This window comes from Thermomonospora catenispora, assembly GCF_006363815.1.
Classification (GTDB): domain Bacteria; phylum Actinomycetota; class Actinomycetes; order Streptosporangiales; family Streptosporangiaceae; genus Thermomonospora; species Thermomonospora catenispora.
Genome location: NZ_RRYT01000019.1, coordinates 55,240 through 104,796, shown reverse-complemented (window position 1 = coordinate 104,796; position 49,557 = coordinate 55,240). Strand labels below are relative to the sequence as shown.

General features: G+C 73.3%; 45 protein-coding genes and 1 pseudogene (1 of these 46 only partly in view). 29 read left to right on the top strand and 17 right to left on the bottom strand.

Annotated elements, in window-relative coordinates; all coding sequences use genetic code 11:
* The first annotated feature begins 303 nt into the window (after positions 1-303).
* A complete protein-coding gene (locus tag EIO00_RS16080) occupies positions 304-1,605 on the top strand; it encodes a sensor domain-containing diguanylate cyclase (RefSeq protein ID WP_175596245.1) in 1,302 nt (433 codons plus the stop codon).
* A gap of 140 nt (positions 1,606-1,745) precedes the next feature.
* Here EIO00_RS16080 and EIO00_RS16075 read toward each other — a convergent pair whose 3' ends face one another.
* Entirely contained in the window at positions 1,746-2,960 is a 1,215-nt protein-coding gene (locus tag EIO00_RS16075) for an AfsR/SARP family transcriptional regulator (protein WP_161602734.1), read from the bottom strand.
* Between the two features lie 438 nt (positions 2,961-3,398).
* Between EIO00_RS16075 and EIO00_RS16070 the strand changes: the two genes are divergently transcribed.
* On the top strand, positions 3,399-4,268 hold the full coding sequence (locus EIO00_RS16070) for an NAD(P)-dependent oxidoreductase (RefSeq protein WP_140179784.1): 870 nt from the start codon (positions 3,399-3,401) through the stop codon (positions 4,266-4,268).
* Between the two features lie 294 nt (positions 4,269-4,562).
* The gene (gene ettA / locus EIO00_RS16065; RefSeq protein ID WP_140179782.1) at positions 4,563-6,227 is read left to right on the top strand and encodes an energy-dependent translational throttle protein EttA; all 1,665 of its coding nucleotides are present in this window, start codon (positions 4,563-4,565) and stop codon (positions 6,225-6,227) included.
* 287 nt (positions 6,228-6,514) lie between these two features.
* Here ettA and EIO00_RS16060 read toward each other — a convergent pair whose 3' ends face one another.
* Complete coding sequence (locus EIO00_RS16060; RefSeq protein WP_140179780.1) at positions 6,515-6,841, bottom strand: hypothetical protein; 327 nt, start codon at positions 6,839-6,841, stop codon at positions 6,515-6,517.
* A 32-nt stretch (positions 6,842-6,873) separates the two neighbouring features.
* Here EIO00_RS16060 and EIO00_RS16055 point away from each other — a divergent pair, with 32 nt between their 5' ends.
* From EIO00_RS16055 to EIO00_RS16045, 3 genes are all read left to right on the top strand, one after another.
* Positions 6,874-7,428: a hypothetical protein gene (locus EIO00_RS16055; RefSeq protein WP_140179779.1), complete on the top strand. Its 555-nt coding sequence runs from the start codon at positions 6,874-6,876 to the stop codon at positions 7,426-7,428.
* Positions 7,429-7,658: 230 nt separating this feature from the next.
* Entirely contained in the window at positions 7,659-8,090 is a 432-nt protein-coding gene (locus tag EIO00_RS16050; protein WP_140179777.1) for an acyl-CoA thioesterase, read from the top strand.
* Positions 8,091-8,131: 41 nt separating this feature from the next.
* Positions 8,132-9,406 (top strand): MFS transporter, encoded by a 1,275-nt coding sequence (locus EIO00_RS16045; RefSeq protein WP_140179775.1) that lies wholly within the window; start codon positions 8,132-8,134, stop codon positions 9,404-9,406.
* Here EIO00_RS16045 and EIO00_RS16040 read toward each other — a convergent pair.
* The 4 genes and pseudogenes from EIO00_RS16040 to EIO00_RS16025 all read right to left on the bottom strand — a co-directional run bounded on the left by EIO00_RS16040 (position 9,312) and on the right by EIO00_RS16025 (position 12,182).
* On the bottom strand, positions 9,312-9,926 hold the full coding sequence (locus tag EIO00_RS16040) for a hypothetical protein (protein WP_140179773.1): 615 nt from the start codon (positions 9,924-9,926) through the stop codon (positions 9,312-9,314). The genes EIO00_RS16045 and EIO00_RS16040 overlap by 95 nt on opposite strands.
* Positions 9,927-10,068: 142 nt before the next feature.
* Positions 10,069-10,437: pseudogene (locus EIO00_RS16035) on the bottom strand (globin); the annotation flags it as partial.
* A 60-nt stretch (positions 10,438-10,497) separates the two neighbouring features.
* A complete protein-coding gene (locus tag EIO00_RS16030) occupies positions 10,498-11,505 on the bottom strand; it encodes a mechanosensitive ion channel family protein (protein WP_241661386.1) in 1,008 nt (335 codons plus the stop codon).
* 377 nt (positions 11,506-11,882) lie between these two features.
* A complete protein-coding gene (locus tag EIO00_RS16025; RefSeq protein WP_140179771.1) occupies positions 11,883-12,182 on the bottom strand; it encodes a hypothetical protein in 300 nt (99 codons plus the stop codon).
* 410 nt (positions 12,183-12,592) lie between these two features.
* On the opposite strand from EIO00_RS16025, the gene EIO00_RS16020 reads away from it, so the two are divergent.
* The gene (locus EIO00_RS16020; protein ID WP_140179769.1) at positions 12,593-14,227 is read left to right on the top strand and encodes an NsdA family TPR-like regulatory protein; all 1,635 of its coding nucleotides are present in this window, start codon (positions 12,593-12,595) and stop codon (positions 14,225-14,227) included.
* 1 nt (position 14,228) lies between these two features.
* On the top strand, positions 14,229-14,822 hold the full coding sequence (locus EIO00_RS16015) for a GNAT family N-acetyltransferase (RefSeq protein ID WP_140179767.1): 594 nt from the start codon (positions 14,229-14,231) through the stop codon (positions 14,820-14,822).
* Between the two features lie 99 nt (positions 14,823-14,921).
* Here EIO00_RS16015 and EIO00_RS16010 read toward each other — a convergent pair whose 3' ends face one another.
* Together EIO00_RS16010 and EIO00_RS16005 are read right to left on the bottom strand one after the other, a co-directional pair.
* Complete coding sequence (locus EIO00_RS16010; protein WP_140179766.1) at positions 14,922-15,716, bottom strand: class I SAM-dependent methyltransferase; 795 nt, start codon at positions 15,714-15,716, stop codon at positions 14,922-14,924.
* Positions 15,717-15,781: 65 nt separating this feature from the next.
* The gene (locus EIO00_RS16005; RefSeq protein WP_140179764.1) at positions 15,782-17,881 is read right to left on the bottom strand and encodes a prolyl oligopeptidase family serine peptidase; all 2,100 of its coding nucleotides are present in this window, start codon (positions 17,879-17,881) and stop codon (positions 15,782-15,784) included.
* 465 nt (positions 17,882-18,346) lie between these two features.
* Here EIO00_RS16005 and EIO00_RS16000 point away from each other — a divergent pair, with 465 nt between their 5' ends.
* From EIO00_RS16000 to EIO00_RS15985, 4 genes are read left to right on the top strand one after another with little or no spacing between them, the layout of a single operon-like run.
* Entirely contained in the window at positions 18,347-18,859 is a 513-nt protein-coding gene (locus EIO00_RS16000; protein WP_140179762.1) for an HNH endonuclease, read from the top strand.
* Between the two features lie 28 nt (positions 18,860-18,887).
* The gene (locus EIO00_RS15995; RefSeq protein ID WP_140179760.1) at positions 18,888-19,103 is read left to right on the top strand and encodes an FmdB family zinc ribbon protein; all 216 of its coding nucleotides are present in this window, start codon (positions 18,888-18,890) and stop codon (positions 19,101-19,103) included.
* Between the two features lie 31 nt (positions 19,104-19,134).
* Positions 19,135-19,497: a cupin domain-containing protein gene (locus EIO00_RS15990; protein WP_140179758.1), complete on the top strand. Its 363-nt coding sequence runs from the start codon at positions 19,135-19,137 to the stop codon at positions 19,495-19,497.
* Positions 19,498-19,542: 45 nt separating this feature from the next.
* Positions 19,543-20,676 carry a phosphatidylinositol-specific phospholipase C1-like protein gene (locus EIO00_RS15985; protein ID WP_140179756.1) on the top strand — a complete coding sequence of 378 codons (1,134 nt, stop codon included), beginning with the start codon at positions 19,543-19,545 and terminating at the stop codon, positions 20,674-20,676.
* Between the two features lie 195 nt (positions 20,677-20,871).
* Here the strand turns inward: EIO00_RS15985 and ilvD are convergent, their stop codons facing one another.
* Positions 20,872-22,728, bottom strand: coding sequence for a dihydroxy-acid dehydratase (ilvD, locus tag EIO00_RS15980; protein ID WP_140179754.1), 1,857 nt, complete (start codon positions 22,726-22,728; stop codon positions 20,872-20,874).
* A gap of 300 nt (positions 22,729-23,028) precedes the next feature.
* Positions 23,029-23,835: a nuclease-related domain-containing protein gene (locus EIO00_RS15975; protein ID WP_140179753.1), complete on the bottom strand. Its 807-nt coding sequence runs from the start codon at positions 23,833-23,835 to the stop codon at positions 23,029-23,031.
* A gap of 225 nt (positions 23,836-24,060) precedes the next feature.
* On the opposite strand from EIO00_RS15975, the gene EIO00_RS15970 reads away from it, so the two are divergent.
* Positions 24,061-25,476, top strand: a complete 1,416-nt coding sequence (locus tag EIO00_RS15970; RefSeq protein ID WP_140179751.1) for an amidase — start codon at positions 24,061-24,063, stop codon at positions 25,474-25,476.
* Between the two features lie 167 nt (positions 25,477-25,643).
* Here EIO00_RS15970 and pepN read toward each other — a convergent pair whose 3' ends face one another.
* Positions 25,644-28,178, bottom strand: coding sequence for an aminopeptidase N (gene pepN / locus EIO00_RS15965; protein ID WP_140179750.1), 2,535 nt, complete (start codon positions 28,176-28,178; stop codon positions 25,644-25,646).
* A 147-nt stretch (positions 28,179-28,325) separates the two neighbouring features.
* On the opposite strand from pepN, the gene EIO00_RS15960 reads away from it, so the two are divergent.
* The 10 genes from EIO00_RS15960 (at position 28,326) to EIO00_RS15925 (ending at position 36,637) form a co-directional block, all read left to right on the top strand.
* Positions 28,326-28,937 (top strand): mycothiol-dependent nitroreductase Rv2466c family protein, encoded by a 612-nt coding sequence (locus tag EIO00_RS15960; protein ID WP_140179748.1) that lies wholly within the window; start codon positions 28,326-28,328, stop codon positions 28,935-28,937.
* 109 nt (positions 28,938-29,046) lie between these two features.
* On the top strand, positions 29,047-29,742 hold the full coding sequence (locus EIO00_RS15955) for an energy-coupling factor ABC transporter permease (RefSeq protein WP_241661385.1): 696 nt from the start codon (positions 29,047-29,049) through the stop codon (positions 29,740-29,742).
* A gap of 4 nt (positions 29,743-29,746) precedes the next feature.
* Positions 29,747-30,076, top strand: a complete 330-nt coding sequence (locus EIO00_RS25265; protein ID WP_241661384.1) for a PDGLE domain-containing protein — start codon at positions 29,747-29,749, stop codon at positions 30,074-30,076.
* Entirely contained in the window at positions 30,077-30,847 is a 771-nt protein-coding gene (cbiQ, locus tag EIO00_RS15950) for a cobalt ECF transporter T component CbiQ (protein ID WP_140179746.1), read from the top strand.
* Positions 30,844-31,599 carry an energy-coupling factor ABC transporter ATP-binding protein gene (locus EIO00_RS15945; RefSeq protein ID WP_140179744.1) on the top strand — a complete coding sequence of 252 codons (756 nt, stop codon included), beginning with the start codon at positions 30,844-30,846 and terminating at the stop codon, positions 31,597-31,599. The genes cbiQ and EIO00_RS15945 overlap by 4 nt, the downstream gene beginning before the upstream one ends.
* A 108-nt stretch (positions 31,600-31,707) precedes the next feature.
* A complete protein-coding gene (locus EIO00_RS15940; RefSeq protein WP_175596243.1) occupies positions 31,708-32,649 on the top strand; it encodes an ATP-binding protein in 942 nt (313 codons plus the stop codon).
* 128 nt (positions 32,650-32,777) lie between these two features.
* Positions 32,778-33,251 (top strand): ribose-5-phosphate isomerase, encoded by a 474-nt coding sequence (locus EIO00_RS15935; RefSeq protein WP_140179740.1) that lies wholly within the window; start codon positions 32,778-32,780, stop codon positions 33,249-33,251.
* Between the two features lie 61 nt (positions 33,252-33,312).
* Entirely contained in the window at positions 33,313-33,480 is a 168-nt protein-coding gene (locus EIO00_RS24235; RefSeq protein ID WP_161602733.1) for a hypothetical protein, read from the top strand.
* A gap of 178 nt (positions 33,481-33,658) precedes the next feature.
* Positions 33,659-34,777, top strand: coding sequence for a PP2C family protein-serine/threonine phosphatase (locus EIO00_RS15930; RefSeq protein WP_140179738.1), 1,119 nt, complete (start codon positions 33,659-33,661; stop codon positions 34,775-34,777).
* Positions 34,778-35,242: 465 nt separating this feature from the next.
* On the top strand, positions 35,243-36,637 hold the full coding sequence (locus EIO00_RS15925) for a sensor histidine kinase (RefSeq protein WP_140179736.1): 1,395 nt from the start codon (positions 35,243-35,245) through the stop codon (positions 36,635-36,637).
* On the opposite strand, the gene EIO00_RS15920 is transcribed toward EIO00_RS15925, so the two are convergent.
* Entirely contained in the window at positions 36,609-38,039 is a 1,431-nt protein-coding gene (locus EIO00_RS15920) for an aldehyde dehydrogenase family protein (RefSeq protein ID WP_140179734.1), read from the bottom strand. The genes EIO00_RS15925 and EIO00_RS15920 overlap by 29 nt on opposite strands.
* 132 nt (positions 38,040-38,171) lie before the next feature.
* Positions 38,172-39,188: an LLM class flavin-dependent oxidoreductase gene (locus EIO00_RS15915; RefSeq protein ID WP_140179732.1), complete on the bottom strand. Its 1,017-nt coding sequence runs from the start codon at positions 39,186-39,188 to the stop codon at positions 38,172-38,174.
* Here EIO00_RS15915 and EIO00_RS15910 point away from each other — a divergent pair.
* Positions 39,181-39,738, top strand: coding sequence for an archease (locus tag EIO00_RS15910; protein WP_338325935.1), 558 nt, complete (start codon positions 39,181-39,183; stop codon positions 39,736-39,738). The genes EIO00_RS15915 and EIO00_RS15910 overlap by 8 nt on opposite strands.
* 62 nt (positions 39,739-39,800) lie before the next feature.
* On the opposite strand, the gene EIO00_RS15905 is transcribed toward EIO00_RS15910, so the two are convergent.
* The 3 genes from EIO00_RS15905 to EIO00_RS15895 all read right to left on the bottom strand — a co-directional run bounded on the left by EIO00_RS15905 (position 39,801) and on the right by EIO00_RS15895 (position 44,414).
* On the bottom strand, positions 39,801-41,219 hold the full coding sequence (locus EIO00_RS15905) for an RtcB family protein (protein WP_277752887.1): 1,419 nt from the start codon (positions 41,217-41,219) through the stop codon (positions 39,801-39,803).
* Between the two features lie 351 nt (positions 41,220-41,570).
* Positions 41,571-43,292 carry an ExeM/NucH family extracellular endonuclease gene (locus tag EIO00_RS15900; RefSeq protein WP_241661383.1) on the bottom strand — a complete coding sequence of 574 codons (1,722 nt, stop codon included), beginning with the start codon at positions 43,290-43,292 and terminating at the stop codon, positions 41,571-41,573.
* A 180-nt stretch (positions 43,293-43,472) separates the two neighbouring features.
* Positions 43,473-44,414, bottom strand: coding sequence for an AraC family transcriptional regulator (locus EIO00_RS15895; RefSeq protein ID WP_140179730.1), 942 nt, complete (start codon positions 44,412-44,414; stop codon positions 43,473-43,475).
* Between the two features lie 96 nt (positions 44,415-44,510).
* Here EIO00_RS15895 and EIO00_RS15890 point away from each other — a divergent pair, with 96 nt between their 5' ends.
* From EIO00_RS15890 to EIO00_RS15880, 3 genes are all read left to right on the top strand, one after another.
* Positions 44,511-45,338 carry an NAD(P)H-binding protein gene (locus EIO00_RS15890; RefSeq protein WP_241661382.1) on the top strand — a complete coding sequence of 276 codons (828 nt, stop codon included), beginning with the start codon at positions 44,511-44,513 and terminating at the stop codon, positions 45,336-45,338.
* Positions 45,339-45,345: 7 nt separating this feature from the next.
* On the top strand, positions 45,346-45,843 hold the full coding sequence (locus EIO00_RS15885; RefSeq protein ID WP_140179726.1) for an anthrone oxygenase family protein: 498 nt from the start codon (positions 45,346-45,348) through the stop codon (positions 45,841-45,843).
* 616 nt (positions 45,844-46,459) lie between these two features.
* Positions 46,460-47,161, top strand: a complete 702-nt coding sequence (locus EIO00_RS15880; RefSeq protein ID WP_140179724.1) for a hypothetical protein — start codon at positions 46,460-46,462, stop codon at positions 47,159-47,161.
* Between the two features lie 321 nt (positions 47,162-47,482).
* Here the strand turns inward: EIO00_RS15880 and bla are convergent, their stop codons facing one another.
* Complete coding sequence (gene bla / locus EIO00_RS15875; protein ID WP_241661381.1) at positions 47,483-48,466, bottom strand: class A beta-lactamase; 984 nt, start codon at positions 48,464-48,466, stop codon at positions 47,483-47,485.
* Positions 48,467-48,648: 182 nt separating this feature from the next.
* Between bla and EIO00_RS15870 the strand changes: the two genes are divergently transcribed.
* Positions 48,649-49,221 (top strand): PadR family transcriptional regulator, encoded by a 573-nt coding sequence (locus EIO00_RS15870; RefSeq protein ID WP_140179722.1) that lies wholly within the window; start codon positions 48,649-48,651, stop codon positions 49,219-49,221.
* Between the two features lie 71 nt (positions 49,222-49,292).
* Positions 49,293-49,557: the 5' portion of an SgcJ/EcaC family oxidoreductase gene (locus EIO00_RS15865; protein ID WP_140179720.1), read on the top strand. 125 nt of this gene lie beyond the right edge of the window; only the first 265 of its 390 coding nucleotides appear in the window; the start codon lies at positions 49,293-49,295; its stop codon lies beyond the right edge, outside the window.

Genomic DNA, 49,557 nt, shown 5'->3' with positions numbered 1-49,557 from the left:
CGGTGTGCGCGGCGGGGTGTGCGCGGCGGGGTGTGCGGCGCCGCCCGTTCATCGGCCCGCTCCGGCCCGGCCGCGGACCGGCGGAGCGCCTCGGACGCCTCGGGCCGGCCTGCCGGGAGGCCGGCGGGCCGGCCGGGGACCGCGAGGGGCACGAGGGGCGCGGGATGTGCGGGCGGGGTGCGATCGGGCCGGGTGCGCGGTGCCCGAGAGCGTCGCCCGGGAGTGAGGAAGGTGGTGGTTTCCGACCCACGTCGCACGGTTTGAAACTATCGTGTTACACAACGTGATGGATTAGGGGGAAGGATGACGGCAGTGCAGTCGTCCGCCGAGGGGCGCGGGGATCTGGCGGGCGGATCTCGGCGCCGGTTCCGGCGGCCCTCGCTGCTGGCGAGCTATGTGGCCGCGGTCGTCGGGCTGTATCTGGCACTGACCGTCGACGGGATCGTCCGTACCCCCGTGCGGCTGGAGGAGCTGGGCGCGTTCTGCGCGCTGCTGGCGTGCGGAGCGGTGTGCATCGAGGTCACCCGGCGGCTCGGGATGCCCGCCGGGGTCGCCCGCGACCTGCTGTCGGCCTGGTGGCTCCCGGTGGCGCTGCTGCTCCCGCCGATGTACGCGCTGCTGGTGCCGATCCCGATGCAGACGCTGCTGCAGTTCCGGGTCCGGCGCACCCTGCTGTACCGGAGGGTGCTGGTGACCTCGGCGCTGGGGCTGGCGGGGGCCTGCGCGTCGACGGTGTTCCACCTGGTGGTGCCCCATCCGTTGCGCGGCGCGCCGCAGTGGGTGACCGACGTCTACCCGGGTGTTCCGGTGGCGGTGGGCTGCGCGGCGCTGTTCACCGTGATCAACGCCGCCCTGGTGGCGATCGCCGCGCACGCCGCCAACCCCGAGACCCGCTGGCGGGACGTGCTGTGGAACCGCGAGAGCCTGCTGCTGGACGTCGTGGAGCTGTGCATCGGCGTCATCGTGACCATCATCAGCACCCTGTCGCTGGGGCTGTTGCTGCTGGCGCTGCCCCCGGCCGTCCTGCTGCAGCGCAGCCTGATGCACCAGCAGCTGCAGGCCGCCGCCCGCACCGACGCCAAGACCGGCCTGCTGAACGCCGACGCCTGGCAGCGCGAGGCCGACACCGAGCTGTCCCGCGCGCACCGCACCCAGGAGCCGCTGGCCCTGCTGCTCATCGACATCGACCACTTCAAGCGCGTCAACGACACCCACGGCCATCTGGTCGGCGACCAGGTTCTCATCAGCGTGGCCGGCACCTTGTGCAGCCAGCTCCGCGACTACGACGTGGTCGGCCGGTTCGGCGGTGAGGAGTTCGTCGTCCTGCTCCCCGGGGCCGACACCGTCGAGGCCTGCCGGGTGGCCGAGCGCCTCCGCGGCCGCGTCCGCCGGCTGGCCATCCCCGCCGAACAGGGCACCGTCAACGTCACCATCTCGGTGGGCGTCTCGCTGCTGCGCACCCACGGCCACGATCTGATCGAGCTGCTGGCCGCCGCCGACCTGGCGTTGTACCGGGCCAAGCAGTCCGGCCGCGACCGGGTCTGCCTGCCCGCCCTGGACGATCCGCCCACCCCCGACTCGGCCCCCGGCCGGGCAGCCTCCTGAACCCGGCCTCTCATTCGGGAGCCGAGAAGGACACGGGCGGAACGTTCACCCTTGTTCGATCCTTTTCGACCGCGGCACCGACCGCGCCGGCGGGCCGCCGGGGAGGACGCGGCCGGGACGCACCCGTCTCCCGCGGACCTTCACGGGGCGTCCCGGCCGGCGAGGGCCTGGGTGATGCGGTCGACGTCGAAGCGTTCGGCCTTGGGGAGCGGGGCGCCCGTCGAGGCGCGCAGCGCGGCGGCCTCCTCGAGCAGGGCGGCGGCCCGGGAACGGTCGCCGGTCAGCGCCGCGACGCCGGCCAGGCCCTCCAGGGCGAGCGCCACCGCCCGGGGGTCGCCGGTGGCGCGGGCGGCGTCCAGGCTCCGGCGGTGGAAGTCCTCGGCGGCGGCGTCCCCGCGCATCTCGGCGATGAACCCCAGCTCGGCGTAGATGAGGGCGAGTCCGGCGCCGCCGTCGCGGCTGCGGTCCCACTCCAGCCAGGCGCGCAGATGCGCCTCGGCCCCCTCCAGGTCGCCACGGCGGCGGGCGATCAGGGCCAGCCCCAGCTCGGCGTGCTGCTCGGCCTGCTTGACGCCCTGCTCGGCGCCCAGCCTGCGGGCCCGTTCGTGCAGCTCCTCGGCGCGCTCCAGATCACCGGTCAGCAGCGCCACCCGGCCGAGCCCGGCCAGCATGAACGACGCCTCCGCGGGCAGCCTCAGCTCCTCGGCTAGCCGCAGGCCCTCCCGTCGATGCCCGCCCGCCGCGGCGTAGTCGCCGCCGATCTCGTCGGCCTGCGCCAGCAGTTCCAGGGCCCGCAGCCTGCCCCACCGGTCGCCCGACTCCGCGAACAGGGCCAGCGCACGCCGGGCGTCCCGGCGCAGCCCGGCGATGTCCCCGCGGATCAGGGCCGGCTCCGCCGGTTCGCAGGTCGCCGCGGCGACGCCCCACCGGTCGCCGACGGCGGCGAACTCCGCCAGCGCCCGCCGCGTCTTGCCCACCCCGCCCACGCCGGTCAGCGTGACCAGCCGGCTCGTCGACAGCAGCCGCGCGATGTGCCGGATCGCCTCGTCCCGGCCGATCAGCTCGGTCGGCGGGACGGGCAGCCCCGGCGCCTTCCCCGGCGAGGCCGCGGAGTCGGGCGACCGCGCCGTCGCAGCGGAACCCGGTGACCGCGGGTCCGCGGGGGCGGTGAACGCCTCGTCGGCGAAGTCGGCGAACGCCGGGCCCCGCCACAGCTCCAGCGCCTCGGTCAGCAGGTCCGCGCGTTCGCGGGGATCGGGCGTCGTCTCGGCGCGGGCCGCCAGCGCGGTGAACCGTTCGGCGTCCACCGCCTCGGCCGCCACGTCCAGCAGGTATCCGGCCGGGCGGCGCAGCACCAGGTCCCGGCCGCCGGGCAGGGCGCGGCGCAGCCGCGAGACCTTCGGCTGCAGGGCCCCGGTCGGATCGGCGGGCGGAGCCTCCCCACAGGTCCTCCACCAGAGGGTCCGCCGAGACGGGCCGTCCCCGGTGGATGAGCAGATCGACCAGCAGGGCCCGCACCTTCCGCTCCGGGATCGCGACCGGCCGGCCGTCCGTCCCGTGCGCCGTCAGCGGACCCAGCACCCCGAACCGCACTGCACACCCTAACCGGCCGCAGGGCCGCGCCCCGCCCGCTCGTCCGCCCTCGCGGCCGGTTCCGCGTCCCTCCGGCGGGCCGCCGCCGGAGGGACGGACGGGGACCGACGGCGGGCCGACGGCGCGTCGACAGCGCGTCGACAGGAGGCCGACAGAGGGTCCGCTCAGCCTGAGGGGGTCCATCGACGAAGGGAGCGGACATGCCGACCGATGTGACGGTGCTCGGCCTGGGCCCCATGGGGCGCGCCCTGGCGGGCGCGTTCCTGGCGGCGGGGCACTCGGTGACCGTGTGGAACCGCACCGCGGGCAAGGCCGAGGAGCTGGCCGCCCGCGGGGCCCGGGTCGCGGCGACCGCGGCCGAGGCGGTCGGCGCCGCTCCGCTCACGGTCGTGTGCGTGCTCGATGACGCCGCGGTCTGGGAGGTGCTGACGCCGCTGGCGGGGACGCTGGGCGGCCGGACGCTGGTCAACCTCACCAACGGGACGCCCGAGCAGGCCCGGCGGGTCGCCGAGTGGGCGGCCGAGCAGGACGCCGAGTACCTGGACGGCGGCATCATGGCGGTGCCCCCGCTGATCGGAGGGTCCGAGGCGTTCATCCTCTACAGCGGATCGGAACGGGCCTTCCAGGAGGCCCGGGACGCGCTGAACGCCCTGGGGCGGGCGGTCTTCCTCGGCGCCGACGCCGGGCGGGCGGCCCTGTACGACCTGGCGCTGCTGGCCGGCATGTACGGCATGTTCGGCGGCTTCTACCAGGCGGCGGCGATGGTGACCTCGGCCGGGGTGCCGGCGGCGCGGTTCGCCCCGCTGCTGGTGTCATGGCTGACCGCCATGCTCGACACCCTGCCCGGCACGGCCGCCGGGCTGGAGGAGGGGGCCTACGACGACGGCTCCTCCGACCTGGAGATGCAACTGATCGCGTTCGACAACATCCGTGCGGCGGCGCACGACCTGGGCGTCGGCGACGACCTGCTGCGGCCGCTGCGGGACCTGTACGAGCGGGCCCTGGCGGCGCGGCGGGAGGGCGGCGCCGCGGACCTCCTCGGGCTGATGCGCCGGACCGCCGGGGACTGAAGCCGCGGGATGCGCCCGACCCGGACGTCCGGCCACGGGGAGCGCGAGCCGGCCCTCGGGCTGCAAAGGGGCGTTCCCTCCCTCCGTGCCCGGACCCGCGGCCGCCGAAGGAGTCGCCTCATACCCGGACATGCGGTGCCGGAAGGTGCGCATCGCCTCTTCGGGTGCGGGCGGGGACGTTCCCGTCCGCACCCGGCTCCGCCGCCGGGAGGACGCCGGGACGGCGGGAGGGACGGGGCGTCGCGGGTGATGGAGCTGCAACGAGCGGTGGTCGCCACCCCCTAGGCTTTAGGCATGCCCGAGTACATCTACACCATGCAGCGCGTGCGCAAGGCGCACGGCGACAAGGTCATCCTTGACGACGTCACCTTGCATTTCCTGCCGGGGGCCAAGATCGGTGTGCTCGGCCCGAACGGCACCGGAAAGTCCACGCTGCTGCGGATGATGGCCGGCCTGGAACAGCCGTCCAACGGCGAGGCGCGCCTCATGCCGGGCTATTCGGTGGGCCTCCTCCAGCAGGAGCCGCCGCTGAACGAGGAGAAGACCGTGCTCGGCAACGTCGAGGAGGGCGTGGCCGAGACCAAGGCGCTGCTCGATCGGTACAACGAGATCGCCGAGAAGATGGCGACCGACTACTCCGATGAGCTGATGGAGGAGATGGGCAAGCTGCAGGAGCAGCTGGACCATCGCAACGCCTGGGATCTCGACAGCCAGCTCGAACAGGCGATGGACGCGCTGCGCTGCCCGCCTCCGGACGCGCCGGTGACCAATCTGTCCGGGGGGGAGCGCCGCCGGGTGGCGCTGTGCAAGCTGCTGCTGGAGGCCCCCGACCTGCTGCTGCTGGACGAGCCCACCAACCACCTGGACGCCGAGAGCGTCCAGTGGCTGGAGCAGTACCTGGAGAAGTACCCGGGCACCGTGCTGGCGGTCACTCACGACCGGTACTTCCTGGACAACGTGGCCGGTTGGATCCTGGAGCTGGACCGCGGCCGCTGCTACCCGTATGAGGGCAACTACTCCACCTACCTGGAGAAGAAGGCCGAGCGGCTCAAGGTCGAGGGCCGCAAGGACGCCAAGCGCAAGAAGCGCCTGCAGGAGGAGCTGGAGTGGGTCCGCTCCAACCCCAAGGCCCGGCAGGCCAAGAGCAAGGCCCGGCTGCAGCGTTATGAGGAGATGGCCGCCGAGGCCGCCAAGACCCGCAAGCTGGACTTCGAGGAGATCCAGATCCCGCCGGGCCCCCGGCTGGGCAGCACGGTGATCGTCGCCGAGAACCTCACCAAGGGCTTCGGGGACCGGGTGCTGATCGAGGACCTGTCGTTCAACCTGCCCCCGAACGGCATCGTCGGCGTGATCGGTCCCAACGGCGTGGGCAAGACCACCCTGTTCCGCATGCTCGTGGGGGAGGAGACCCCGGATTCGGGCTCCCTGAAGATCGGCGAGACCGTTCAGATCTCGTACGTGGACCAGACCCGCAGCGGCATCGACCCGAACAAGTCGGTCTGGGAGGTGGTCTCCGACGGCCTGGACCACATCAAGGTCGGCCAGGTCGAGATGCCCTCCCGCGCCTATGTGGCGGCCTTCGGCTTCAAGGGCCCCGACCAGCAGAAGCCGGCCGGCGTGCTGTCCGGCGGCGAGCGCAACCGGCTGAACCTGGCGCTGACCCTCAAGCAGGGCGGCAACGTGCTGCTGCTGGACGAGCCCACCAACGACCTGGACACCGAGACGCTGAGCTCGCTGGAGACGGCGCTGCTGGAGTTCCCCGGCTGCGCCGTGATCACCTCGCACGACCGCTGGTTCCTGGACCGCATCGCCACCCACATCCTGGCCTGGGAGGGCGGCGCGAACTGGTTCTGGTTCGAGGGCAACTTCGCCGACTACGAGAAGAACAAGATCGAGCGGCTGGGGCCCGAGGCGGCCCGTCCGCACCGCGTCACCCACCGCAAGCTCACCCGCGACTGACGCCTCCCGGAACCCCGCCACGGCGCCCCGGCGCGGTGGCGGGGTTTTCCGTGCCCGCGCTTTCGGGCAATTCCCACCGGGGCTCTGTTTCCGTGGAAGGAAAGCGCCGGAGCGGCGCCGCCGCCGGGAAAACAGGGCGGCGGCGCCGGCCGCGGGAAGGCCGTCGAAGCCTTGCCGCCCGATGCCGGAATGGGTCGTGGTCTGCGCCGATGCCCTCGACGGTTCCTCTCCCGCGCGTCCGCGGCGCCGCGGCGGACCGATGACCATGAGGTCAGGTGACCGCACGGTCAAATGACCACGTAGTCATAAAACGAGGGGTGGAACTGCGCGCCTCTCCGGCGCGGCGGCCGGGGAGCGCGGCCGGTGGCGAGATGCGCGGGCGGGCGGTCAGAATTTCGTTCGAGAACGAAGTCGCTCTTGTTGAAGATCGTCGCCGCTTTCCGGTGCGAGGCGATCGGGAGAGTTGTAGTCTTGTGGCCGGTGATGCCGGATTCTCTCCCGTATCGATGGTGATCGAATTGGCGCGGTCGATGGGGCGATCGGTATTTTTTCCAAGGCATGTCGGCGTTTGTGTCGACCTGCGGCGGTGATTTCGGCTCGATCGCCGCTCCCAATCCCCACATCACACCCCCACGGAGGAGTCCTCGTGGCCGATCCGCTGCGCCACCCGGAATCCGCCCCCCGTCCCGGGCGGCCCGCCCCCGGGACGAACGCCGACGTCGGGCGGGCGCCCGAGCCGCACGCCGCCGTCTCGACCCGATGGGCCGCCGTCCGGCGCGCCCTGCGCTGGAGAGCGAGGACGAGGACCGGGGCCGGGACGAGGGCGCTGCGGCGCCTGCCGCGCCACTGGTCGAACCGGCTGGCGGGCCGGCTGCGGTCGCAGCTCGCCCGCGGCCGCTCCCTGGGACCCGTGAGGCCGTGGGCGAACGGCCGGGTGAACGGCCACGGGACGGGAGGAGCCGGGAAGAACGAGGCCGGCTCGGTGATCGTGAAGACGCCGGCGGTCGAGAGGGCCGGCGAAGGCAAGGTCGAGCCCGGCGCGGAGCGGTGCTCGTTCGTCCGGGACTTCGCCCCCGACGGAGAGGTGCTCCGGGAGGAGGAGATCCAGCGGCTGAGCCGGCACGCCGCCCACTGCCTGCAGTGCATGGAGCACTTCATCGCCCTGGTGGGCGACACCGCCACCGGGTCCTCCGCCTCCTGAGCGGCGCCCGGCCGCCCCGGCGCCCCTCCCGTCCGTCGGGGACGCCCGGCGACGCCGAGGCGGGCGCGGGGCCCGGGGGAGGGCGCCGCGGGGCGAGGGTTACGATCGTGAGCTGGCGGATCTCGCGGCGGGCTCGACGGTCTCCGGGACGTGCGGGCACCGCCCGGCGTCGCCGCGTCGGCGACGCCCGAGGTCCGTCGACCGACGGCCGTCGATCTCCGGGCGAGGACATGGACACCGAGACACCCTCCGCGCAGTTCCGGCATGTGCACGAGTTCCACGTCAGGTTCGGGGACATCGACTCCCAGGGGCACGTCAACAACGTGAAGTTCCTGGGCTACCTGGAGGACGCCCGGCAGGAGATGCTGCACGGCGACCCGGTGCGCAGGGGGGAGCAGCCGGTGCGCGGGATGGTGGTGGTCCGGCACGAGATCGACTACCGGCGGCCGTTGCCGCTCACCGTGGACCCGGTGCGGGTGGAGACCTGGGTGACCGAGCTGCGGGCGGCCTCGTGCGCGCTGGCCTATGAGGTCCGCGACGCGGAGCACGTGTACGCGACGGCGACCTCGAAGCTGGCGGCGTTCGACGTGGCCGAGGGACGTCCGCGCCGGTTCACCGAGGCCGAGCGGGAGCTGCTGTCGCGCTATCTGCCTCGGGGATGACCCGCCCTGCTGTCCAATATGTGGACATATAGTGTCAATATATGGATGAAGCGGATGGTCGTCGGTGGGTGGTCCTGGCGGTCGGTCTGAGCGCCACCGTCGCCGCCTGCATGTTCCAGTACGGGCTGCCGTATCTGATCCCCGCGCTGCGCCGCGCCGGGCTCTCCCTGGGCGAGGCCGGACTGGTCGTCGCCTGCCCCACCGTGGGGCTCATGACCGCGCTCATCGCCTGGGGCGCGGTGGCCGACCGCTGGGGCGAGCGGATCGCCCTGAGCCTGGGGCTGGGGATCGCCGCCGTCGGCCTGTTCGCGGCCGTGGCGGGCCGGGAGCGGCCCGTCCTCATGGGCGCCTGCCTGGCCCTCGCCGGAGCGGGCGGCGGCGCGGTGCACGCGGCGGGCGGACGGCTGATCCTGGGCTGGTTCGCCGCCCGGGAACGCGGGTTGGCGATGGGGCTGCGGCAGGCCTCCACTCCGCTGGGCACCGGACTGGCCGCGCTGGCCTACCCTCCGCTGGCCGGCGGCGGGCCCGGCGTTCCGCTGCTGGTCACCGCCGCCTGCTGCGCGGCGGCCGCCGGGCTGATCGTGCTCCTGGTCCGCGATCCGCGCCGCGTCGAGGAGGCCGGGGAGACCGGGGAGAACGCGCGGACCGGCGCCCGCGGCGGGACGCCCTACCGCACCCCGGTGCTGTGGCGGCTGCACGCGGCCAGCGCGCTGCTGGTCGTCCCCCAGTTCACGGTCGGCACGTTCGCCCTGGTCTTCTTGGTCGACGAGCACCGATGGGACGCGGTGACGGCCGGGCGGGCGCTGGCCGTGGCGGCGGTCGCCGGGGCCGTCGCCCGGATCGGCGCCGGCGTCTGGTCGGATCGGGCGGGCACCCGGCTGCGTCCGCTGCGGCTGGTCACGGCGGGCGTGGCCGCGGTCATGGCGGTGCTGGCGGCCGAGACCGCCGCCGCCTCGCCGGTCGCCGTGGCCGTGCTGATGGCCGCCGCGGTGGTCACGGTGAGCCCGAACGGCCTGGCGTTCACGGCCGTCGCCGAGCACGCCGGTCAGGCCTGGGCCGGCCGTGCGCTGGGCGTGCAGAGCACCGCGCAGCACGTGATGGCGGTGATCGTCCCGCCGGCGATCGGCGCGGTGATCGGCGGCGCGGGCGGCTATCCGGCGGCGTTCGCCGTCGCGGCGGCGTTCGGGCTGGCGGCCGTGCCGGTGGTGCCGGGCGGCCGGATCAGGCGGCGGGCGAGTACGGCCACGGCTCATGCAGGTCGTAGAAGACCGGCTCGCCCTCGAAGCAGCGCATCTCCTGCTTCCACTGAGCCTTGATCTCCGGCGGCATCTCCGTGCGCTCGCCCTCCCGGGCGGCCTCCTCGGAGGTGAAGTACATCACGGCGGTGCTGCCGCCGTCGGGATGCACGGCGAACACCCCGCCGAGGATGTCCGGACGAAGCTCCAGCATCGCCCGCTCCCGCCCCGGGGTCCGCAGAGCGCGCAGCGCCTCCCGGTCCCGGATCCGCTGCTGCATGATCTGCACGAACCCGGCGTCGTCCGAGCCGCCTCCGGCGATCAGCTCCACGTCGGTGCAGTCGTGGAAGACGACCGCGCTCTCGAAGAACTTGGAGGTCTCGGCGAACCACTGCCCCTGCTCGTGGCCCTCGCTGTTGCGGCGGGCGGCCTCGGGCGAGGTGAAGCGCACGATCCCGATGAAGGTGTCGTCATCGGTCACGCCGAACGTGCTGCCGAGCCACCCGACGGCGTGCGGGGCCAGATCCCGCATCCAGCGGTCCAGCGACTGGCGCAATCCTGCCGGGTCGTTCGTCTTGCCCTGGATGACCTGTACGAACATCGCCTGCCTCCTCGCCTGCTCGATGGGCCGGATCGGCGATTCGCACCCAGTGGCCACGCTAGTGACGACCGGGCAAACACCGGGTCATCGGCAGGTACGGGTTATCGGCGGGTATGCGTACAAGCCTGGGCGGAGAGGGTCATTCCGGGCTGTTGATCAGGCTGTGGGCCGCCATCGTCAGGTAGTCCCACAGCATCTTCTCCAGCTCCGGCGGCAGCGCCAGCTCATCCAGCGCGTCCCGCATGTGCCGCAGCCAGGCGTCCCGCTCCTGCGGGCCGATCTTGAACGGGGCGTGCCGCATCCGCAGCCGCGGGTGCCCCCGTCGCATGCTGTAGGTGCGGGGGCCGCCCCAGTACTGCATGAGGAACAGCCGGAGACGCTCCTCGGCGGGACCGAGGTCCTCCTCGGGGTAGAGGGGGCGGAGCAGGGGGTCGTCGGCGACGCCCTGGTAGAACCGGCGGACCAGGCGACGGAAGGTCTCCTCGCCCCCCACCGCTTCATAGAAGGTCACTTCGTGGGCCATGGTGCCTCCAACCCTATGCGAGGCGGGCCCGCGCGAGGACGGGCCGCATCACGCCGGCGGCGAGGCGGCCACCGCGACGCCTGCGGCGTCGAACGCCGCCTTGACCCGCTCGCGCAGCTCGCGGGCGACCTCGCCCTGCTTGCCGGGGGCGGTCTTGACCACCAGCCGGACCACCACCGCCTCGCCGGTCAGGCCCTGCACGCCCCACACCGAGGGCTTCTCCAGCACGACCTGCGACCAGGCCGGCTCGGCGGCCAGCTCCTCGGCGGTGCTCTTGAGGATCTCCTTGACCTTGACGGTGTCCTCGCCGTAGGCGACCGGGATGTCCAGCACCGCGCGGGCCCAGTTCTGCGACTCGTTGCCGACCCGCTGGATCTCGCCGTTGCGGATGTACCAGACCACGCCGTTGACGTCGCGCAGCCGGGTCACCCGGAGGGTGACGGCCTCCACGGTGCCCTTGGCCGGGCCCACGTCCACCACGTCGCCGACCCCGAACTGGTCCTCCAGCAGCATGAACAGCCCGGCCAGGAAGTCCTTGACGATGCTCTGGGCGCCGAAGCCGACCGCCACGCCGACCACGCTGGCGCTGGCCAGCACGGGGGTGAGGTTCAGGCCCAGCTCGCCCAGCGCGCTGAGCAGCGCGGTGCCCAGGATGACGATGGAGGCGACGCTGCGCAGCACCGAGCCGAGGGTCTGGGCGCGTTGGCGGCGCCGTTCGGTCAGCAGCGCGGTGCTGCCCTCGTGGACGGTCTGACCGTGGTCGCGCGGCCGTTCCGGCTTGGTCCCCTCGGCCATCCGCGTGGTGATCCTGGTGATCATGCGGTGCGCGATGCGCCGCAGGATCAGCGCGATCACCATGGTGATCACGGCCACCGTCAGCCGGTTGGTCCACAGGTCCAACCGGTAGTCGTGCACGAACCGGGCGGCCTCCGGGCTGTGGGTGATGTTCCACAGCAGCCGGCACGGCAGCAACGGCTGTTCGCCGCAGTAGGTCTCGGCTCGGGCGTCGGCGTCGAACAGGGGGGCGGCCGCCCCGGGGGTCACGGCATCCGGCACGAAGACACTCCTGGGTGGGTGACCTGCGGGGTACGAGCCGATCGTAGGGGACGGTTCGGAGCGGTTCGTACGATCCGCGCTCGAGGCCGGCCCGGGCGTCGGCCCGATCGGCCGCTCTCAGCGAACCGGGCAAATCCCTGTGGATGTGGCCGACCGCTCGACCCGCCGGTACCTGGATTGGGATATGCCCTTTTATTGAGCACTTGCCGGAAACGAAGGACTATGTCGGATTTTTGGAGTGACGGTCGTGTCCCGCAGGGCATCGGCTGCCGCGCCGTTCCCCGCCGCGTCCTGCGGGACACGACCGGTTGTGGTGAACCCTTTCCGCGACCGCGCCATCGCGGAAAGGGCTCGGCTCGGGAAGTCCGGTGGGGGGCTCAGCCCGGGAAGGCGCGCCGCGGGTCGTGCGGCTGCAGCACGTGCGCCAGCTTGGACGCCGCGCCGCAGGGGTCGTCGACCCGGTGCAGCCGCTCACCCCACGACCACCAGTAGTAGTGCTCGCCCGCGCCGGGGGCGGGGGCGCAGGTCACGTCCTCGGCCAGGCTGCCGGCCTCCGGATTGACCACCCGCAGGAACGCCGGCCCCGACCGGGTGCGCACCACCCTGGCCAAGAGCCCGCATGCCCCCACGGCCTGTCCGAGATCCTCCAGATAGCCGACGCGGTCGTCGGTGGCCACCGTGCACCCCCTCCTCGTGCAGGTGAGCGTTGAACAGTGTTCCGGATTTGTGATCGCGTGGATGCGCTTGGTTATCTGCGCTTGAGAATTGCAAGTTTCACGGGGTCGGTCAAGCCTCTCCGCGCGGTGTGGGAGGGGGAAATGGCGACCGGGAGGAGAGGTTTCTCCAACCTCGGAGGATAAATCTCTACCTGAGGTGAGGAGGGGTCGCCGCAGCGCATCCCTTTTCTTGGGAATGGGTTGGCCTGCCGGAGTGTGAGGGTTACGCTGCGTGTGCGCGATGTCATCAGTAGTGGCCAGAGCGTCGGCTTTCGCCCGGAAGGTGCGCCGGATCAGGGGGGACCGGACCCGCCCCGGGCGCCCGCGCCCGGGGCGGAGCGGATCGCCTCGCAGGTGAGGAGGCCATAGGCATGCCGGAACGTCGGGGGAGCCGGGGGAACGTCCCCACCGAGACCGACATCGCCCGTCGGATCCGCGCCTACGGCCTCGCCCGTGGGCGCACCCCGGCCGACATCGCCGTCGACATCCACGAACAGTGCGGGCCGCTGTTCGGCACCACCCGGATCAAAGCCCGCCGGCTCGCCCTCGGGGTGGCGCTGTCGGACATCGTCGCCCAGGTCAAAGCGCTCCATGAGCTGGAGGGCAAGCCGATCCCCAAGCTCGGCGAGACCCTGCTGTCGGCTTACGAGAGCGGACACAAGCGCCCCGGCCCGGCGTACCTGCACTACCTGTGCGCCGTCTACCGGGCCGAGCCGGAGGAGCTGGGCTACCCGGGTCCGTGCATCTGCGGGCGGCCGCACGCCCGCCGCCCGGTCGACGAGGCGGCGTCCGTCCCCTGTCCTCGACGGGAGCCCGAGCCTTTGGTCGGGAACGTGGTCGTGCCGATGCCGGACGACCGTCAGTGGATCACAGTCGACCGCCGCGGGACCGACGGCCCGCTGCCGGCCGATGTCGGAGAGGAGGACGCGGTGCTTCGCAGGACGTTGCTGCAACTGCTGGCCGGGGCGGGCGTGGCGCTGGACGGCGAGTTCCTCGGCGCGGTGGACCATCTGCGCCGCAGGATGGACGACACCCTGGTGAGCGCCACGGTGTCGCCCACGATGCTGGACCAGTGGGAGGAGACCATCCGGGGGTACGGCCGGCTCTACCAGGCCACCCCGTCGCTGCGGCTGCTGTGCGACGTGCTGCTGGACTTCAGCGAGGTGCGCCGGCTGTGCGCCCAGCGGCAGCCGGTCGAGCTGCAGGAGCGGCTGTGCCGGGTGGCCGCCCAGCTGGCCGGGCTGAGCGGGCTGATCATGATCAATCTGGGCGACCACCGGATGGCCCGCTCGTTCTTCCGCACCGCCAGCACCGCCGCCGACGAGACCGGCGACCGGGCGTTGCGCGCCTGGGTGACGGTCCGCGAGGCGCTGGTGCCGATGTACTACGGCGACCCCCGCGAGGCGCTGCACCTGGCCCGCAAGGCCCAGGACCTGGCCGGACGCACCCCCAGCGTGGCGGCGGCGATGGCGCCCGCGGTGGAGGCGCGGGCGCTGGGCCTGCTGGCCATGCGCGGGCGGACGGACGCCGCGCCCAGCGCGCGCCGCGCCCTGGTCCGCGGCCGTTCGGTGTTCGACCGGCTGTCCAAGGCGCACACCGGCGACCTGGCGTTCGGCTTCACCGAACGGCAGATGGCCTTCTATGAGGGCGACACCTTCACCAACCTCGGCGACCACAAGGCCGGCGACGAGGTCCTCAGCCGGGCGCTGACGCTGTACGCGCCGACCGACTGGGTGGACCTGACCCTGGTGCGGCTGGACCGCGCCGTCTGCCGGCTGCACGCCGGCGACGCCGACGCGGCGCTGGACGTCGCCCAGGACGCGATCACCGAGCTCCCCGCCGAGCACCGCTCCGACATCCTGGTGCATCGCGCCCGCCAGGTCGGCGCCGCGGTGGCCGCCCGGTACGGGGAGATCGATCGGCTGCGCAGCTTCCGCGAGGCGCTGTCGGCCCCGGTGATCGGCGCCGCCCCCGCCCGCCGCGCCGATCTCGCCGAGCAGGTGTGAGATGTCGGCGGCCGAGGGCGACGCCGCCCTGGTGCGCCACCGCGACGACCCGCCCGTGTGGCGGTTCGGCGGGCTGCTGATCCGCCGCTGCACCCCCCGCGACCACGCCGCCGTCCTCGACCTGCACCGCCAGAGCCTCGCCCAGGTCGGCCTGCGTCCCGGCGACGGCGTCTACTACGAATACGACCTGTTCCAGATCGAGGACGTTTATCTGCGGAGCGCCGGCGAGTTCGTGGTCGGCGAGCTGGACGGCAGGGTCGTCGCCATGGGCGGACTGCGCCGCGCCGGCCTCATCGCCACCGGCCCCGCCCGGGCCCGCGGCGACCGCCCCCTCGGCCCGCCGTCGCGGACCGAGGCCGCCGAGATGGTCCGGCTGCGGGTCGACGCCCCGGTCCGCCGCCGCGGCTACGGATCGGCCGTCGTGGCCGCCCTGGAGGAGCGCGCCGTCGAGCTGGGATACCGCGTCCTGCACTGCGACACCACTCACCTCCAGGAGCCCGCGATACGGCTCTACCTGCGGGCCGGCTGGCGCGAGACCCGCCGCGAGCGCATCGGCGGGATCACCAACGTCTACTTCGAGAAACGGCTGGAGTGAGAGAGGACCCGGCCTCGGGGAGGAGTGAGGCCGCGCTCCCCGCACCGGCGGCGCGGTCCGGTGCGAGGAGCGCGGTGACCCGTATCCCCAGCGGGAGGGTCAGCCCAAACGTCCGCCCACGAACTGCATCAGCGGCAGGGCGCGGCGCCTGATCTGGCGGAAGCCGCGCTCCTCCAGGGCGGCGGCCAGCTCCCGGTCGTCGAAGACGCGCAGCCCCGCCAGACGCCCGGCCGCTTCGGCGCCGAGGCCAAGCAGCGGCAGGTTCGGGCGCCGGGAGGCGAGCAGGGCGATCCGGCCGCCGGGCTTGAGCACCCGGGCCATGTGGTCCAGGGCCGACTCCGGATCGTCGAACAGATAGAGGCCGCCGAAGCAGCACACCGCGTCGAAGGAGTCGTCGGCGAACGGCAGCGTCACCGCGTTCCCCCGGACGTACCCGACCGTGCCGGGGGTCGGCTCGGCCACCGCGCGGGTCAGCATGGTCGGGGAGGCGTCCAGCCCCACGACCAGGCCGCCGGGCCCCACGCCCTCGGCCAGGGCGCGGGTCACATTGCCCGGACCGCAGGCCACGTCCAGCACCGTCATGTCCGGCTTGCGCGGGTCGGTGGGGCGGCCCAGCGCCAGCCAGCGGCGGGCCAGGTCGTTTTCCTCGGCGGTGTCCGGCCCGGCCGGCCAGCCCTTGGCCAGATTGAAGCCGACCGGCCGCCACAGCCGTTCATAGATGTGCGGCAGGAACCGCGACTGCATCACCCGCTGAGCGGGCGTCGGCGCGGGCTCCTCGGCGGGGCCCAGCAGATCCAGATAGCCGGCGGAGGTGTCGAGCTCGGCGGGCGGGGCCGCCAGCAGCCCGCGGATCCGCTCGTGCACGCCGCTTCCTGCAACGGCCGTCGCGCTCATCCCCTTATTGGATCACCGTTCACTCCGGACGTGGTGCGCATTCTGCCCCGAATGTGACTCAGCTCTCACTCCTCGTCGAGATGCAGCCCGGTGTGGGCGGCCAGGAACGACAGGGTGTCGGCCGCCAGATTCACCGTCCGGCTCACCGCCCGGCTGCTGTGCCCGACCTCGGGCTCGTTGCGCAGCAGCACCGGCGCCGCGGAGGCCGTGGCGTGCTGCATCGCGGCGCACATCTTGCGGGCGTGCAGCGGATCCACCCGGGTGTCGCCGTCGAACACCGTGAACAGCGTCGCCGGATACGCCACCCCCTCCCGCACATGGTGGTACGGCGAGTAGGCCAGCAGCCACTCCAGCTCCTCGGGCTTGTCGGCCGACCCGTACTCGTCGTTCCAGGTCTGCCCGAGGCCGAACTTCTCGTACCGGACCATGTCCAGCAGCGGGGCCGAGCAGACCGCCGCCGCGTACAGGTCGGGGCGCTGGGTGATCGCCGCCCCCACCAGCAGCCCGCCGTTGGAGCCGCCGGAGATGCCGAGCCGGTCGCGGGTGGTCCAGCCGTCGGCGATCAGCTTCTCGGCGGCGGCGTGGAAGTCGTCGAAGACGTTCTGCTTGCGGTCCCGCATGCCGGCGCGGTGCCACTCCTCGCCCTCCTCCGAGCCGCCCCGCAGGTTGGCGATGGCGTACACGCCGCCCGCCTCCACCCAGGCCAGCACGCTCGCCGAGTAGGCCGGGGTGAGCGCGACGTTGAAGCCGCCGTATCCGTACAGGATCGTCGGGCGCGGACCGTGGTCGCCGGGCCTGGCGATCACCAGCATCCGCACCGGCGTGCCGTCGTAGGAGGCGTAGGTGATCTGCCGGGTCTCCACCTCGGGCACCTCCACGGTGCCGGGCGCGGACGCCCACAGCGTGGTCCGGCCGGTCAGCGCGTCGTAGCGGCGGATCGACACCGGGTGGGTGTTGTCGGTGTAGGAGAACCACACCTCATGGCCCCCCTCCGGCCGCGTGTACAGCCCGCCGATCGAGCCGAGGCCCGGGACGGGCACCTGCCCGAGGCGCTCCCCGCTCTCCAGATCGTGCACGGTGATCTCGCTGATCGCGTGCCGGGTCCAGCCCACCAGCAGCAGCGGCCGGTCCAGCTCGGGACCGTCCAGGATCGCGTAGTCGGTCAGCACCGCCTCGGGATCCTCGCCGACCAGTTCGCGCCAGGACTCGTATCCGGGGGTCTGCGGGTCGGTGACGCACAGCCGGCCGCGCGGCGCGTCCCGGTCGGTGAACACATAGCCCCGGCCGCCCCGCACGTGCAGCCCCGTCATCGCGTCCACCCCGACCTGGACGGGCTTGAGCGCGGGCGCCTGCGGGGAGGACGCCGTCAGGTCGGCGATCCACAGGTCGTTGCGCGGCGCGGTGCCCTGGGAGGCCGACACCGTCAGCCAGCGGCCGTCCCGGCTGAGGGCGACCGAGTAGTAGGTGGTCTTGTCCATCCCCTCGCCGAAGATCAGCACGTCCTCGGTGTCGGGGTCGGTGCCCACCCGGTGCAGGTAGACCCGCCGGTGGTACTGGGTCTCGTCCGGGGGGAGCTCCTCCGGCGGCAGCCGGCGGACGTAGTAGAACGCCGGCGGCTCCCCGTCGCGGGCCGGCAGCCAGGCGATCGGGGAGGTGCGGGTCCGGTCGATCGGCCCCTCGACCCGCTCGCCGGTGTCCACGTCCAGCACGTGCAGCAGCGACTCCTCGTCGCCGCCGTGCGAGATCATGTACGCCAGCAGCCGGCCCTCCCGGTCCGGCTGCCAGAAGTCCAGCGTGGTGGTGCCGTCCGGATTGATCTCCATCGGGTCGATCAGCGCCCGCTCGGTGCCGTCGGGGTCGACCACGTAGAGGACGGCGTGCTCCTGGTCGGGGGTGCGGCGGGTGAAGAACCGGCGCTCGCCGCGCCAGACCGGCGGGCCCACCCCGCCCGCCCGCAGCAGCTCGGCGATCCGCCTGCGGAGCCGACCCCGCCCCGGCAGCCCGTCGGCCACGGAGCGGAACAGCTCCTCCTGCGCCGCCAGCCACTCCTTGGTCTCCGGCGAGGCGGGGTCCTCCAGCCACCGGTACGGGTCGGGGATCCGGTGGCCGTGCAGTTCGTCGACGATGTCCTGACGCGGTGCGGACGGATACTGCGGGCGGTCCATGAGGATGAACTCTATGCGCCCCCTGCGACGGCGGCGCTCTTGCGGCGGGGCGTCGAGCACGGCCCCGATTCGTCCGTCGTCCCGGCGTCCCGCTCGTCCGCGGCGGGCGGGTTCTTGATCGGCTTTCTCGCTCCGCCCCTTCGTGCGCGTCTTGTGCGCGTCTTGTGCGCGGTGCCGGTGGTGTCGCCGGCGTGGGACATTCCTTGCCGCCGCGGAACTCCCGGGCCACGCGCAGGTGAGGAACCGGTGGCGACGGCTCTGCCGGCGAGGGAGATGTCGCATTCGGGGAATTTATGGGGTAGCGAGAAGCCCGGATCAACAGTCACACTGTTTTCAGCTCGATCGCCCGTGGGAGGCCCATATGACGGGTGCGCAGGTACTGGAGTCCATACTCGAGCCTCGGCGTAGCGGACGCGGGAGCGTATGCGCCGAGGCGAACGGAATGCACGGGTCGGAGGGCGTGTGATGCGCCAGGTCCTCTTGCTCAACGCGTCCTACGAACCGCTCACGACGCTCCCGCTGCGGCGGGCGGTGTGCCTGGTCCTGCGGGACAAGGCGGAGATCGTCCACCGCGACGCCACCGGTGCGGTCCTGCATTCGGCCACGATGTCGATCGACGTTCCGTCGGTGATCCGGCTTCGTCGTTATGTGCGCATTCCCTATCGCACCCGAGTGCCGTTGACCCGGGCGGCGTTGATGCGGCGCGACAACTATCGCTGCGCCTACTGCGGACGCCGGGCCGAGACCATCGACCATGTGATCCCGCGCAGCCGCGGCGGCACGCACACCTGGGAGAACTGCGTCGCCTCCTGCTCGTCGTGCAATCACCGCAAGGCCGACAAGCTGCTGGAGGAGCTCGGCTGGGTGCTGAATGTGACGCCGGCGGTGCCGCGCGGCGTGCACTGGCGGCTGATCGGCGCGGCGGCCGAGAACGGCGACCCGCAGTGGGCGCCGTATATGGCGCAGCTGGCGGCCTGATCGATCGGGCCGGTTTATTCTGGACGGCGTGCCACGTTATGAGTTCCGCTGCCGTGCCTGCGGGTCCACCTTCGAGGTGTCCCGTTCCATGAGCGAGGCGTCCGCGCCCGCCACCTGCCCCGCCGGCCACGACGACACGGTCAAGCTGCTGTCCACCGTCGCCGTCACGGGCCGCGGCACGGGATCCGCTCCGTCGCCCGGCCCCTCCGGCGGCGGGTGCTGCGGCGGCGGGTGCTGCGGCTGAGCACCTCGCTTCCTCGGGCATGCTTGACGGCATGCCTGAACTGATCGACAAGCCGTCGCGGGTGGCCGCCGTGGGCGAGCCGCCCAAGACGATCGACGAGTACGTCGGCAGGGTCAACACCGGCGAGGACCGGCTGAGCATCGCGCACATGCGCAGCCCGTCCGGCTGGTCCGAGCCCGGCCAGCGTCCGGAGTTCGACGAGTACACGGTCGTGCTGCGCGGCGCGCTGACCGTCGAGCACGAGAACGGGGTGCTGGAGGTGCGCGCCGGGCAGGCCGTGCACACCCGGGCGGGCGAGTGGATCCGCTACAGCTCGCCGGGCCCCGAGGGGGCCGAGTACATCGCGGTCTGCGTGCCCGCCTTCTCGCCGTCCACCGTTCACCGGGACGAATGATCACGGTGGTTGACGGGGCGGCGGAGGTGAGTTTTTCTCACGTTCATGAGGATCCGCCCCCCGTCTTCCACCTCGCTCCGCCGCCGGGCCGTCGCCTCGGCCTGCGCCGCGCTGACCGCCGTCGCCGTCTGGCCGGCCGCCCCGGCCGCGGCCGAGACCGGGCTCCGGCTCAACCAGATCCAGGTCGTCGGCAGCCACAACAGCTACCACCTGGAGCCCAACGCCCGTGAGTTCGCCCTGGTGTCGCTGTTCGCCGGCGAGCAGGCCCGGGCCTGGCAGTACAGCCACCGCCCGCTGGACGAGCAGCTCGCCCAGCAGCGGGTCCGGCAGCTCGAACTCGACCTGTACGCCGACCCCGACGGGGGCGTGTACGCCCGCCCCCTCATCCGCATCCTGACCGGCCAGTCCGCCGAGTACGACCCCCGCCTGCGCGAGCCGGGCACCAAGGTCCTGCACGTCGCCGGGCTGGACTACCGCAGCAACTGCCTCACGCTCGTCGACTGCCTGACCGCCGTGCGCGACTGGTCCCGCGCCAACCCCGACCACGTCCCCGTGGCGATCCTGCTGGAGTTCAAAGACTCCCTCCCGGTCGGCGACCTGTCCATCCCCCTGGTGACCTGGACCAGGGAGCGCATGCTGGCGGTGGAGCAGGAGATCCGGTCGGTGTTCGCCGCCGACGAGCTGATCACGCCCGACACCGTCCGCGTCCCCGGCAAGACCCTGGAGCAGTCCGTCCGGGAGGACGGCTGGCCCACCCTGGAGGAGGCGCGCGGCAAGGTCATGTTCCTGATGGACAACACCGGGGTCCACCGCGACCGCTACCTCCAGGGCAACCCCGGCCTCGAGGGGCGGCTGATGTTCACCAGCTCCGAGCCCGGCAACCCCGACGCCGCCTTCGTCAAGCGCAACGACCCCGCCCCCGACATCCGCGACCTCGTCGCCCAGGGCTACCTGGTCCGCACCCGGGCCGACGCCGACACCCGGGAGGCCCGCTCCGGCGACACCGCCCGCCGCGACGCCGCCCTCGCCAGCGGCGCCCAGTGGGTCAGCACCGACTATCCCGCCCCCGGCATGTCCGACCGCTGGGGCACCGACTACCACGTCTCGCTGCCGGACGGCGCGGTCGCCCGCTGCAACCCCGTGACCGCCCCGGCGGCCTGCACGATCGCCGCGCCCTGACCCGGCGGGGACGGCGCCGGCCCTGCCCGCGGGCGCCCGCGGCGCGGCCCTCCCCGCGTCCTCCCGGCGCTCCTCGCGCTCGGGCGGCGTCGATCGCGCCGCCGGCCGTGCCCGGCGTCGTCGCGAGGGCGTCGGCCCTCTGACAGCGCCCGGGCGCCGCCGGGTGACCGGCGGCGCCCGGAGAGCGCGTGCCGCTCAGTTGCCCGACAGCTGGGACAGGTCGCGGGCCGCACCGGTGGAGGCCGACGTGGCCATCGCCGCGTAGGCCTGCAGGGCGGCGCTGATCGGGCGGTGCCGGTCGCGGGGACGGTAGCCGCCCAGCTCGGCCAGCAGCCTCTCGCGCCGCGCGGCCAGCTCGTCGGCGGGGACGTCCAGCTCGATGGACCGGCGGGGGATGTCGATGACGATGCGGTCGCCGTCCTCCACCAGGGCGATGACGCCGCCCGCGGCGGCCTCGGGGGAGGCGTGGCCGATGGACAGGCCCGAGGTGCCGCCGGAGAACCGCCCGTCGGTGATCAGCGCGCACGCCTTGCCCAGGCCGCGGCCCTTGAGGAAGGACGTCGGGTACAGCATCTCCTGCATGCCCGGCCCGCCCTTGGGGCCCTCGTAGCGGATGACGACGACGTCGCCCTCTTTGACCTTGCCGCCGAGGATGCCCTCCACGGCCTCCTCCTGGCTCTCGAAGACCACCGCGGGGCCGGAGAAGGTCCACAGCTCCTCCTCCACGCCGGCGGTCTTGACGATCGCCCCCTCGGGGGCGATGTTGCCGTACAGCACGGCCAGGCCGCCGTCGGCGGTGTAGGCGTGCTCGATGGAGCGGATGCAGCCGCCCTCGCGGTCCAGGTCGAGCTCGTCCCAGCGGTTGGACTGGCTGTAGGCCCGGGTGGTGCGCACCCCGCCGGGCGCGGCGTGCCACAGCTCCCGCGCCTCGGGCAGCACCTCGGGGGAGCGGATGTCCCACGCGGCGATGAACTCGCCCACCGTGTCCGCGTGGACGGTGCGGGCGTCCCGGTTGATCAGACCCGCCCGGTCCAGCTCGCCCAGCAGGGCGGGGATGCCGCCGGCGCGGTGCACGTCCTCGATGTGGTACTTGTTGGTGGCCGGGGCGACCTTGCAGATGCACGGCACCCGGCGCGACAGCTCGTCGATCTCCTTCAGGCCGAAGTCCACGCCCGCCTCGGTGGCGGCGGCCAGCAGGTGCAGGATGGTGTTGGTGGAGCCGCCCATCGCCACGTCCAGCGCCATCGCGTTCTCGAAGGCGTCGCGGGTGGCGATGCTGCGCGGCAGCACCGACTCGTCGTCGTCCTCGTAGTAGCGCTTGGCGATCTCCACCACACGACGTCCGGCGTCGGCGAACAGCTTCTTGCGGGCGGTGTGGGTGGCCAGGATCGTGCCGTTGCCCGGCAGCGCCAGCCCGATCGCCTCGGTCAGGCAGTTCATCGAGTTGGCGGTGAACATGCCCGAGCAGGACCCGCAGGTCGGGCAGGCGTTCTCCTCCATCCGGGCCAGCGCCTCGTCGGAGACGCTGGTGTCGGCCGAGGCGATCATCGAGTCGATCAGGTCCAGCTTGTGCCCGCCGGAGACGCCCTCGACCGGCTTGCCGGCCTCCATCGGCCCGCCGGAGACGAACACGGTGGGGATGTTCAGCCGCAGCGCCGCCAGCAGCATCCCCGGGGTGATCTTGTCGCAGTTGGACACGCAGATCAGCGCGTCGGCCCGGTGCGCCTGCACCATGTACTCCACCGCGTCGGCGATCAGCTCCCGCGACGGCAGCGAGTACAGCATCCCGTCGTGGCCCATCGCGATGCCGTCGTCGACGGCGATGGTGTTGAACTCGCGCGGCACCCCGCCGGCCTCGCGCACCGCCTCGGCCACCACCTCGCCGACCTCGCGCAGGTGGACGTGGCCGGGCACGAACTGGGTGTAGCTGTTGGCCACCGCGACGATCGGCTTGCCGAAGTCCTCGCGCGCCACTCCGGTGGCGCGCAGGAGGGCGCGGGCGCCCGCCATGTTCCTGCCGTGCGTGACGGTGCGTGACCTGAGCGGTGGCATTGGGGACCTCTCCAAACCTTTGTCGGCGGCGCCCCGATCGTCGGCTGGTGCGTCACGGGTGGGACGGCCGGCCTGACCGGGGCTCGGGGTGTGTGCGACAGCGGCGGGTCTCGGCGCTGGACCCGGCCCACCGGAGGTCTCGTGCGGCCGGTGCGTTCGATGCTACCTCCCGTCCCGCCGGCGGCGCGTCCACGGCCCGGCTCCGCGCGCCCTTCGGGACGCGCCCTTCGGGAGACGCGCGAGCGCCCCGGGACGGCCGGCCGCCCCGGGGCGCTCGCTCCGATGCCCGGTCGGCGACGCTCAGTCGGTGGTGGGGTACTTCGGCGGCAGGGCCTCCTCGGCGGCCTCGTAGATGCGCTGGACGTCCTCGTCGGTGAGGATCCGGGGGCGGCGGCGCAGATAGGAGCGCGCCCGGTTGCCGGCGTAGACGTCCACGTCGCGCACCCGCATCACCTTCCACGGGATGGACGGCCCGTAGATCGCCACCGAGGGCTGCACCGACACCTCGAAGCCGAGCTTGGCCGACAGCCGCTTGCTGGCCTGCTCGGCCTCCCAGCGGGCCTCGTCCAGCCGGTCCTTTTTGTTGAACGGGCCGTGGAACAGCTTGCGGTGCGAGAGGGTGCGGACCGGCAGTCGGCGGTCCCACTTCTCCGAGTCGATGGCGTACACGCCGCTGGGCCCGACCACCAGATGGTCGATCTTGCCGTCGCTGACGCCCTCGTCGTCGAGCGGGACGGCGCGGGCGTGCAGGACGCGGTAGCCGTTCTTGGTCAGCGACCGGAGCTGCCGCTCGGTGCGGCGTTCGGCCGCGGCCGACTTGCCCCAGGCCGCGACCTCGGTGTGGGAGCGGGAGCGGCGGTAGACGTCGGCGACGACGGCGAGCACCGCCGCGCCGAGACCGACCCGCCAGTTCGTCACGATCGTGACCATGATGCCGACGACGACGGCCGCACCGAGCCGCAGAGCCCACAGGCGCGCCCGCGGATCGTTGCGCAGGTCGTCCGGGAGGCGGGGGAGACGCGGGAGCCGTCCGCCGGTTCCGCCGGACGTGCTGTCGGTGGGGTGGCCTTCGGGCTGGCCGGGCTTGCCCCGCTCCATGGTCGCCATGGTGACTCTCCGTGTTCCTTTCGGACGGGGAGGCATGATCCTCTTTGCGGAGGGTAGTGAGCGCGCCGTGCGGGCGGCTAGTGGTGCCGCATCCATAGTTTTGTCGCCGGATCCGTTCGGTTGAACCTTGCGTCGAGGGGTAGATTTTCGTTCATCTCTTACGGCCCTTCCGGCGCCGTCGTCCCGGTCCGCGGTCGCCCGGCCGGGCCCCTCTAGCGTGGGCGTGTGACCGAGATCCACGAGTTGACCGCGCTGGAACAGGCCGCCGCCGTCCGCGCCGGCGACCTGTCCCCGGTGACGCTCCTGGAGCACTATCTGGCCCGGATCGAACGCCTGAACCCGCGGCTCGGGGCGTTTGTCACGGTGGCCGCCGAGCAGGCCCTGGCGGAGGCGGCGCGGCTGCACCGGACCGCCCGTCCCGGCGCGGACCTCCCGCCGCTGCACGGCGTCCCGATCGCCGTCAAGGACCTGACCGCGGTGCGCGGCGTGCGGATCACCCGCGGATCGGCGGTGTCCGCCGACCGCGTCGCCGACGCCGACGACCTGGTGGTGGCCAGGCTGCGCGCGGCCGGCGCGATCCCGTTCGGCAAGACCGCGACCTGTGAGTTCGGCCTGACCTGCTACACCGAGTCGGCCGTGGCGCCCCCCGCCCGCACGCCCTGGGACCCGACCCGGTCGGCCGGCGGCTCCAGCGGCGGGTCGGCCGCCGCGGTCGCCGCCGGGCTGGCGCCGGCGGCCCACGGCAACGACGGCGGCGGGTCCATCCGCATCCCCGCCGCGGCCTGCGGGGTGTTCGGGATCAAACCGACCCGCGGCCGGATCTCCCGCGGCCCCGCCGCACCCGACCTGTTCGGCCTGGTCACCGACGGGCCCATCGCCCGCACCGTGCGGGACGCCGCGGCCCTGCTGGACGCCATGCAGGGGCCGTTCCCGGGGGACCTGTTCGCCGCGCCCCCGCCGCCGGGGTCCTTCACCGCCTGCGCCGACCGGGAGCCCGGACGGCTGCGGATCGCCCGCCGCGGCGACCCGATGGTCCCCGACGCCGAGATCCACCCCGACTGCGCGGCGGCGCTGGAGGACGCCTGCGCCCTGCTGGAGGAGCTGGGGCATGAGGTGGTGGACGCGCCGCCGCTGTTCGACCCCGGGCTGGCGGCCGACTTCGAGACCCTGTGGACGGTCCTGGCGGCCCTGGAACCGGTGGACCCCGCCGACGAGGACCGGCTGGAGCCGTTCACCCGATGGCTGCGCGAGCGGGGCCGCCGCGTCACCGGCACCGGGCTGATGCGGGCGCACGCCCGCATCCAGTCCGCCCTCCGCGGGGCGTTCGCGGCGATGGACGGCTTCGACGCGATCATCTCGCCGACCCTGGCGGCCCCGCCCGTCCCCGTCGGACACTTCTCCGCCGCCGATCCGGAGGAGAACCTGCGGCGGCAGCACCGCTTCACCCCGTTCGCGGCCGCCTACAACCTCTCCGGCCAGCCCGCCGTCACCGTCCCGCTGCACTGGAACGCCGAGGGCCTGCCGATCGGCGTGATGATCGCCGGACGGCTCGGCGGCGAGGGCACGCTGATCTCCCTGTCCGCCCAGCTGGAGGCGGCCCGGCCCTGGCACCGCCGCCGCCCGCCGGGCTGGGACGGCTGAAGCGGCCCTTGCGCGGGCACGCCCCGGCCGCGGTGGACGGGCGGCTGATCGAACCGGCCCGGGCGCGCCGGGGTGAGACCGGCCGGCGGGACGCGCGAGCCGCCCGCCGACCGGCCCTCGGCCCGCCGTCCCCGCGGGGTGGGCGGGCCGCGGCCGTTTCCCGGGCCTCAGCCGGCGGAGGCGTCCTTGGCGCGGGCGCGCAGGGCGCGGAGCACCCCGTCGCGGCCCTCCGACAGCAGCCGGGCCAGCGCCGGCGGCGGGTTCTCCGCCTCCAGATAGGCGTCGGTGCGGGCCACCGTGGACTGGTCGACGATCAGGAACGGGTAGGCGACCTCGGCGAACGTCTGCGCCATGTCGCCGCTCCACTGCTCCCAGATCCGGCCGACCTCGGCGAAGTACCGCTCGACGTAGGGGGCCAGCAGCTCGGCGTGCTCGGGCTCGACGAAGCCGCTCAGCGTGGCGCGGAACACCGCGTTGGGCAGCTCGCCGCCGATGATCCGGGACCAGGCGTCGGCCTTGGCCTCGGTGGTGGGGACGGCGGCCCGGCATCCGGCGGCGTGCCGCTCCCCGGCGGCCGTGTTGTCCCGGGCGAGCTCGGCGTCGATCTCGGCCTCCCCGGCCGCCCCGGTCACCACCAGCCGCCGCAGCAGCGCCCACCGCAGCTCGGTGTCGACGGTCAGGCCCTCCAGCGACTGGGTGCCCTCCAGCAGCCCGCGCAGGAACGCCAGGTGCTCGTTGGAGGTGGCGACCGCGGCGAACGCCTGCACGAAGCACAGCTGGAAGTCCGAGCCGGGCTCGGCCTCGCGGGCCAGCTCGAACAGGGCGTCGGCCATCATCTGCTGCCCGGCGGGGCGCCAGGCCGGGTCGGCGTACTGCTGCAGGGCGGTGCGGGCCTGCCGCAGCAGGGTCTGCGCCACCGAGATGTCGCCGACCCCGCGGATGCCCGACAGCACCAGCCTGATGTAGTCGCGGGTGGCCATCTCGGCGTCGCGGGTCATGTCCCAGGCCGCCGACCAGCACAGCGCCCGCGGCAGGCTCTCGGCGATGTCGCCGATGCCCTCGATGAGGGTGCGCAGCGAGTGCTCGTCCAGCCGGATCTTGGCATAGGTCAGGTCGTCGTCGTTGACCAGCACCAGGTCCGGCCGCCGCTCGCCGACCAGTTCCGGCACCTCGGTGCGGGCGCCCACCACGTCCAGCTCGACCCGCTTGCGCCGTACGATGCCCTGGTCGGTGCGGTCGTACAGGCCGATCGCGATCCGGTGGGAGCGCAGCGTGGGGTGGTCGGGCTTGGCCTCCTGCACCACCGCGAACGAGGTGAACGTGCCGTCCCCGTCGGTCTGGTACACCGGGCGCAGCGTGTTGACCTCGGCGGTCTCCAGCCACTCCTTGGACCAGGCGGTCAGGTCGCGTCCGGAGGTCTCCTCCAGCGCCTCCAGCAGGTCGCCCAGCACGGTGTTGCCCCAGGCGTGCCGGTCGAAGTAGCGCCGCACGCCCTCCAGGAAGTTGTCCCGGCCCACGTAGGCGACCAGCTGCTTGAGGACGCTGGCGCCCTTGGCGTAGGTGATGCCGTCGAAGTTGACCTCCACCGCCTGGATGTCGGGGATGTCGGCGGAGATGGGGTGGGTGGACGGCAGCTGGTCCTGCCGGTAGGCCCACGCCTTCATCAGGTTCGCGAACGTGGTCCACGACCCCTTCCAGCGGGTGGCCTCGGCCTGGCACAGCACGCTCATGTAGGTGGCGAACGACTCGTTCAGCCACAGGTCGTCCCACCAGCGCATGGTGACCAGGTCGCCGAACCACATGTGCGCCATCTCGTGCAGGATCGTCTCCGCACGGCGCTCGTAGGCGGCGTCGGTGACCCGCGACCGGAAGACGTAGTCCTCCAGGAACGTCACGCAGCCGGCGTTCTCCATCGCGCCCGCGTTGAACTCGGGCACGAACAGCTGGTCGTACTTGGTGAACGGGTACGGCCGGCCGAACACCTCCTCGAAGAAGGCGAAGCCCTGCCGGGTGACCTCGATGATCGCGTCGGCGTCCAGGTGCTCGGCCAGCGAGGCCCGGCAGAACACCCCCAGCGGGATGACCGACCCGTCCGGGCGCCGGTACTCGTCGCGGACCGCGTGGTAGGGGCCGGCCACCAGCGCGGTGATGTAGGTGGAGATCCGCGGGGTGGGGGGGAAGACCCAGCGGCCGTCCGCGGCGGACTCGGCGGCCTCGTTGGTGACGACCTGCCAGTGCCGCGGGGCGGTGACCGACAGCTGGAAGGTCGCCTTCAGGTCGGGCTGGTCGAAGCAGGCGTACATCCGGTGCGCGTCGGCGGTCTCGAACTGGGTGTACAGGTACACCTCCCGGTCCACCGGGTCCACGAACCGGTGCAGGCCCTCCCCGGAGCGGGAGTAGGCGCAGTCGGCGACGATCCGCAGCTCGTTGTCGGCGGCCAGGTCCGGGAGCGGGAACCGCCCCTTGGCGGCGTCGTAGGAGGAGACCTCCAGCGACCGCCCGTTCAGCACGACCTCCCGCACCACCGCGTCGTGCAGGTCGATGAAGGTGGACGCGCCGGGCTCGGTGCAGCCGAACCGGACCACGGTCGTGGATCCGAACCGCTCCTCGCCGGTCGTCAGATCCAGGTCCACCGCATAGGACTCGACCTTCAGCAGCCGGGCCCGTTCCCGCGCCTCATCGCGCGTGAGGTTGCCTGCCACATCCACTCCTTGATCTCAGTTAACCGCTCGTCCATGTCTATCAACCGGTCCTCGGCCCTGTCCCCGGCGGCGCGGGAGCGGGAATCCCCGAGGACATGGTTCAGTTGTCCCGGACGAATGAATGCCGATCCTCGATTGGAGACTGCAATGTCGCAGGACCGCACCCCGGTGGACTTCTGGTTCGACCCGCTGTGCCCGTGGGCGTGGATCACCTCCCGCTGGCTGCTGGAGGTGGCGAAGCACCGCCCGATCGAGCCGCGCTGGCATGTGATGAGCCTGTCGGTGCTCAACGAGGGCAAGGACGTCCCCGAGCGGTACCGCAAGCTGATCGCCGAGGGGTGGGGACCGGTGCGCGTCTGCATCGCCGCCGAGCAGAAGCACGGCTCGCAGGTGCTGGGCGACCTCTACACCGAGCTGGGGGTGCGGAAGCACCACCGCAAGCTCCCGTTCGACCGGCCGACCCTGGAGGACGCGCTGCGGGCGGCGGGGCTCGAGCCCGAGCTGGCGGCGGCGGCCGACTCGACCGAGTACGACGAGGCGTTGCGCGCCTCGCACAAGGACGGCATCGACCGGGTGGGCGAGGAGGTCGGCACCCCGGTGATCTCGGTGAACGGCGTCTCCTTCTTCGGCCCGGTGGTCACCCCGATCCCGCGCGGCGAGGAGGCGGTGAAGCTGTGGGACGGGGTGCTCGCGGTGGCGAGCATCCCGGGGTTCTTCGAGCTGAAGCGGAGCCGGACCGCCGACCCCAGCTTCGACTGAGCCGCAGATGCCGATGAACATCAGTTGCACATAACTTGCAGATGCGCCTCACCTGCCTTCAGACTGGATCTGTCCTGATCTGTCCGGTCCGAGGGGAAGGTGAGGCGCCGTGCACGTGCCTGACGGGTTCTTCGACGCCCCGGTCTCGGTGGGGGCGGGCGTCGCGGCGGCGGCGGGCATCGCCGTGTCGCTGCGCGGCGCCCACCGGGAGCTGGACGATCGCACCGCCCCGTTGGCCGGGCTGAGCGCGGCCTTCATCTTCGCCGCCCAGATGATCAACTTTCCGGTGGCGGCCGGCACCAGCGGCCATCTGATGGGCGGGGCGCTGGCGGCCATCCTGGTCGGCCCGTACGCCGGGGTGCTGTGCATCTCGGTGGTGCTGCTGGTGCAGATGCTCTTCGCCGACGGGGGCGTCACCGCCTACGGGATCAACGTCACCTTGATGGCGCTCACCGGGGTGCTCGTCGGGTACGGGGTGTTCCGGCTGGTCATGAGGCTCTGGCCGCCCGGCGCGCCGCGCCGGGCGGGCCTCGGCGCGGCCTCCTTCCTGGGCGCGCTGGCGTCGGTGCCCGCCTCGGCGCTGGTGTTCGTCGCGCTGTTCGCGATCGGCGGCACCGCGGACCTTCCGCTGGGCGCCGTGCTGGGCGCGATGCTGGGCGTGCACGTCCTGATCGGCATCGGCGAGGGCGTGATCACCGCGCTCACGGTCGGCGCCGTCGCCGCGGTCCGTCCCGACCTGGTGTACGGGCTGCGCGGGCAGGCCGCGCCGCTGCAGATCCGCACCCCCGAGACCGCGGAGGCCTGACGCCATGAAGACCGGCAACCGACGCTTCCTCCTCGTCTTCCTCCTGATCGCCCTGGCGGTGGCCGGCGTCCTCAGCCACTACGCCAGCGGCGACCCCGACGGGCTCACCAAGGTGGCCGAGGACAAGGGCTTCGCCGCGCAGGAGAAGGAGCACGCGCTGGCGGACTCCCCGCTGAGCGACTACGCCGTCGAGGGCGTGGAGAACGAGCGGCTCTCCGGCGGGCTGGCCGGCGTGATCGGCGTGGGGCTGACCGCGCTGGCCGGCGGCGGACTGTTCTGGGCTGTGCGCCGCCGCGGCGGACGGACCCCGGCGGACGCCCCCGCCGGGCGCTGAGTGGACGGCCTGGGACGGCTGCACCGGCCGGGGGACACCCCGGTCCACCGGCTGCCGCCGCAGTGCAAACTGGTCGCGACCGGGGCGTTCGTCCTGGCGGTGGTGAGCACGCCGCGCGAGGCGGTGTGGGCGTTCGCCGTGCATGCGGCGTTGCTGGCCGTCGTCGCGGCGATCGCCCGGGTGCCGCCGCACTTCGTGCTGCGGCGCATGACGATCGAGATCCCGTTCGTGGCGTTCGCGGCGCTGCTGCCGTTCGTCGCGCAGGGGCCGCGGGTGGAGGCGCTGGGCGTGCCGCTCAGCGAGAGCGGCCTGTGGGCGGCGTGGAACATCCTGGCCAAGGCCAGTCTCGGCACCGCCGCCTCGATCCTGCTGGCCGCCACCACCGAGCCGCGGCAGCTGCTGGTGGGGCTGGAGCGGCTGCGGCTGCCGTCCCTGCTGGTGCAGATCGCCGCGTTCATGATCCGGTACGCCGACGTGATCGTGGGGGAGATGCGGCGGATGCGCACGGCTCGCGCCGCCCGCGGCTTCCAGGCCCGTGACGTGCGGGCGGCCCGGGTGCTGGCCCGCTCGGCGGGCGCGCTGTTCCTGCGCTCCTACGAACGCGGCGAGCGCGTCCATCTGGCCATGCTCAGCCGCGGCTACCAGGGGCGGATGCCGGTGCTGCACGAGGCCGCGGCGACCGGCCGGCAGTGGGCGGCCGCCGCCGCGCCGCCCGCCCTGGCGGCCCTCGTCGCCGTCGCCGCGTGGGTTGCTGCTTGGATGGTCCGATGACCCCTTCGCTTGAGGTGAGCGGCCTGGCCTACGCCTATCCGGACGGCACCCAGGCGCTGTTCGGCGTGAACGTGACCATCGGCAAGGGCGAGCGGGTCGCCCTGCTGGGCCCCAACGGGGCGGGCAAGACCACCTTCGTGCTGCATCTGAACGGGATCCTGCACGGGGGAGCGGGCACCGTCCGCGTCGGCGGGCTCACCGTCGATCCCGCCGACCGCGCGACGCTGCAGGAGATCCGGCGGCGCGTCGGCATCGTCTTCCAGGATCCCGACGATCAGCTGTTCATGCCCACCGTCCGCGAGGACGTGGCGTTCGGCCCGGCCAATCTCGGCGTCACCGGCGCCGAGCTGGAGCGGCGGGTGGAGCACGCCCTCGAGCGGGTCGGCATGCTGCACGTCGCCGACCGGCCCCCGCAGCATCTGAGCTTCGGCCAGCGTCGCCGGGTGGCGGTGGCGACCGTGCTGGCGATGGAGCCGGAGATCCTGGTGCTGGACGAGCCGTCGTCCAACCTCGACCCGGCCGGGCGCCGCGAGCTGGCCGAGATCCTGACCGGGCTGGAGGTGACCATGCTGATGGTCACCCACGACCTGCCGTACGCGGCCGAGCTGTGCCCTCGGTCGCTGATCCTCTCCGACGGGGTGATCGTCGCCGACGGCCCCACCGCGGAGCTGCTGTCGGACGAGCCGCTGATGCGCGCGCACCGGCTGGAGCTGCCCTACGGGTTCGATCCCCGCGCCATCGCCCGGCGCTAGCCCTCCCCGCGCCGGCCCCGCCTTCCCCGCCTTCGCGCCCGCCCTCCGCTAGGCTCGTGCTCACTGGAAATGGCAACGGTTTTCATATCCATTTTCGGAGGCAATGCCGTGAAGGTCGCGTTCGTCGGCAAGGGGGGCAGCGGCAAGACGACCCTCTCCTCGTTGTTCGCCCGCCATCTGGCCGCGCAGGGACGGCCGGTGGTCGCCATCGACGCCGACATCAACCAGCACCTCGGCGTGGCGCTGGGCCTGGAGGAGGACCGCGCAGCCAAGCTCCCCGCCCTCGGCGACCACCTCACCGAGATCAAGGAGTACCTGCGCGGCGACAACCCCCGGATCTCCTCGGCCGCCAGCATGGTCAAGACCACCCCGCCCGGCCGCGGCTCCCGGCTGCTGCGGCTGAGGGGCGACGACCCGGTGCACGCCCTCGGCGAGGAGGTGGACGGCGTGACGCTGCTGGTCACCGGGGCGTTCACCGAAGAGGACCTGGGCGTGGCCTGCTACCACAGCAAGACCGGGGCGGTGGAGCTCTACCTCAACCACCTGATCGACGGGCCCGGGGAGTACGTGGTGGTCGACATGACCGCCGGCGCGGACTCCTTCGCCTCCGGGCTGTTCACCCGGTTCGACCTGATGTTCCTGGTCGCCGAGCCCACCCGGAAGGGCGTCGGGGTCTACCGCCAGTACGTCGAGTACGCCGCCGACTACGACGTGGCGATCGCGGTGGTCGGCAACAAGGTGACCGGCCCCGACGACGTGGCGTACCTGCGCTCCCACGTGGGGGAGGACCTGCTGACCTGGTTCGGCCAGTCCGCCGCCGTGCGCGCCCTGGAGCAGGGCCGCTCGGGCGTCGCCCTGGAGCCGGAGAACGCCGAGGCGCTGGAGCTGATGCGCCGCCGGCTCGACGCCCAGCGCCGGGACTGGGACAAGTTCTGGCGCCAGGCGGTGGAGTTCCACATCAAGAACGCACGCAGCTGGGCCAACCGCGCCGTCGGGGAGGACCTGGAGGCCCAGATCGACCCGGGCTTCCGGGTGCCCCAGCCGGCCTAGGACCCCGGGGGGCGGTGCGCCGGCCCGTCTCCGACGGGACCGGGCGGCGCCGCGGCGACGGCCCCGTCCGTCGCCGCGGCCGGCACCCCGTGTCCCGGTCCGGACGAGGAGCCTGGAAGACTTCCGCCATGCGCGTCTTTCTTGGATCCGATCACGCGGGTTTCGAGCTCAAGCAGCACCTGATCGGGTGGCTGTCGGACCACGGCCACGAGCCGGTCGACTGCGGGCCCGAGGTCTACGACGCCGCGGACGACTACCCGCCGTTCGTGCTGCGCGCCGCCGAGCGGACCGCCGCCGAGCCCGGCTCGTTCGGCATCGTGCTCGGCGGCTCCGGCAACGGCGAGGCCATGGCCGCCAACAAGGTCAAGGGCATCCGGGCCGCCCTGGTGTGGAGCGAGGAGACCGCCCGCCTGGCCCGCGAGCACAACAACGCCAACGTCATCAGCATCGGCGCCCGCCAGCACGACCTGGACGCCGCCACCCGCTTCGTGGAGGTCTTCCTGTCCACCCCCTATTCGGAGGAGGAGCGTCATACCCGCCGCATCGGGATGCTCGCCGATTACGAGACCACCGGGAAGCTCCCGCCCCTTCCGGGAGAGTGACCTCGGAGGGACTCCCCAGCGCGCCGAAACGGCGGCAGGATGGTCGCACGGAGGTGACGCGATGATCCAGCCGGGCATGCGGATCACGATCGAGGCGGCCATGCGGGCCCGGGACGTCTCCCGCCCTCGCTCCGAGGACGAGGCGGAGCGTCCCCCCGAGCCCGCGCGTCCCCCGCGGCGGCGCAGGTCGCCCAGGACCGAGCGCCGCCGCCACGGCGGACGCGCCTGACCTCCGAGACCGCGCGACCCCCGAACACGCCGCGACCGAACCCGACCTCCCCCGTGGACCGGGCCGAACCCGCGGCTCGTCCCACGGCGCTTCGCGCACGGAGTGCGGGGGTTCGTTCCCCTGTACCGGACACGGCATTTCCCGCCGGGCCCGGTGACCGCCCGATACAGTGCCGGAGATGTTGCAACGCCTGGTCCACCGCCTGCCGCCGAGGATGCGCGCCTTCCTGCGCCGCATCCCGGCCCTGGTGTGGCTGTACCGGTGGCTCCGGCGCCGGCGGTGGACCCGCGAACGCTATGTGTTCGCGGTGCTGACGCTGGTGGCGGTGGCGTTGGGGATCGGCGCCACCTGGTCGGAGTCGTGGGCGCCGTCGGGGGCGATGGTGCTGACCGTGCTGGCCGGCGGGCTGCTGCTGCGGGTGCGCACCCTGGCGGCGCTGCTCGGCGTGGTCACGGTGATGCTCGGCTACGACATGTGGCGGCTGGGCTTCTCCAGGGTCGGCCCGGGCATGGTCGCCACCGTGGTGATCACCGCGGTGCTGGCGCTGACCTTGGCCCGGACCCGCCAGCAGCTCGGCGTGCAGGGGCTCCGCGGCGAGTACATGCTGCTGGAGCTGCGCGACCGGCTGCGCCGGCAGGGCGAGCTGCCGCCGCTGCCGGCCGGCTGGAACGCCCAGGTGGTGCTGGTGCAGGCGGGCGGGTCCTCCTTCGGCGGCGACTTCGTGGTGTCGGTCTGCGACGGCCGGACGCTGGAGGTCGCGCTGGTGGACGTGTCCGGCAAGGGCGTGGACGCCGGCACCCGGGCGCTGATGCTGTCCGGGGCGTTCGGCGGGCTGCTCGGATCGATCCAACCCGACCGGTTCCTGCCCTCCTGCAACGCCTATCTGCACCGCCAGTACTGGGACGAGGGCTTCGTCACCGCCGTCCACCTGGTGCTGGACCTGACCACCGGCGACTATGTGGTGGAGTCCGCCGGGCACCCGCCCTCGGCCCAGTTCGACTCCACCGACGGCACCTGGCGGGTCAACGAGACCAAGGGGATGGTGCTCGGCGTCGTCCCGGAGCTGCAGTGCGAGCCCGCCCAGGGCACCCTGCGATCCGGGGACGCGCTGCTGCTCTACACCGACGGGCTGGTCGAGGCCCCGGGCCGGGACCTGGACGAGGGCATCGACCGGCTGCTCACCGAGGCCGACCGGCTGGTGCCCCAAGGGTTCGGGCAGGGCGCCAAGGAGCTGGTGCAGCGGATGGCCGCCGCCCGCGACGACGACTGCGCCCTGGTGCTGATCTGGCGGAGCTGACCCGCCCCGGGCGGCACGGCCGGCACGGACGCCGGAAACGAGAACGTCACCTCGATGTTTCATCGAGTGAACGCGGCCGGGCCACCGTAGAGACAGGTGACCGCATCGACTCCTCCCGGGAAAGGAACGACGCGGGGCCGCGCCGATCGGACCGGTCGGACACGTCGTCGAACGGGATCCTCCTCGACGGGCGAGGACGGACGGCCGGCGAGAGGCGGAGACCGTCCGCGCAGGCGGTGCCCCAGGGGTGGGAGGTTCCGCCTGCGCGGACGGCGCATTCCCCACGCCTTTCCACATCTTCTCCTCGCACCGGTGCATTTCTCCGGGGCGGCGTGCACGGATCGGCGCGTTGAGGTTTCACCCGGCAATGACTTGGTTACAACCAGCCCTGCTGGTCCTTTGGAAAGCCAAACCACCAACCCCCCTGCGAGCGGCAACGGTCGATCGAGGGAGGGTAGACGGCGGGTGGCCGAGGATGAGCGGCGGCGGGGGGCGTCGCGGACTTCGCTCCGGTGGCGACTGGCCTTCATCACCACCGCGATCGTGGGGCTGATCGTCTGCCTGGGGGTGCTGGGCCTCTACCAGCTCATGCATCAGATGGCGCTCGCCGACCTCGGCAGACGCGGCGACATGGCCGCCCAGCAGCTCGCCGACCAGGTCCGCCGCGGCAGCGGCAGCGGCGAGAAGATCACCGAGGTGACGGGGTTCTACCTGCTGCAGGTGGTCGATCCCCAGGGGCGGGTGGTGGCCTACAGCCCGGCGATGCGCGGCCGCCCGCCGATGAGCTCGTTCCGGCCCGCCGAGGACGACGAGCCCGATCACGAGATCATCCGGCTGTCCGGATACGAGGTGCCGATCTTCCTGACGGCGATCCGGGTGCCCACCGCCGAGGGCCACTACGCGGTGCTGGCCGGAGCCCCGATGACGGTCATGGCCCAGACGGAACGGGCGTTCGGCCTGTTCATGATCGTGCTCGTCCCGGTCGTGGTGGTGGGCGTCTGGTGGATCGTGTGGCGGGCGGTGGACCGGGTGCTGCGGCCGTTCGACCGGATGCGGCGGGAGCTGTCGCAGATCAGCGGCGGGCAGATGAGCCGCCGGGTGACGGTGCCGGACACCGACGACGAGGTGGCCGACCTGGCGCGCGAGGTCAACGTCACGCTGGAGCGGCTGCAGCGGTTCGTGGAGGGGCAGCGCAAGTTCGTCGCCGACGCCTCGCACGAGCTGCGCAGCCCGCTGACCGCGCTGCGCACCCAGCTGGAGCTGGCGCTGGCGCATCCGGAGGACGAGGACTGGCCGGCGGTGGCGATGGCGGCGCTGTCGGACGCCGACCGGCTGCAGCGGGTAGTCACCGACGTGCTGACGCTGGCCAAGCTGGACGCCGGGGTGCACGGCGAGCGCGAGCCGGTGGACCTGGGGGAGCTGGCCCGCACCGAGGCCACCGAGCGCCTCCGCCGCGTCCCGGTGCACGTCCACGTGCAGGACGTGGCGAACCCGGTGATCGTGCACGGCAGCCGCACCCAGCTGATGCGGGTGCTGACCAACCTGCTGGACAACGCCGAACGGCACACCCGCACCCACATCCGGATCTTGGTCTACCGGGACGGCCCGGAGGCGGTGCTGGAGGTCGCCGACGACGGGGCGGGGATTCCGGCGCAGGACCGGGAGCGGGTGTTCCAGCGGTTCACCCGGCTGCCCGAGAGCCGTGAGCGGGACGCCCACGGCTCCGGGCTGGGCCTGCCGATCGCCCGCGACATCGTCACCGCCCACGGGGGGACGCTCACCGCCGGGGAGAGCAAGGAGGGCGGGGCGCTGCTGGTGATGCGGCTGCCGCTCAAAGACGAAGGCCCGTCAACACCATGACCTTCTCGTAGGTGAAGTCCTCCATGGCCGACCGCAGCCCCTCGCGGCCCACTCCGGACTCCTTCACCCCTCCGTACGGCATCTGATCGGCCCGGTAGGAGGGCACGTCGCCGATCACCACCCCGCCGACCTCCAGCTCCCGGTTCGCCCGGAACGCCACGTCCAGCGAGCGGGTGAACACACCCGCCTGCAGCCCGTACCGGGAGTCGTTGACCAGCGCGAACGCCTCCTCGAGGGTGTCGAACGGCTGCACCGTCAGCACCGGCCCGAAGACCTCCTCGCAGGAGACCTTCGCCTCGGGCGGCACGTCGGTCAGCACGGTCGGCGCGAAGGAGGCGCCGTCGCGGGTCCCGCCGGTCAGCACCTTGGCCCCGGCCTCCACCGCCTCGGCGACCCAGGACTCCACCCGCCGGGCGGCCTCCTCGCTGATCAGCGGCCCCACCTGGGTGGACTCCTCCCACGGGTCGCCGGTGACCAGGCCCTCCACCGCCGCCACCAGCCTGGGCACGAACGACTCGTGCACCTCGCGGGCCACCAGCACCCGCTGCACCGCGATGCAGCTCTGCCCGCCCTGGTAGTTGGCGAACAGCCCGATCCGGGAGGCGGCGTGGTCCAGGTCGGCGTCGGCGCACACCACCGCCGCCGCGTTGCCGCCCAGCTCCAGCGTCACGTGCTTGCGCGGCACCCGATCCTTGATCGTCCAGCCGACGGGGCCGGACCCGGTGAACGACACCACCGGCAGCCGCGGGTCGTCCACCAGCGCCGTCGCCCGCTCGTTGGGCACCGGCAGCACCGAGAACATGCCCTCGGGCAGGTCGGTCTCGGCGAGCAGCTCCCCCAGCAGCAGCGCCGACAGCGGGGTGGCCGGGGCGGGCTTGACGATCACCGGGGCGCCGACCGCGATGGCCGGGGCGACCTTGTGCGCGACCAGGTTGAGCGGGAAGTTGAACGGCGTGATCGCCAGCACCGGGCCGTGGGGGACCCGGGAGACGTACGCCATCCGGCCCTCGGCGGCCGGGTCGGTGTCCAGCCGCTGGACCCGCCCGCTCCACCGGCGGGTCTCCTCGGCGGCGAACCGGAACGTCGAGATCGCCCGGGACACCTCGCCGCGCGCCCACAGCAGCGGCTTGCCGTTCTCCCCGGTGATCAGCCGGGCGATCTCCTCGGCGTGCTCGCTCAGCCGCCGGGACACCCGCGCCAGCGCCTCGGCCCTGACGTGCAGGGGCAGTGCGGCGGCTCGGGCGCGCACCGCGTCGGCGGCGGCGATCGCCTGCTCGACCTGCTCGTCGGTCGGCACGGAGACCGTGCCGACCGGCCGTCCGTCGTAGGGATGCGTCACGGCCAGCTCGCCGTCACCGGTCGCGGGCCGGCCGGCCAGCCAGAAGGGGGTCGTCTGGGCCATTCCTCCACGCTATCCCCGTGCAGGCCCCGCCCCGCCCGCCGACACGGTCATCGCGGACGTTCGGGGCGGATGCACCGCCTGCGGGCGGGAACGCGGGCGCGCCGCACACCCCGGTCCGCGCCCGCCGTCCGCTCACGCCGTGCGCGCCGCCGGCGAGTCGGCCGGTGAGCCGGTCAGGTCGTACAGCTCGGCCAGCAGCTCATAGGAGCGGCGGCGGTCGGCGTGGTCGTAGACGCTGGTGGTGACCATGATCTCGTCGGCCCCGGTGGCGGCGATGAGGGCGTCCATCGCGGCGCGCACGGTCTTCGGGCCGCCGACGACCTGGGAGTCCAGGCGGGAGGAGATGATCTCCCGCTCCAGCGGCGTGTACGGGTGGGAGGCGGCCTCCTCAGGGGTGGGCAGCGGCCCCGGCAGCCCCTGGCGCAGCCGCAGGAACTGCAGGGCCTGCGGGCGGGCCAGCTCGCGGGCTCGCTCGTCGGTCTCCGCGGCGGTCACCGACACGGCGACCATCGCGTACGGGCGGTCCAGGTCGGGGGAGGGACGGAACGCCTCACGGTAGATCGCCAGCGCGGGCAGGGTGTTCTCGGCGCTGAAATGGTGGGCGAACGCGAACGGCAGCCCCCACATCCCCGCCAGCCGGGCGCTGTAGTCGCTGGAGCCCAGCAGCCAGATCGGCGGCCGGTTGCCCGCGGCCGGGGTCGCGGCGCTGTCGTCGTCGAAATAGCGGCGCAGCTCGATGAGCTGCTCGGGGAAGTCGTCCACCGACAGCGGCCCGGTGGCCCGGCGCAGCGCCCGCGCGGTGCTCTGGTCGGTGCCGGGGGCGCGGCCGATGCCCAGGTCGATCCGCCCCGGATACAACGCCTCCAGGGTGCCGAACTGCTCGGCCACCACCAGCGGCGGATGGTTGGGGAGCATCACGCCGCCCGAGCCGACCCGGATCCGTTCGGTGACGGCGGCGACCTGGCCGATCAGCACCGCGGTCGCCGAGCTGGCGATGCCGGGCATGTTGTGGTGCTCGGCCAGCCAGTAGCGGTGATAACCCAGCCGTTCGGTGTGCCGGGCCAGGTCCAGCGTGTTGCGCAGGGCCGCAGCGGAGGTCGAGCCGGAGACCACGGGGGACAGGTCGAGGACGGAGAAAGGAATGCTCATGAAACGGCATAACCCGTCTCCGCGAGGTCGTCTTCCCGCCCGTCCGCCCGCGGATTCGTCGGCCCGGGGCGGGCGGGGCGGAGCGGAACCGCCGCCCGCGTCGCCCCCCGGCGATGCGCGGCCCCGCGGCGGGCGCCCCGCCGGGCACCGCCGCGTCCCGCACACCGCGGACCTGCGGATCGAGGCGTGGGGGCCGACCAGGGAACGCTGCCTCGCCGAGGCGGTGCGCGGACTGGTGTCCTCCTTCGCCGACACCGCCGGCGTGCGGCCCCGGCGGACCGTCGCGGTGGAGCTGCCGCCGGGGCCGGCGGAGGACGCGCTCGTGACCGTGCTGGAGGAGGTGATCTACCGGCTGGAGGTCGACGGCGAGATCACCCTCGACGCCGAGGTCGCCGAGCCGCCCGGCGGAGGCCCGGTGGCCCGCCTCACGGTCGGCGACGCGGCGGAGGCGACCGGCGTCGGCGCGGCGCCCAAGGCGGTCTCCCTGCACGGCCTGCGCTTCGACCGCGACGCGGAGGGCTGGTCGTGCACGGTGACGATCGACGTGTGACGTGCGGCGCGCGCGGCGGCCCCCGGCCCTTCACCCGGCCCGTGACGACCCGGCCCGGCGGCTCAGCCCTTGACCACGCCGAGCGGGGCCAGCCGGGCCACCGTGCGGCACAGTCCCGCCCGCTCGCTGGCCTCGACCACGGCGGAGACGTCCTTGTAGGCGTCCGGGGCCTCCTCGGCAAGGCCGCGCCAGGAGGAGGCGCGCACCATGACGCCCCTGCCCTCCAGCTCCTCCCGCAGCCGTCTGCCGCTGACCCCGCGGGCGGCCTGGTGGCGGCTCTGCACCCGCCCGGCGCCGTGGCAGGTGGAGTGGAAGGCCCGCCCCTCCGGCACGCCGACCAGGACGTAGGAGGAGGTGCCCATCGTCCCGGGGATCAGCACCGGCTGGCCGACCTCGCGCAGATCCGGCGGAAGGTCGGGATGGCCGGGCGGCAGCGCCCGTGTGGCCCCCTTGCGGTGCACGCACAGCAGGCGCCGCTCCCCGCCGACGGTGTGCTCCTCCAGCTTGGCGAGGTTGTGCGAGACGTCGTAGACCAGCTCCAGCCGCACCCCCGCCACCCGGCGGAAGACCCGGCGCGCCGCCTCGGTGAGCAGCTGCCGGTTGGCGCGGCCGTAGTTGGCCGCCGCGGCCATGGCGCCCAGATAGGCCCGGCCCTCGGGGGAGTCGACCGGCGCGCAGGCCAGCTGCCGGTCGGGCACCGTGATGCCGTACCGGGCCATCCTCCCCTCCATCGCCCGCACGTGATCGGTGCAGATCTGGTGCCCCAGGCCGCGCGACCCGCAGTGGATCATCACGCAGACCTGGTCCGGGTGCAGCCCGAACGCCTCGGCGGCGACCGGGTCGTAGATCTCGGCGACCCGCTGCACCTCGAGGAAGTGGTTGCCCGAGCCCAGGCTGCCGACCTGCCGCGCCCCCCGCTGCAGGGCCCGTTCGCTCACCCGGCCGGGATCGGCGTCGGCGACCGCCCCGCCGTCCTCGCACCGCAGCAGGTCCCGCTCTTCGCCGTGACCGCGTTCGACCGCGTACCGCGAGCCGCCGGTGAGGAGGCCGGTCAACTCCTCGCGGCCGGTCGGCGTCCACACCGCGCCCTTGCCCATGCCGCGCGGAACGGCCGGGTCCAGGCCGTCCATCACCTGCTCCAGCACCGGCCCGATCCCGGCGGCGTCGATGTCGGCGGCCAGCAGCCGCACTCCGCAGGAGATGTCGAAGCCGACCCCGCCGGGCGAGATCACCCCGCCCTCCCGCGGGTCGGTGGCCGCCACGCCGCCGATGGCGAAGCCGTACCCCCAGTGCACGTCCGGCATGGCGTAGGAGGCGTCCACCACGCCCGGCAGCGTGGCGACGTCGGCGACCTGCTCGAGCGCCTGATCGGCCCCGCGCAGCAGCTCGCGCGAGGCGAACACCACCCCCGGCACGCGCATGGCGCCGGTGGGCTCGATCCGGAACCGATACGGTGTCTCCGCCACCGCATGCACGCTCATGGCGACCACGCTCGTGGAGACATCGCGTCCTCGGGAGCCGACGTCGCGCTCACGGTGCTCACGGCCGAGGGCTACCCGCCGGCTCACCGGTCATGCGACGACGGCCCGCATCCGCCGGCGGTCCGGCGGAGGGAGCCGGCGCGTCCGTGCGTGCGCTCGGTGCCGCGCGCCGTCGGCGGGGCCCGTCTCCCGGAGGGCGCCGCCGGCCGGGCGGCGGGACGCCTCGCGCCGTTCGCGGATCACCCGGCGCTCCCGTCGGGGATCTGCGGCCGATCCCGCCGGGGACCGCCGGCACAGGACCTCTGCCCTCGGGGCGCCCTCCGCGACGAGCGGGAGGGCGCCCCGCGCGGGTCAGCGGCCGCCGTGCAGGCGCAGCCCGACGATGATCGGATCGTGGTCGGAGGACCGGTAGGCGTCCGGCGCGTACAGGGACGGCGGGTTGTATTCGGTGTTGTAGTCCAGGATCGGCGGCTCGTCGGCGTTGATGTGCCAGATGGCGGCGCCGGTGACGCGGCCGGCCAGCGGGCGGCTCGCCAGCACGTGGTCCAGTTCGCCGGCCTGGCCGTCGAAGACGTAGCTGTAGCGGTCGCCGGCGGGGACGAACCGCTCGGTCTGGCTGGTGAACCCGGCGGCCTTCAGCGTCTTGATCGGGTCCTCGTCGCCGTAGGCGTTCAGGTCGCCGATCACCAGCGGGTGCGGCACGTCGGCGGCGAGCGCGGCGACCGCCCGGGCCTGCCTGACCCGCTTGGGGTTCCAGCAGCCCTGGCCGTCGCCCTGGTCGGCCTCCTCCCCGGCGGCGCCGTCGCAGCCCTTGGACTTGAAGTGGTTGACGATCACGGTGAACGGCTCGCCGCCGGCGACCCGCCGGAACGTCTGCGCCAGCGGGGGACGGTCGAAGTCCTCGTCCGTCGAGGACCGCGGGGCCCCGACCGGGGCGACCCTGCCGGGCTTGTAGATCAGGGACACGTGGATCTCATCGGAGCCCGGGTTCGGGTGCCGGATCCAGGAGTAGACGTTCGCGCCGAGCTCGGCGTTGAGCCGGTCGACCAGGGCCTTGACGGCGGTGTCGCCGTTGTTCTCCACCTCCATCAGGCCGACCACGTCGGCGTTCAGGCCCTTCAGGGCGGCGACCAGCTTGGCGAGCTGGCGTTCCTGCTCCTGGGGGGTGTCGGCGCCGCGCCGGTTCAGCGTGGTGAACCAGTTGAGGGTGTTGAACGAGGCGACCGTCACGTTCGCCGGGCCGACCGGGCGGGGACGCTCCGGGCGCGGGTTGGTCCGCTGAAAGACGGCCCGCCGGGTGGGCTGCAGCCGGTAGGAGTCGAACCGGTGGTCGAGCACGCCGGTCAGCCCGCGCACCGTGTCGCCCAGCCGCACCGGCTGCGGCGACAGGAACGGCACCTGCGGCGGGTTCTGCCGGGTGGAGCCGTCGTCGATCAGCAGCCGCCGCCGGTCGTTGGCCTCCTGAGAGATCCCGGGCCGGTCGGTGGGCTGGAACAGCCGTCCTCCCGCCGAGACCGTCAGCTCCCCGTACCGGCCGAGCCGGTAGTGCTCGGTGGCGGTGAGCGGCTGGGGGAAGGTCAGCAGCATCCCCTCGTACGGCTCGAGCGAGGCGCCCTCGGGGAGGGGCAGGGCGTGGCGGGTGGGCGCGACGGCGCCGGTGCCGCACACGTCCACGGCGGAGACGTCGGCCAGCTCGGTCAGTCCGTGGTACTCGGCGGCCCGCCCGGTCACCAGGACCCGGTCGCCGACCCGCACGTCCCCGCGCGAGGCGTCCGCGAACACGAACAGTCCCTCGGAGGTGGCGGGGTCGTCGTCGGGGGCGGGGTCTTGGATGAAGAAGCCGCCGAGCTGGTCGTCGCGCTGGAAGTCCGCGGTGACGACGCCTTCGACCCGGACCGTGCGCCCCTCGAGGGGGGTGGCGTCGCCGGGGCCCTGCACCTGGGCGATCCGGTGGGTCGCCGGGGCGTCGCAGCCGGTCTGCGCGGCCTGCGCCGTGCCGCCGCTCCCGACGAGCGTTCCGGCGGCGAGGGCCGCGATCGCCGCCGCGGCGCGGGTCTTGGGCATGGTGGGCATGCGCGCGAGCGTAGGCACGAAGATCACCGCCGAAAAGAACCGTTCGTAAACCCTCTACCAATTCGTAATGGCTCGTCCGGTCTGCGAGGGTTCGTGAGGGGCGCGAGGGAGAGGAGCGTTCAGTTTGACTACAGAGAGAATTCCCCTATTCGCTCAACGTAATCAGATCATGTGATCGGATCATGTCGTGCGCGCCCGGGCCCGGAACTCGCGCGGACTCACCCCGCGCACCCGCTTGAACGCCGCGCTCAACGCGAACGGCGTGCCGTAGCCGACCCGCCGGGCCACCTCCTCGACCGTGGCGTCCGGCTCGCGCAGCAGATCCGCGGCCAGCGCCAGCCGCCACCCGGTCAGGTACGTCATCGGCGGCTCGCCCACCAGCGCGGTGAACCGGCGGGCCAGCGTCGCCCGGGACACCCCCGTGCGCGCCGCCAGCGACGCCACCGTCCACGGATGCGCCGGATCGTCGTGGATCAGCCGCAATGCCCGCCCCACCACCGGGTCGGCGTGCGCCCGATACCAGGCGGGCGCGTCCGCCCCGGCCCGGTCGAACCAGGCCCGCACCACCGTGATCAGCAGCAGGTCCAGCAGCCGGTCCAGCATGACCTGCTGTCCCGGCCGGTCCACCGCCGTCTCCGCGCCCAGCAGCCCCACCAGCGGGGTGTCCACCGCGTCGGCCGGCATCACCGCCAGCGGCGGCAGCGCCTCCAGCAGCCTCCTGCCGATCTCGCCGTCCATCTGGTAGGCGCCGACCAGCATCTGGTGCGCCCCGTCCGCGGCGGTGCCCCAGGTCCGCACCCCCAGCATCAGCTCATCGTGCAGCTCGCGCCCGTCCGGGGCGGCGCACCGGCCGCCGGGGTGGATGACGATGTCGGGCCGCCGGCCCGGCGCGTCGGCGACGAAGTACGGGTCCGGTCCGCGCACCAGCATGACGTCCCCGGCGTCGCCCCGGGTCGGCTCCCCGCCGTCGCGCCACACCCAGGCGTGTCCGCGCAGCAGCGCCACCAGCGTGAGCGGCGCGCGGTCCTGCACCCGCATCGACCAGGGCGCCTCCAGCGTCGCCCGCAGCAGGAACGCCCCCCGGGCCCGCGGCCCGTCCAGCAGGCCCGACAGTGCGTCCATGCCGCGAGTGTAGACGGACGCGTATGCATGCGAGCTCCTCGGCCATGTTCCGTCTCAACCGGCGCGGCTTGACTGGGGGGTATGACAGACGAGGAGATGACCTTGGTCCTGGGCGGCACCGGCAAGACCGGCCGCCGCGTGGCGGCGCGGCTCGCCGAACGCGCCGTCCCCGTCCGGATCGGATCCCGCTCCGCCGACCCCCCCTTCGACTGGGAGCGGCCCGCCACCTGGGCGGCGGCGCTGGAGGGGGCGGCGTCGGTGTACGTGACCTACCAGCCCGACCTGGCGGTCCCGCAGGCCCGGGCGGCGATCGCCGAGTTCACCGAGGCGGCGCGCAGGGCCGGGGTGCGCCGGCTGGTGCTGCTGTCGGGGCGCGGCGAGGAGGAGGCGCGGCGCTGCGAGGACGTCGTCACGGGCAGCGGCCTGGAGTGGACGATCGTCCGCGCCTCCTGGTTCCAGCAGAACTTCAGCGAGAGCGACATGCTCGGCTGGGTGCTGGACGGGGCGCTGGTGGTCCCGGCCGGGCGCGCGCCCGAGCCGTACGTGAGCGCCGACGACATCGCCGACGTGGCGGTGGCCGCGCTCACCGGGGACGATCACCTCGGCCGCGTCTGGGAGGTGACCGGGCCGCGATCGCTGACCTTCGCCGACGTGGCCGCCGAGATCTCCGCCGCCACCGGCCGGGAGATCACGGTGATCGAGGTGCCGGTGGAGCGGTACTCGCAGGCGCTGATCGACGCCGGGGTCCCGCCCGAGGCCGCCGAGCTGCTGACGCACCTGTTCGTCACCGTCATGGACGGCCGCAACGCGCAGGCGACCGACGACGTGCGCCGGGCGCTGGGACGCGAGGCGGGCGACTTCGCCGACTACGCCCGCGCCGCCGCCGCCTCCGGCGTGTGGGACGTGCCGGGCGCCGGCCGGTGAGGCGGCGATGCGGACCCTGCAGATCGCGACGCTGATCGCGGCGACCGTCACGACGGGCTGGTCGGCGGGCCTGTTCGCGGCGTTCTCGTACGCGGTCATGCCCGGCCTGGCCCGGACCGGGGACCGGGTGTTCGTGGAGGCCGTGCAGCGCATCAACGCCGCCATCCTCAACGGCTGGTTCGCCCTCGGCTTCCTCGGCGCGATCGTCTTCACCGGTCTGGCCGCCGCCCTGCACCTGGGCGAGGGGCAGTGGCCGGCGCTGGCCTGGCTGATCGCCGCGTTCGTGCTGCACGCGGCGGTGCTGGCGATCACGTTCGGGATCAACGTGCCGCTCAACGACGCCCTGGAGGCGGCCGGGGACGCGGCGACCATGCCGGATCCGGCCGCCGTGCGCGCCGCGTTCGAGGCCCGCTGGGTGCGCTGGAACGTCGTCCGCGCCGGGCTGTCCACCGCCGCCCTGGGCTGCCTGGCCTGGGCGCTGATCCGCTGCGGCCGCGCTCTGTGAGCACGGGGTGAGCGCAGGGAGGGCCCCGGACGGCGGGATCGAGGGCCGCCCGGGCGGGACCCGCCGTCTCGCGGCTGGGAGCGCCTCCCGGAGGATTCGCCGTCCCGCCCGCCGGCCGCCGCCGTGCCGGGCCGGGGCGCGTTCGGCGGCTCCGGGCTCTGCGGCCGGGCGCCCGTGCGCCCCGCCCCGGCGCACGCCCGTGCGCCCGGCCCCGCGGGGCGTCGCCGTGCGTGCGGTCGTGCGGCGTCCGAGGCGAGAGGCGCGGTCTGAACTCCTGAGGCGGCGTGCGCGGCCTGAAGCGGCAGGGAGCCGTGCAGGCCGGTGCTGCGCCGGCGCCTGCCGGGACGGCGCGGGGCTGTGGGACGGCACGGCACGAGCGGCGTCCCGGTGCCCCTTTCAATCACGCTTTCGTGTCCTCAATAGGACATATGGGGTGAATTGACCCGTTCGGAAACGGGGCGTTATTCATCAGTAACGGATTACTTGTCCCGTCCCTCCAGGCCGGTGCGAGCGATCCGTGCCCGACCACGACACGGCGGCCCGGGCCGGTGATCACCCCGCCGTCATCCCAGGTGCGTCGGCGCAGTCCCACCCCGCGTCATCGACAGGAGCCCCGATGAAAGCCCTGACGAGACTCGCCGTCCCCGTCCTCGCCGCCGCCACCGCGCTGGGCCTGACGGCCACCGGCGCCTCCGCCGCCGCGGTCACCATCCGGCGCGACGGCCCCACCGGCGCCCCCTACTCCGGCGCCTTCCGGTTCGACAACCTCGCCCCGCTGAGCCTGAGGACCAGCATCCTCGGCATCAACGTCACCGCCCAGTGCGACACCGTCACCCTGGAGGGAACGCTGGTCTCCGACGGCAGCAGCGTCAGCCTGAACTCGGCCGTCGTCGACGACTGCAGCAGCAGCATCGGCGGCTCGGCCGAGGTCACCTTCGAGAACCTGCCCTACGACCAGGCGACCGTGGAGTACGCCCCGGTCTCCGGAGGCAGGGACGGCACCCTCACCTTCACCGACTCCAGGCTGCGGATCCGGGCCGACATCAGCGTCCTGGGCATCTCGGCCACCTGCTACTACGGCCTGGGGTCGAGCATCACCTCGCTCACCTTCGACCTGTTCAACCCCGACAACCCCGACCGCCCCTCGCCCACGGTCGACGAGGCCCAGGGCGCCGTCGACAACGCCTCCCTCACCCGGCTGTCCGGCAGCAGCTCCATCTGCCCGACGACCGGCACCGCCAGCGTGCACGGCGAGATCAAGGGCGAGACGACGGCCGGCTCCGGCGTCTTCGACCAGACCCTGTACGCCACCTCCTGACGGCCGCCCGACCCGCCCCGACGCGACCGACGAGACGGGCCGCCGCCCGGACGCCGGGCGGCGGCCCGCCGTCGCGACCGGGGAGGGCGCGTCCGGGAACGCCCGATCCGCTCTCCCCGGCCGCCCGTCGACGACGCCGTCGTCGCGGCGTCGTCGCGGTGCCGTCGCGGTGCCGTCGCGTCGTCATCGCGAGGTCATCGCGGCGTCGTCGCGACGCATCGCCCGGCCGGGCCGCCCCCTTCCGGACCGGTGCGGGCGGCCCGTGGGCCGCGAAGGCCGGTGCGCGAGGCCTCCTGCGGGCCTTCGCTCGGCGGGGCCGGGTCAGGGCAGCGCGCCGAGCCCCTGGGCCAGCACGGTCGCGGTCCTGGCGATGACCCTGTCGTCGACCTCGGTGTCGGGGGTCGTGCGGTTGGTGTAGATCGCCATGATCAGCGGGGCCGTGGCGCCCTTGGGCCAGACGATCGCGATGTCTGCGGCGGGGGCGTAGGCCCGGCCGGTGCCGGTCTTGTCGCCGATCGTCCAGTCCGCGGGCAGGCCCGCGCGGATGCGGGCGTCACCGGTGGTGTTGGCGCGCATCCAGGCGATCAGCCGGGCGCGGTCCGGCTCGGCCAGCGCGTCGGTGGTGGTGACCTTCCGCAGGTTCTGCGCCATCAGCGCGGGGGTGGTGGTGTCGCGGTACTCGCCGGGGCGCCAGTCGTTCAGGTCGGTCTCCCAGCGGTCCAGCCGCGAACGGTGGTCGCCGAGCGAGCGCAGGAACGCGGTCATCCCGGCCGGGCCGCCGATCTGCCGCAATATCAGGTTCCCCGCCGTGTTGTCGCTGAGGGTGATCGCGGCCTCGCACAGGGCGGAGACCGTCATCCCGGACCTGAGGTTCTCCTCCTTCTCGGTCTCCGGCGAGTACTCCACCAGGTCGTCGGCGGTGTAGCGGATCACCCGGTCCAGCAGGCCGGGGTCGGAGGTGCGGGCCTTGTGCAGCACGGCGGCGCACGCCAGCGCCTTGAACGTGGAGTTCAGCGCGAAGGTCTCCTGCGCCCGGTACCCCACCGTCCGGCCGGTGGCGGTGTCGATCGCGTACGCCCCGATCCGGCCGTTCTCGTATCCGGCTTCCAGCGCCCGCAGTCGCCGCTGGACCTCGCCCTGGCCGGCGGCTTCGGCGGCCGGGGCGGTCGTCAGGGTGCTGTGCGACCCGACGGGGACGGTCCGGGCGGGTTCACCTGCGCAGGCGGCCGTCCCCAGCAGCAGCATCGGCGTCGCGACCGCTGCCCCCAACGCGGTGCGCCACTGAGGGCGCTGGACCTGCTTCATGTGGACTCCTTTGTCTCTCGATGTCGAGGACATCGATGATCAAGTAAATGTCCGACATTCACATCTGATTTCGCTGTGACCTGAACGCCCGCTTCAGGCGTGACGTAACCCCCGGCCGCTTGCCGTCGCGGCGCAGCTATGGCACATTGCAATAGTGCAATTTGCCATAGTGGGAGGCGGAGATGGCCCGATGGGACCTGGTGGGGACGACCGCGCTGGCGCTGCTGGCGCAACGGCCGCAGCACCCCTACCAGCTGCACCGGTTCATGGTGGACACCCATAAGGACTACGTCTCCGGCCTGCCGCGCAGCCTGTACCACGCCGTCGACAGGCTCCTGCGGGACGGCCTGATCGAACCGGTGGAGACCAGCCGGGAGGGCCGGGGACCGGAGCGCACCGTCTACCGCGTCACCGACGAGGGCCGCGAGGAGCTGGCCCATCGTCTGCGGCGGATGCTGGAGCGCCTCGACCCCGACTCCCGCGTCATGTACGCGGCGACCTCCCTGATGGCGGCGCTCGACCCCAAGGAGGCCGAGCGCTGTCTCAGCACCCGGGCCGCGGCCCTGGAGGGCGCGGTGGCCGCCGCCGAGGCGACCTTGGCGACGCTGGACCTGCCCCGGGTGCTGCTGCTGGAGACCGAGTACAGGCGGGCCCTGTACACCGCCGAACTCGCCTGGGTGCGCGGCGTCCTGGAGGACCTGCGCTCGGGCGGACTGGACTGGCCCGGTTCACCGGCGGAGGCGACCGAGGACTGAGACCGCCGCCGGTGAACCGGGCCTCCCGGCCTCGGACGAGGCCGGTTCCATCACCCTTTCAGGAGGACATCATGTCTGACGTCTCGGCCGTCCGTGACCTGCTCGACCGGCTCGTCGCCGCCTGGAACGACGGCGACGCCGCCGCCTACGCCGATCTGTTCGTCGAAGACGCCGACTACATCACCCTCTTCGGCCACAACATGGCCGGGCGCGCCGCCATCGAGGAGGGCCACCGCCCCCTGTTCGAGGGGCCGCTCAAGGGCTCGCGCCTGGTGGCGCCGGCCGACCCGAAGATCAGGTTCCTCACCCCGGACGTGGCCGTCGTGGTGGCGACCG

Excerpts from the sequence above, each read along its gene's own strand:
- EIO00_RS15910 (WP_338325935.1), top strand. The coding sequence starts at position 39,181 with ATGCTCATGAAACGGCATAACCCGTCTCCGCGAGGTCGTCTTCCCGCC.
- EIO00_RS16010 (WP_140179766.1), bottom strand. The coding sequence starts at position 15,716 with ATGAGCGCGACGGCCGTTGCAGGAAGCGGCGTGCACGAGCGGATCCGC.
- EIO00_RS16020 (WP_140179769.1), top strand. The coding sequence starts at position 12,593 with ATGCCGGAACGTCGGGGGAGCCGGGGGAACGTCCCCACCGAGACCGAC.
- EIO00_RS16000 (WP_140179762.1), top strand. The coding sequence starts at position 18,347 with ATGCGCCAGGTCCTCTTGCTCAACGCGTCCTACGAACCGCTCACGACG.
- EIO00_RS15900 (WP_241661383.1), bottom strand. The coding sequence starts at position 43,292 with ATGCCCACCATGCCCAAGACCCGCGCCGCGGCGGCGATCGCGGCCCTC.
- EIO00_RS15990 (WP_140179758.1), top strand. The coding sequence starts at position 19,135 with ATGCCTGAACTGATCGACAAGCCGTCGCGGGTGGCCGCCGTGGGCGAG.
- EIO00_RS24235 (WP_161602733.1), top strand. The coding sequence starts at position 33,313 with ATGATCCAGCCGGGCATGCGGATCACGATCGAGGCGGCCATGCGGGCC.
- EIO00_RS15985 (WP_140179756.1), top strand. The coding sequence starts at position 19,543 with ATGAGGATCCGCCCCCCGTCTTCCACCTCGCTCCGCCGCCGGGCCGTC.
- EIO00_RS16050 (WP_140179777.1), top strand. The coding sequence starts at position 7,659 with ATGGACACCGAGACACCCTCCGCGCAGTTCCGGCATGTGCACGAGTTC.
- EIO00_RS15920 (WP_140179734.1), bottom strand. The coding sequence starts at position 38,039 with ATGGCCCAGACGACCCCCTTCTGGCTGGCCGGCCGGCCCGCGACCGGT.
- EIO00_RS15905 (WP_277752887.1), bottom strand. The coding sequence starts at position 41,219 with ATGAGCGTGCATGCGGTGGCGGAGACACCGTATCGGTTCCGGATCGAG.
- EIO00_RS15870 (WP_140179722.1), top strand. The coding sequence starts at position 48,649 with ATGGCCCGATGGGACCTGGTGGGGACGACCGCGCTGGCGCTGCTGGCG.
- EIO00_RS25265 (WP_241661384.1), top strand. The coding sequence starts at position 29,747 with ATGAAGACCGGCAACCGACGCTTCCTCCTCGTCTTCCTCCTGATCGCC.
- EIO00_RS16015 (WP_140179767.1), top strand. The coding sequence starts at position 14,229 with ATGTCGGCGGCCGAGGGCGACGCCGCCCTGGTGCGCCACCGCGACGAC.
- EIO00_RS15885 (WP_140179726.1), top strand. The coding sequence starts at position 45,346 with ATGCGGACCCTGCAGATCGCGACGCTGATCGCGGCGACCGTCACGACG.
- EIO00_RS16070 (WP_140179784.1), top strand. The coding sequence starts at position 3,399 with ATGCCGACCGATGTGACGGTGCTCGGCCTGGGCCCCATGGGGCGCGCC.
- EIO00_RS15935 (WP_140179740.1), top strand. The coding sequence starts at position 32,778 with ATGCGCGTCTTTCTTGGATCCGATCACGCGGGTTTCGAGCTCAAGCAG.
- EIO00_RS15930 (WP_140179738.1), top strand. The coding sequence starts at position 33,659 with ATGTTGCAACGCCTGGTCCACCGCCTGCCGCCGAGGATGCGCGCCTTC.
- ettA (WP_140179782.1), top strand. The coding sequence starts at position 4,563 with ATGCCCGAGTACATCTACACCATGCAGCGCGTGCGCAAGGCGCACGGC.
- EIO00_RS16045 (WP_140179775.1), top strand. The coding sequence starts at position 8,132 with ATGGATGAAGCGGATGGTCGTCGGTGGGTGGTCCTGGCGGTCGGTCTG.
- EIO00_RS15960 (WP_140179748.1), top strand. The coding sequence starts at position 28,326 with ATGTCGCAGGACCGCACCCCGGTGGACTTCTGGTTCGACCCGCTGTGC.
- EIO00_RS16080 (WP_175596245.1), top strand. The coding sequence starts at position 304 with ATGACGGCAGTGCAGTCGTCCGCCGAGGGGCGCGGGGATCTGGCGGGC.
- EIO00_RS15890 (WP_241661382.1), top strand. The coding sequence starts at position 44,511 with ATGACCTTGGTCCTGGGCGGCACCGGCAAGACCGGCCGCCGCGTGGCG.
- EIO00_RS16040 (WP_140179773.1), bottom strand. The coding sequence starts at position 9,926 with ATGTTCGTACAGGTCATCCAGGGCAAGACGAACGACCCGGCAGGATTG.
- EIO00_RS15975 (WP_140179753.1), bottom strand. The coding sequence starts at position 23,835 with ATGGCGACCATGGAGCGGGGCAAGCCCGGCCAGCCCGAAGGCCACCCC.
- EIO00_RS15895 (WP_140179730.1), bottom strand. The coding sequence starts at position 44,414 with ATGGACGCACTGTCGGGCCTGCTGGACGGGCCGCGGGCCCGGGGGGCG.
- EIO00_RS15880 (WP_140179724.1), top strand. The coding sequence starts at position 46,460 with ATGAAAGCCCTGACGAGACTCGCCGTCCCCGTCCTCGCCGCCGCCACC.
- EIO00_RS15915 (WP_140179732.1), bottom strand. The coding sequence starts at position 39,188 with ATGAGCATTCCTTTCTCCGTCCTCGACCTGTCCCCCGTGGTCTCCGGC.
- EIO00_RS16005 (WP_140179764.1), bottom strand. The coding sequence starts at position 17,881 with ATGGACCGCCCGCAGTATCCGTCCGCACCGCGTCAGGACATCGTCGAC.
- ilvD (WP_140179754.1), bottom strand. The coding sequence starts at position 22,728 with ATGCCACCGCTCAGGTCACGCACCGTCACGCACGGCAGGAACATGGCG.
- EIO00_RS15945 (WP_140179744.1), top strand. The coding sequence starts at position 30,844 with ATGACCCCTTCGCTTGAGGTGAGCGGCCTGGCCTACGCCTATCCGGAC.
- bla (WP_241661381.1), bottom strand. The coding sequence starts at position 48,466 with ATGAAGCAGGTCCAGCGCCCTCAGTGGCGCACCGCGTTGGGGGCAGCG.